The organism is Lysinibacillus fusiformis, assembly GCF_016925635.1.
GTDB classification, from domain to species: Bacteria; Bacillota; Bacilli; order Bacillales_A; family Planococcaceae; genus Lysinibacillus; species Lysinibacillus fusiformis_F.
Map to the genome: position 1 here is coordinate 1,787,815 of NZ_CP070490.1, position 57,671 is coordinate 1,845,485.

The following is a 57,671-nucleotide window of genomic DNA, read 5'->3' on the forward strand; positions in this document are numbered from 1 at the left end:
TACCAAAGCTGTATGTTTATACATCAAAGAAAAAGGATGCCCAGTAAAGTAAGACTACATAAACATATAGAATCTGTAGATTAAAATGAATAGCTACAGATTCTATTTATACTTTAAGGAGTTAAAAATCCATGCTGGGCTGCTGTATATAAATTTCTCCAAATTCGATTGATCGTGGATGTTTCTGTAATAGCATCCATACCGAGACTGCGTATTAAATTATTCGCTATCTCTAAGCAAGCAGCAGCTATATCCTTAGTCATTTGGGTAAATTGTGATAATTCCTCATCTGTTAATTCATCACCTATTTGATGCTTTTGCCAATAGACAGATAATGTTGCAAAGAACTGCTCCTCACATTGCTTGAAACGTTTCTGCTGCTGCATCCATAAAAATTGTAAGGCTCCAATTCGTTCAGTTCTGCTTATATCATCATTTCGTTGCTTCATTAAAGCAAAAGCTTCTTCTAAAAAATTCTCTGTAATCCCAAGACAAACACCTAAAAAGGAGGCCTCCGCAAAAGTGGTGAATGGAAAGCTATGTACTGAATTGCCATAATCATTTCTGATTGTACCTAATTGAAAAGTAGCTTCCTGAGGCACCCAAACGTTGTTTACACGGATTGTATGACTTGCTGTTGCCTTCAAACCCATTGCAGACCAATCATTCAAAATCTCAACATCTTGTGGATTCACTGAGCAGCTAATAATTTTTTCTGTTTTGATACCATCTTCTTCAATTAAGCAATTCATCGTAAATGTCGAAGCATAATTAGAACCACTACAATACTTCCATTGCCCTGTTACATAGTAGCCACCAGCTGTTTTGACAGCTATACCCGTTGGATATCCACTACCTGCTATAACTGCTTCTTTAGGAGAATAGATTTTTTCACAGATTTCCTGACTGAATGTTGGAATAAATGCATTTCCACCTGTACCAATCGTAATGAGCCACCCAAAATTGCCATCAAGTGCAGACATCTGCTGGAATACCTTTACACCTTCTACTAAATCTAAATCCTTACCACCTAATTCTCTTGAAGTGAACAATTTGAATAGTTGTTGTTCATAAATATAATCTAAGACATCTTGTGGCAGCATCCCCAATTGCTCAAACTCTAAACCACGTTCCTTAATTTGCATAACATTCATTCAAAGGTTGCCTCCATACACTAAAAATTCTGATAACTATGCAATCGAAAAAGGGCAACCATATAGATTGCCCATGTTAGTTTTTATACATTAAAGCGGAATAACATAATATCGCCATCTTGTACTTCATATTCTTTACCTTCAAGACGTACTTTACCAGCTTCCTTAGCTGCTGCTTGAGAACCTGCCTCTAGTAGATCATCATATGCAACTGTTTCTGCACGAATAAAGCCGCGCTCAAAGTCAGTATGAATGATACCTGCACATTGTGGTGCCTTCATTCCTTTACGGAACGTCCAGGCACGTACCTCTTGTACACCTGCAGTAAAATACGTAGCTAATCCTAATAAATCATAAGAAGTACGAATTAATTGATCTAAACCAGATTCTTTAATCCCTAATTCTTCTAAGAACATAGCTTTTTCTTCATCATCAAGCTCAGAAATTTCTTCTTCGATTTTAGCACAAATTGTAATAACTTGAGCACCTTCAGCCGATGCATACTCACGTACTTTTTTCACATACTCGTTGTTGTCAGCATCTGCTACTTCATCTTCTGAAACGTTTGCTACATAAAGCATTGGTTTAATTGTTAGCAAATGAAGACCTTTAATTACCTTTAATTCATCATCTGATAGCTCAGCTGCACGAGCTGGTTTACCGTTTTCTAGTTGCTCTTTAATTTTTAGAAGTACTGGCTCTTCGATCATAGCCTCTTTATCTTTTTGTTTCGCCATTTTGCTAACTCGTTGTAAACGTTTATCTACAGATTCTAAGTCAGCTAGCGCAAGCTCTAGATTAATAACTTCAATATCATCAATTGGATCTACTGCACCGGAAACGTGCGTAATGTTTTCGTCTACAAAACAACGTACTACCTGACAAATTGCATCTACTTCACGAATATGAGCTAGGAATTTATTTCCTAATCCTTCACCCTTGGAAGCACCTTTAACAATTCCAGCGATATCTGTAAATTCAAATGCAGTTGGTACAGTTTTTTTCGGTACAACTAATTCTGTTAATTTATCTAAACGTGCATCAGGTACTTCAACGATACCAACATTCGGATCAATCGTTGCGAATGGATAGTTTGCAGCCAATGCGCCCGCTTTTGTTATTGCGTTAAATAATGTCGATTTTCCAACGTTAGGTAAACCAACGATTCCAGCTGTTAATGCCATGAATGGACACAACCTTTCTATACTCAGTTCAAATTTTCTCTCATATAACCTTATCTATTATATTGATTCACTCAGAAAAAGTCTAATATGCCTGATGTTACGACTCATTCGCAGAAAATAAAACCTTTTTCATTTTTTTCTCAAATTCACGACGTGGAATCATGACACTATGCTGACATCCTTCGCATTTGATACGTACATCCGCCCCCATACGAATAATTTTCCATTTATTAGTACCGCATGGGTGTTGTTTTTTCATTTCAACAATATCATTTAAACCAAATTTCTTTGTCTCCATCTTACTCACTTCTCCCCTCATCTTTGCCATAGAACATCATTTTTGGATAGGCCATTGGTATATTATTTTCTTCAAAGAGTTTCGTAATATCGCGACGAATGATACGTGCTACTCCATATTGTTGCTGTGGTAAGGTTTCAGCAGCTATACGAATGGTTACTTCTGTCCCTTTAACATTTTGCACACCTAGAAATACTGGAGCGGCAATTAATTCTTTATGCATCTTAGGCAATGTCTCTAAATACTTATTAATAACCCCTTCTGCTTTTTCAAAATCAGCATCTGTGGCCATTTGTAAATCTATAAAAATTTTGGAGTTGTTAACAGAATAGTTGACGACTTCGCCAATGGCACCATTGGGAATGATGAACTGTTCACCAGTAGCACCATTAATTTTTGTTGTACGTAAGCCAATTTCTACAACCGTACCTTCTGCAGCATTTATTTTTATATAATCTCCTACACCAAACTGGTCTTCAAAAATAATAAAAAATCCAGTAATAACATCCTTTACTAAGCTTTGAGCACCAAAACCTATTGCTAAACCAACGATCCCTGCACCCGCTAATAAACCTGCTACCTTTATATTTAAGGAAGAAAGAATACCAATGATTGCAGAGAAATAAACAACATAGGAAATCACACTTTGTAATAATCTTGAAATTGTTCGTTGGCGTCGCTCTGAGTGGCTTAATGGTGAACGCATACGGATTAAAAACACTTTTTTAATAAATTTTTTACCTAGTCTTACCGCTATCCATGAAGCTAATAGAATGAGCACAATTTCTATAGATGCATCAATAACATGTTCCCAGAGATCCTCAGATGTGAGCTTATCCCAGTATTTCTCCATTAATTTTTTATTCTTTTCCATCATTACCACCTCTTGAATAACTTGCTAAAAATTTGCGTATACTGCATAAAAATTGAGCACTTCTAAAAATAAAAAGAAAGTGAGTTTTTTTATGAATACTATACCAAATTTGTTACTACCTTATTCCCTTCATCACGAGAGTAAAAATGCTGTTTGGCAATTAAGTACATTATTTTTAGAACATATACCGTTTCATCATGAAAGACTAATTTTTTGTTGTATTGGCAGTGATCGTTGTACGGGTGATACACTTGGGCCATTAACTGGTAGTTTCTTAAAAAAATCTGTTAGCTTTCCTTATGAAATTGTAGGATCCTTAGAAGATCCTTTACATGCTCTAAACCTAGATTCTACAATGCAACAGCTACACAATCATACTACAAAACCATTCATTATTGCGATCGATGCCTGTCTTGGCAGTGAGCAAAATGTTGGTCATATTTCCGTTCAAAGTGGACCGATATTCCCTGGAAAAGCTGTAAAAAAAGAATTACCCCCAATTGGAGACATTTCCGTGAAAGGAATCGTCAATATTGGAGGCTTTATGGAAATGCTTGTTTTACAAAACACAAGACTTCATATTTCTTATGCAATGGCTGAAAAGCTTTCAAGAGCATTATTACTGGCTGCTCATCGTTATTCACTAAAAAGTGTAGAAGATAGCCACCATAATACCAACAATGACGATACCTGGCAGCAAGTTAGCAGCTTTGATCTTGGCTAAGCCTGCAATGTTTAACCCTATTGCCATAATCATAACCCCGCCAACAGCCGTCATTTCTGTAATGAACATTTGTAGTGCGGCATCAGGGATAAAGGAACTGATAACACCTGCAAAAAGTGCTATTAATCCTTGATAAACAAAGACAGGTACAGCGGATAGCAATACACCTATACCTAATGTGGATGCTAGAATTATGGATGTAAATCCATCTATTAATCCTTTTGTAATGAGTACATTATGATCATTACGAAGACCACTATCGAGTGCACCGATAACAGCCATTGAGCCAACAACAAAAATTAGGGAAGCAGTAACAAAGCCCTCTGCTATACTAATTTGATTTTGGCCATCCCGTTTTGTACGAAATAAACTCTCTACCCATTTACCAAGACGATTCATTTGTTTATCTAAATCTAACCACTCACCTATTACTGTACCTACCACTAAACTTACTACCAATATAATAAAATTATCACTTTCAAAGCCCATTTTTATCCCTAATAACGTGACGGCTAAACCAATAATAGATAGGACCGTAGACTTCATAGATTCAGGGATATTTTTAAAAATGCGCCCTACTAATGCTCCTGCTACAATTAACACAGCATTTATCAAAGCTCCTAGTAATACCACACTTAAGCCTTCTTTCTCTCTAAAAAATAGAGAGCGCCTGTTTGCTTGGCGCTCTGATTAAGTTATAGAAATATTATTTTATTCTTCCTGTATGTTTAATATTTCCAATATACGTTCTAAATCATCTTCAGAATAAAATTCAATTTCAATTTTCCCTTTATTATTTGTTTTTTTAATTTGAACATTTGTGCCAAAGTAATCACGTAATTGTGACTCCTTTGCACTTACAAAGATATCTTTTTTCTTAGGCGGGATTGTTTCACGTGAAACTTCTTCATTTAAGTTTTGCACTAATAATTCAACTTGACGTACATTCAATCCTAAACTTATTACCTTATTCGCCACTTCTGATATTCTTCTTTTATTTTTTAAGCCGAGTAAAGCTCGTCCCTGCCCCATCGATAATGTTCCATCATTCATCAATTTACGTACATCTTCTGGTAAAGCAAGTAGCCGAACATGATTTGCAATATGTGGTCTACTTTTTCCTAGTCGCTTCGATAACTCTTCCTGTGTTAAATGTAAGTTTTCCATTAAACTCTGATAGGCTTCAGCTTCTTCAATTACAGTTAAATCCTCACGTTGGAGGTTTTCTAGAATAGCTAGCTCCATCATTTGTGCATCTGATAACTCTTTTATAATAACAGGAATAACCTCTAGGCCTGCTAATAGGCACGCTCTGTAACGACGTTCTCCAGCAACAATTTCAAACTTACGTGCTTTTTTACGCACGGCAATCGGCTGCAAAATCCCATGTTCTTTGATAGAATCTGCTAATTCTTGTAAACTCTCTTCATCGAAAATTTTACGAGGCTGAAATGGGTTCGCAACAATTAAATCTAATAGGATTTCTTCCACTTGCCCACTGTGTTCTAAAGACTCTCCTGGAAATAATGCACCAATACCCTTTCCTAGACCTTTAGCCATTTTTAATCACTTCCCTCGCCATCTCTAAATAAACTTCTGCACCTCTAGATTTTGCGTCATAAGTGATGATTGGTTGACCATGACTTGGTGCCTCACTTAATCGCACATTACGAGGAATTATTGTTTTATATACTTTATCTTGGAAATATTTTTTCACTTCATCAATAACTTGCAAGCCTAAATTCGTGCGTGCATCTAGCATTGTTAATAAAACGCCATCGATGTAAAGCTGTTGATTCAAATGCTTTTGAACGAGGCGAACCGTTGATAATAATTGACTTAACCCTTCCAATGCATAATATTCACATTGTACAGGGATAATGAGAGCATCTGAAGCTGTTAAAGCGTTGATTGTTAAAAGCCCTAAAGATGGTGGACAGTCAATAATTATATAATCGAAATCTTCTTTCACATTTTGTAGAGCATGTTTTAAACGTACTTCTCTTGAAATAGTCGAAACCAATTCAATTTCTGCGCCTGCAAGTGAAATTGTTGCGGGCACGATAGATAAATTTTCTACATTGGTTATTTGAATGACATTTTCAACATCTTCATCATCAATGAGCACATCATAAATGCACCCTTGTATTTCTCCTTTATTAATACCAAGTCCACTTGTTGTATTCCCCTGCGGATCAGTATCAATTAAAAGCACTTTCTTACCTAAGTATGCTAGGCAAGCGCTTAAATTGACCGAAGTTGTTGTTTTACCTACGCCACCCTTTTGATTGGCGATTGCTATAATTCTACCCATTTAAAAGCACCTGCTTTCATCTATCAAAGTTTACTTTGACAAATCATTTGTAAAATCACTATTTAATCCGCTATCTAACTTTCATTCTATCAAAAAAATTGAAGAGAGTTGTATAAAATATTAAGAATATATACAAAAAAGGAGATATCTCAATTAATCTTTTGAGATATCTCCCCTGTACAGTGATGAATTTGATTATAAATTACTTTACTAAAATAATTTATTACACTTTTTTCTTTTTAGGAATCTTCACTGTAATTTGATAGTATTCTTCTGTATCTTCTTCTTCAGTTTTCACCGTAATCCCACTTTTCGTTACCATCGTTAACGACTGTTTGATGGTATTCAAAGCAATACGCACATCTTTACTTATGGCCTTACGTTTCGGCTTAGCTTTCTTTGGGATTGTTTCTTCCTGCTCGTCAGCTACAGGATGTAATATGGCCTGGATTTGCTCCTCTAGCTGTCGCACATTCCAATCATTATCCATTGCTAGCTGTAAAATTTCTAATTGCAATGGTTGATCTTTAATAGCAATTAATGCACGTGCATGTCGTTCAGATATTTTACGCTTCAAAATAGCCTGCTGTACTTCATCTGGCAGCCTTAATAAACGTAATTTGTTGGCTACAGTGGATTGTCCTTTTCCAAGTCTTTGGGCAAGAGCTTCCTGTGTTAGCTCATGAAGCTCTAATAATTTTTGATAGGCTACCGCTTCTTCAATTGCTGTTAACTCCTCACGCTGCAAGTTCTCTATTAACGCAATAGATGCTGTTTCCTTATCAGTTAAATTACGTACAATAGCAGGGACCTCTGTCCATTGTAGCTTTTTCATCGCTCGATATCGACGCTCACCAGCGATGATTTCATATTGATTTTCTGATGTTTTACGTACAACAATTGGCTGAATCACACCATGTGTATGAATGGTTCTTGATAATTCTTCAATTTTTTCATCATCAAAAATAGTACGTGGCTGAAAACGGTTAGGTACAATTTGATCAATAGGCAACTTTATAACTTCTTCCGCTGCATGAACCGCCTCTGCTTGTTCTACTTCATTTTTCACAATAGGCTCTGTTTTACTTCCGCCTCCAAAAAAACGTGAAAAAGGACTTTTCATCCAAGTGGCACCACCTTTAAGTAACTATCTTGCTCTGTGTCATTCTATTATTATTTATTATATTTCCTTAAATGTATATAGTTCATAGATGTCTTTTGCGTGAACCATCCATAACTAGTATGTATGCTCAAAATAGAAAAAATATTTTCCACTTTGAGAAGTTTCACATGAAACACTAATTATTGAATTGGTGTTTTATTTGGTACACCTGGCTTACGCGGATATTTTTTCGGTGTTCCTTTTATTTTATCAAATATATATAAAATGCGGTCACTTTCTTCAACAGGTAGCTTGAAAGAAAATTCCTCTCTCAGTTTAACACCTAATGTTGTTAAAGCCTTTTTAGCATCCTTTAATTCTTCTGCCCCGGCTGCGGCTTTTAAAGCAACAAAATGCCCTTCTTGTTTTGCTAAAGGTACACATAACTCTGATAGAACTGATAAACGAGCTACAGCACGTGCTGTTACCACATCAAATTGTTCACGGTATTTTACATTTTGACCAAACTCTTCTGCTCGAGCATGTACAAAATGCATATTCTCTAATTGTAACTCATCACTTAAATGATTTAAAAAGGTAATTCTTTTATTTAAGGAGTCGACAATTGTAACATGTAAATGTGGGAAGCAGATTTTAATGGGGATACTTGGGAAACCAGCTCCAGCTCCAACATCGCAAACAGTTACTACTTTTGAAAAATCAAAATAAAATGAAGGACTAATTGAATCGAAGAAATGCTTTAAATATACGCCTTCTAAATCTGTAATAGCGGTTAAATTCATCTTTTCATTCCACTCAACAAGTAATTCAAAATACTTTTTAAATTGAGCAATCTGCGTATCAGAAAGTTCGATACCTTTCTCTTTCAGAGCCTCAATAAATTGTTGTTCGTTCATGTTAAGTCTCCTTTGTTGATCTAGCTATACAACTACAATTAATAGTATAGCCCTAAAAATAGGAAGCGGGCACAATAGTATGCCCGCCTCTTATTTACTTTACTGTTGTTGATCAGCTGCTTACTTTCGCAATTTTACCTTGTTCAATATAAACAAGAAGAATTGAAATATCAGCTGGATTAACACCAGAAATACGAGAGGCTTGCGCAATAGAAAGTGGTGTAACTTGTTTTAATTTTTGACGCGCTTCTGTTGCTAATCCTGAAATAGCATCGTAATCAATATTTTCAGGGATTTTTTTATTTTCCATTTTGTGTAGTTTCTCTACCTGTTGCAACGCTTTTTCGATATATCCTTCATATTTAAGTTGAATTTCAATTTGTTCTTTCACTTCATCCGTCAATTCGATTTCTGCCGGAATTAAAGAAGAAATTAACTCATAATGCATTTCAGGGCGTTTTAATAAATCTGCACCACGTATACCGTCTTTTAATTCACTACCACCAACAGAACGAATAACAGACTGAGTCGCTTCATTTGGTTTAATAATGACTTCACGAAGACGTGCAATTTCATTTTCAATCAGCTCTTTTTTCTCATTGAAACTTGCATATCGTTCTTGTGGAATCATCCCCATTTTATAGGCTAACTCTACTAAACGTAGATCTGCATTATCGTGACGTAATAGTAAACGATACTCTGCACGAGATGTTAATAAGCGATATGGCTCATTTGTTCCTTTAGTCACTAGGTCATCAATCAAAACGCCAATATAAGCATCAGAACGGCTTAAAATTAATTCGTCTTTACCTAGTACATTGGCAGCAGCATTCATTCCCGCCATTAAGCCTTGCCCGGCAGCTTCTTCATAGCCTGACGTACCGTTAATTTGACCAGCTGTATATAAGCCTTTGATACGTTTTGTTTCTAAAGTTGGCCATAATTGTGTTGGCACAATTGAATCGTATTCAATAGCATAACCAGCACGCATCATTTCCGCATTTTCTAAACCAGGTATAGATTTTAGTAAACGTGTTTGGACATGCTCTGGTAAGCTTGTTGACAAACCTTGAACATATACCTCACGTGTATTACGGCCTTCTGGCTCTAAGAAGATTTGGTGTCTTGGCTTATCATTAAAACGTACCACTTTATCTTCAATAGATGGGCAATAACGTGGACCTGTCCCTTTAATCATGCCTGAGTACATCGGTGAAAGATGTAAATTTTCTTCAATAATTTCATGTGTTTCAGGGCTTGTGTACGTTAACCAGCAAGGTAGCTGATCCATAATGAATTCAGTTGTTTCAAAACTAAATGCACGCGGAATGTCATCTCCTGGTTGAATCTCTGTTTTGTCATAATCAATTGTACGGTTATTCACACGCGGTGGTGTACCTGTTTTAAAGCGAACTAGGTCAAAACCAAGCTCTTTTAAATTATCAGCTAAGCGGATTGACGGTTGCTGATTATTAGGTCCACTTGAATATTTAATATCACCGATAATGATTTCACCACGTAGGAAAGTACCTGTTGTCACAACGACTGTTTTAGCACGATAAACGGCACCAATTTGTGTAATGACTCCTTTAACTTCTCCATCCTCAATAATCAGCTCTTCAACCATTCCTTGATGGATTGTTAAGTTTTCCGTATCCTCCAACACACGTTTCATCTCTTGTTGGTATAAAACTTTGTCTGCTTGTGCACGTAATGCACGTACTGCAGGACCTTTCCCTGTATTCAACATTCTCATTTGTATATGTGTTTTATCTATCACTTTTCCCATGACGCCACCTAAAGCGTCAATTTCACGTACGACAATTCCTTTGGCTGGGCCACCGATAGATGGATTACATGGCATAAATGCAATCATATCTAAATTGATTGTTAGCATTAATGTGTTAGCACCCATTTTAGCTGCGGCATGTGCAGCTTCAGAACCTGCATGACCTGCGCCAATCACGATAACATCAAACGTGCCTGCCTCATATTTTGTTGGCATGCTCGTACCTTCCTTTCTTTCTTAAAATTATTTTCCTAAACAGAACTGTGAAAATAGCTGGTTAATTAGGCTTTCTTGTACAGTGTCACCAATGATTTCACCAAGTATTTCCCATGTTCTTGTTACATCAATTTGTACCATATCAACTGGTACACCATCCTGTGCAGCTACTATTGCATCTTCAACCGTTGCTTGCGCTTGGTGCAGAAGTGCTATATGTCTTGCATTTGAAACATATGTTAAATCGCCCGCTTCGATTTGTCCCTCAAAGAATAACGCAGCAATAGCTTCCTCTAGCTCTATAATACCTTCCTCTTGTAACAAAGATGTTGTTACAATGCGATGCTCACCAGCTAATTCTTTGACACGTGCCAAATCAATTTTTTGCGGTAAATCTGTTTTATTGACAATGACGATGTAATCCATCGCTTCAATTGTTTCGAATAGACGCTCATCCTCAGCAGTTAATTCATCTGCATAGTTTAATACAAACAGAATTAAATCTGCTCCACGAAGAGCTTCCCGTGAGCGTTCTACACCAATTCGTTCAACAATATCTTCTGTCTCTCGAATACCCGCTGTATCCACTAAACGAAGTGGAACACCACGGACATTGACGTACTCTTCTATAATATCACGAGTAGTCCCTGCAATATCTGTCACTATGGCCTTATTTTCTTGTACTAAGCTATTTAATAGTGAAGATTTCCCTACATTCGGACGACCTAAAATAACAGTTGATAATCCCTCACGCAAAATTTTTCCTTGAGAAGATGTTTGTAGAAGTTTACTAATTTCATTTCTTACCCATGTACATTTTTCTACTAATACAGGTACTGTCATTTCTTCTACATCATCATACTCTGGATAATCTATATTAACCTCTACTTGTGCTAATGTCTCTAGTAAAGCTTGGCGCAAATCACCAATAAGTCTCGATAATTTTCCATCCATTTGACCCAAAGCAACGTTCATCGCACGATCTGTTTTAGCTCTTATTAAATCCATAACCGCTTCAGCCTGTGATAAATCTATGCGTCCATTTAAAAATGCTCGTTTTGTGAATTCGCCAGGCTCAGCTAACCTTGCTCCATTCGTTAAGGCAAGTTGCAACACACGTTTGACTGAAACTAGTCCACCATGACAATTTATTTCAACTACATCCTCACGTGTGAATGTTTTTGGTCCGCGCATCAGCGATAGCATTACTTCCTCTACTACCTCATTAGTTTTAGGATCAACTAAATGCCCATAATGAATAGTGTGCGAATCTTTCGTTGTTAAACTTTTTCCCCCGGGTGATTTGAATATTTTATCTGCAATCGTCACTGCCTCGTCCCCACTTAAACGAACGATGGCTATGGCACCTTCACCCATCGGTGTGGATATCGCAGCAATTGTATCGAACTCCATTTAATGACCTCCTCGACGTTATCCACATGTGGATAATCAAAACCGACCAATACTTACTAACACCTTAGACTAACATATTTTCAGCAAAATCTAAAGTAAGGATGATTTCCAAATGTGGATAAAATCAATTTTTTCGCTAATCCTATTTTCGACAAACTTTGCTATTTTTCATTAAAAAAGGTCATTTTATCTCGAAGATAAAATGACCTTTCAAAATATATTGTCTGTCTGTATGGTGATGAGCAACATCTAATTATTTTTTTACTGGTTCAATTACTAAATAACGATTAGGCTCTGTACCTTCTGAATACGTTTCAAGATCTAGACGATTTGCTAGTTGATTATGAATTATCTTTCGTTCGTAAGACGGCATTGGTTCAAATGCCACACGTTGATTTAAGCGTAATGCTTTATCCGCCATTCGATCTGCAAGTAATTCTAAAGCTACTTGTCGACGCTCGCGATAGTTTTCTACATCCAATTTCACCATTAAGAACTGCTTAGCACTTTTATTTAATACGAGTTGCGTTAATTGCTGTAAGGAATTTAATGTTTGACCACGTTTCCCTATAAGCAGTGCAGCTTTCTCACTTTTTAGTTGAAATAATACATATTTCCCTTCGCGTGTCGTAGCAATATCAAGATCATGAATAGCCAATTGTTCAGCGATACTTATTAAATAAGCCTTTGCCTCTTCAATTGGATTTGCTGAGTCTACATCTTCATCTTGTTCTTTAACGACTTGTTGAACGTCTTCCATTTCACTTGGTTGTTCAGAAACTTGTGAACTTAGTGTTTCAACATCATCTACTACTATTGGTTCGTTTAATTGAGTTGCCATTTGCGTTTCAGCATTGTCACTTTCAATTGTCGGAACCTGAACTTCCTTTACTGTTACACGTACCTCTGCAGATCGTGCACCAAAACCTAAAAATCCTTTTTTACCTTCTTGTAAAACTTCAACATCTACTTGTTCACGGGTTTTGCCAAGTTTCTGTAACGCCAATGAGACCGCTTCTTGTGTTGTTGCGCCTATTTGCGTAAGTTGTTTCACTTTTTAGCCCCTCCATTTTGAGCAGGTTGTGTTTTATCTTTATTCCAAGGTTTATAAATATACAAGTTTTGGAAAACCGAAATAATGTTTCCGATCACCCAGTATAATGATAATGCAGCTGGTAAGGCCATACCAAAACCAATAATCATGAATGGCATAATATACATCATAATTTTCATTTGAGGATTATCCATTGCTGGTCCTGTACGTAACACGATAAATTGCATTAAACCTGCAGTAATGGCTAATACAGGTGCAGGATCTGCTAACGGGAAGATAAAGAAATTCCCTAAATCAAATGTAGATGTAGCATTCATACGGCTAATTGCATGATAGAAACCAATTAAGATTGGCATTTGAATGATTACTGGTAAACATCCAGCTAGTGGATTTACTCCAGATTCACTCATTAGCTTCATCATTTCTTGCTGATATTGTTGTTGTGTCTGAGCATCCTTAGAAGCATACTTCTTTTGCAGTTCCTTCAATTTTGGCTGAATTTCTTGCATCTTTTTTGAACTCTTTGTTTGTTTGATCATCAATGGCAAAATTGCTAAACGAATAATAATCGTTACGGCAATGATCCCCCATGCATACGTACCTAGCAGATCAGCAAAGTATTTTATCGCTGATACCAACGGCCAAACAATGAATTCATTCCAGAAGCCTGTGCTATCTTTGGAAATTGGTTCATTGAATTCTGTACAACCAGAAAGTAGTAAGGCTACTGATACTAGTGACAAAATTACCCAATGTTGTTTTTTCAACCTTCTTCCCCCTACAATTACTATTCACTTTTTCTTATTTCTATATGCTTCTTTTTATACTGACATAATCGGTTAACAGCCAGTAGCCTTATCTTTATTTCAGTCCAATTTTGAGAGTCCTCGATGAAGATAAAGTTATCAGTTATTTTATCATGCCTATAACGTTCACTCTACTAAATATTCTAACTACATACACTTATTCCTGAGTTAAGTTGCGAATTTTACATATTTTAAGCAAAAACTCACGCCAAAAATACCCCTATACGTATAATTCACTTACTTATAATTGTATGCAAAATTGCACATTTTCTATTCTATTGCTAACTGTACAGGCGTAATTTCTCCACTTGGTTGCATACATTACACTTTTTTCATTACCTTTGCGATTCGTAGTACATGCTGCAAACTTTGCTTCACTTCATGAAAATCCATAGTGGCCGCCGGTTGTCTGGCGATAATAACATAATCCATATTCGGCTTTAGATCATTTTTTAATTCTTGAATACTTTGTCGAATATAGCGTTTTACTTGGTTGCGTGTTACCGCATTCCCAAGCTTCTTACTAACTGATAAACCTACACGAAATTCCGTTTGTCCCTCTTTTGCTAAAAAATAAACAACAAACTGACGATTAGCGAAAGATTTACCTTTTTTAAACACCTTTTGAAAATCATCATTCTTCTTCACTCGTTGGCGTTTTTTCATTTCTTTCACCTGCTATTAGATAATATCTTTTGATCCTCATTTCTAGGTTTACCAAAAATAAAGAAAAAAAAGACCACTGATGTGGCTCAGTGGACTTATTTTATGCTGATAAAACTTTTCTTCCTTTACGACGACGAGCAGCAAGAACTTTGCGACCGTTTTTCGTGCTCATACGTGCGCGGAAACCGTGTACTTTGCTGTGCTTACGTTTTTTTGGTTGGTAAGTACGTTTCATTGTATATAGACACCTCCTGAATTGAGTTGAATTTTTCAACATACAGACTCGAATATTATATAAAGTATCTAGTTATTTTGTCAATGAATTTCATAAATTTCTTTTAATCAGTCGAACTATGTATTTATTCTATTTTCAATTTTTTAGTCTTCAGATTTTTACAAGCGAGATTTTTAATTCATAAATATAAAAATAATTATCCACAGAGTACTTGTCTTTTTTACACAGAGTTGTGTATAGTATTTTTTGCATTATTTTTTATCCACAACAATTATCTACAGGTTTTTCACATAAGCAGTACTTGTGGACAACTACAAAGTGCATAACTATAAGCTATGTGGATAAGTTTCACAAACTATTGAAATGGCTTTGTTTTTCTGATACGATTACTGTGCTTCACTTTGTTGAAAACTAAAACGAACATTTTAATTATCCACAACTGTTAATATGCTGTGGATAATTTTTATCACAGCCTTTGGTTAACTTTTATCCACAACTTGTGATTATGTGGACGAGTTGTAAAATGAACGTATTTACCATTTCTATAAATGCGATTTTTTTTTGTATTGAACACTGTAAAGGAGATTAGCAGCTTGGAACATTTAGAAGAACTATGGAACAATGTCCTGGCTCAAGTTGAACAAAAAATTTCTAAACCAAGCTTCGAAACGTGGCTAAAGTCTACAAAGTTACTATCTTACAATGGTAGTGGTTCCACTGTGACGATTGCTGCGCCAAATTCGTTTGCTCGAGACTGGCTTGAAAATCATTATATTCATTTGATTACAGGTATATTAACGGAGCTTACAGGCGAAGACTTGCTTATTAAATTTGTTGTTCAAAAAAACCAGGATTCGGACGATTTCGATTTGCCAGCGCCGATTATCCAAGCAAAAAATAATGAACATCATGATATTTCACCAGGTATGTTAAACCCGAAGTATACTTTTGATACGTTTGTTATTGGCTCTGGTAACCGCTTTGCACATGCAGCTTCGCTAGCTGTCGCAGAAGCACCTGCGAAGGCATATAATCCCTTCTTTATTTATGGGGGCGTTGGGCTAGGTAAAACACACTTAATGCACGCCATTGGTCATTATGTATTAGAGCATAATCCTAATGCAAAAGTGGTGTACTTATCATCCGAAAAATTTACAAATGAATTTATTAACTCCATTCGTGATAACAAAGCACTTGATTTTCGCAATAAGTACCGCAACGTGGATGTACTGCTAATTGATGATATTCAATTCCTTGCTGGAAAAGAATCAACTCAAGAAGAATTTTTCCACACTTTTAATACTTTACATGAAGAATCAAAACAAATTGTTATATCAAGTGACCGACCTCCAAAGGAGATTCCAACTTTAGAAGATCGGCTCCGTTCACGTTTCGAGTGGGGGTTAATAACTGATATTGCGCCACCAGATTTGGAAACTCGTATCGCTATTTTGCGTAAAAAAGCAAAAGCAGACGGTCTAGAGGTACCGAATGAAGTAATGCTTTATATTGCGAACCAGATTGACTCCAATATTAGGGAGCTTGAAGGTGCGCTTATTCGCGTCGTTGCCTACTCTTCACTGGTTAACAAAGATATTACAGCGACATTAGCTGCCGAAGCATTGAAGGATATCATTCCAAATTCAAAGCCGCGGACAGTGACAATATTAGACATTCAAAATGCGGTAGGGGAGCATTTTAGTATACGTTTGGAAGATTTCACTGCCAAAAAACGTACAAAACTAATTGCTTTTCCACGTCAAGTTGCTATGTATTTATCACGCGAATTAACAGATTTTTCGCTGCCGAAAATTGGCGAAGAATTTGGTGGTCGCGACCATACAACTGTTATCCATGCGCACGAAAAAATATCTTCTATGTTGAAAAATGACGTTCAGCTTCAACAAGATGTTAAACAAATTCGTAGTATGCTAGGGAAGTAAATACTGTGGACAAACCATTTAGTTAAACACAAACTTATACACAGTCTATCTACATGTGGATAGACTGATTTTATTCATAAAAAGATACTTATCCACAAATCCACAGGGCCTATTACTATATCTTTTTTATTTTATATAAATAAATAATATAAATATGTGAGGGAAAACGAATGAAATTTGATATTTTACGTGACCGTTTATTAGAGGGTTTAAATGATGTCATGAAAGCAGTAAGTTCAAAAACAACTATTCCGATTTTAACAGGAATTAAAATTGACGTTACAGAAGAAGGTATCCGCTTAACAGGTAGTGATGCTGATATAACTATTCAAACATTTATTCCAGTTGAAGAAGATGGACAACAAATTATTCACATTACAGAAACAGGATCAATTGTTGTGCAGGCACGTATGTTTAATGAAATTGTACGTAAATTACCAACAAACGATGTTGAAATCCAAGTGACACCTGGTTTCCAAACGCATATTCGTTCAGGAAAATCCGAATTCCATTTAATTGGCTCGGATGCTGCAGAATACCCATTATTACCAGAGCTAACAGAAGATCAAAAATTTACTATTCCAGCTGATCTCTTAAAAACAATTATTCGTGAAACAGTATTTGCTGTTGCCACTTCAGAAAGTAGACCCGTGTTGACAGGTGTAAACTGGCAGATCAAAAACGAAACTTTAATCTGTGTTGCAACAGATAGTCATCGTTTAGCTAGACGTAAAGTGCAACTGGAAAATTTACCAGAAGTTGAACATAGTGTAGTTATTCCAGGAAAAAGTTTGAACGAATTAAATAAAGTATTAGAGGATTCTACAAATCTTGTACAAATCGTTATTACAAGTCAGCAAGTATTATTTAAAACTGGCGATGTATTATTCTTCTCTCGCTTACTGGAAGGAAATTATCCAGATACAACCCGTCTAATTCCTGAAGAATATCAAACAAATGTAACGATTAATGGAAAATCTTTATTACAAGCTATTGACCGTGCCTCACTTGTTGCACGAGGAGATCGTAATAATGTTGTACGTTTTGAAATTTTAGATAACCAAGCAGTTGAAGTTTCTTCTAATTCTCCTGAAATCGGTAAAGTACAAGAAGAAATCCCTGTAGAAGCATTGGAAGGGGAAGGTTTGAAAATTTCTTTCAGTGCAAAATATATGATGGAAGCATTAAAAGCAATTGATGGACAAGACGTAGTTATTCAATTTACTGGGGCAATGAGACCGTTTATTTTACGTTCTGTTCATGATGATGCTATTTTACAATTAATTTTACCTGTACGAACTTACTAAAGAATATAAGATCTGTTAAGATAGTCGCTCATAGTGACTATCTTTTTTTACTTATGGCGTAATTTTAGGTATGATAGAGAGATAGACAGTCTGTATTCGGAGGGGAACACACTATGCAGGACATTAAAATTGATGAGGAGTTCATCACGTTAGGGCAGCTTTTAAAAATTACGGATGCCATTAGTTCAGGTGGAATGGCCAAGTGGTTTTTACAAGAACATGCTGTATATGTAAATGGAGAAGTAGATGATCGTCGAGGTCGGAAATTACGTAACGGAGACGTTGTTAATATTCCTGGATGTGGTCGTTTTCAAATCGTAGGACCAACTGGACAATAAATTATGTATATTGATCAAATAAAACTTACAAATTACCGTAACTATGATGCCTTAGCTTTAAACTTCTCTCCAAAAATTAATGTTTTCATTGGTGAAAATGCACAAGGAAAAACAAATGTTATGGAGTCCATCTATGTTTTAGCAATGGCAAAGTCCCATCGAACAACGAACGATAAAGAATTGATACGTTGGGATTCAGACTATGGTAAAATAGAAGGGGCCGTTAAAAAAAGGCATGGTATTTTACCGATCGAACTTACGATTACAAAGAAAGGTAAAAAGGGCAAGATAAATCATATAGAGCAAAGTCGCCTTAGTCATTATATTGGTCAAATGAATGTCGTTATGTTTGCGCCAGAGGATTTGAACGTTGTAAAGGGAAGTCCGCAAATACGTCGACGTTTTATTGATATGGAGATTGGGCAAATTTCGCCTGTCTATTTACATGATTTATTAACCTTTCAAAAAGTTTTAAAACAACGTAACCATTTTTTAAAAATGAACCAAGGCAAGTCCATGTCAAATGATGTGATGTATGAGGTCTACAATGAACAATATATTCACGCTGCTACCCAAATTATTCGTAAAAGATTTCAATTTATGGATTTATTGCAGGAGTGGGCGGAACCCATACACGCAGGTATATCGCAAGGTAAGGAAACACTGCTTATAAAATATCGTACGGTAGCTGGTATTGAAAAAGAACACTCTACTAGTGAAATTGAAAATACTTTACATCAAAAATTAATTGAAGCGAGAGAACGTGAATTTGATAGGGGTGTGACGCTCGTTGGTCCACACCGTGATGATTTGCAGTTTTTAGTAAATGGCTATGATGTTCAAACATATGGTTCACAAGGACAACAACGTACGACTGCATTGTCTTTAAAACTTGCTGAAATTGAATTAATTAAACAAGAAACAAACGAAACACCCATACTACTTTTAGATGATGTTTTATCGGAACTCGATGATTATCGCCAATCGCATTTATTAAATACCATTCAGGGTGAAGTCCAAACCTTTGTTACAACCACAAGTGTGGATGGAATTCATCATGAAACGATGGAACAGGCTCAACTGTTCCACGTGAAACAAGGTGCGATTGAAAAAAGTTAGCCAGGGTAGTTTTTTAGATTACAAAAGAATGGTAATAGTCAGCTCGGTTGACTGTTCATTCATTTACACACAATGATGTTATGAAGGAGTAGATGAAAGCCGTGGCTATAGAGAACGAAGGTTTACAAAACCAAGCTTATGAGGCCGATCAGATACAGGTATTAGAAGGTTTAGAAGCAGTACGTAAAAGACCAGGGATGTATATCGGTTCAACAAGTTCTAAAGGGCTTCACCATTTAGTATGGGAAATTGTTGATAACAGTATCGATGAAGCTCTTGCAGGATTTTGTACAGATATAAAAGTAACAATTGAAAAAGAAAACTGGATCCGCGTAGAAGATAACGGTCGTGGTATTCCAGTTAGCATTCAAGAAAAAATGGGTAAGCCGGCAGTTGAAGTTATTATGACTGTTTTACATGCTGGTGGTAAATTTGGCGGTGGAGGCTATAAAGTTTCTGGTGGTCTTCATGGAGTTGGAGCATCCGTGGTAAATGCACTCTCTGTTGAAACAATTGTCCAAGTTCATCGTGAAGGTCATATCCATGAAATAAAATTTGAACGTGGAAAAACTATTCAAGAGTTAACAGTTATCGGTGATACAGATCACAATGGTACAACAACGCGATTTAAAGCTGACCCAGAAATTTTTAAAGAAACAACTGTTTATGAATATGATATTTTAGCTCATCGTATTAGAGAATTGGCTTATTTAAATCGTGGCATTAAGATTACGATTGCTGATGAACGCGAAGAAGAGATTCGTTCAACTACATACCACTATGAAGGTGGTATTCGTTCCTATGTTGAGCATTTAAACCAATCTAAAGAACCAATCCATGATCCAATTGATGTTCTTGGAGAGAAGGATGGCATCACAATAGAAATTGCCATGCAATATAATGCTGGATTCTCTTCTAATATTTTTTCATTTGCTAACAACATTAATACGTACGAGGGCGGTACACATGAGTCTGGTTTTAAAACAGCCCTTACACGCGTTATTAATGACTATGCACGAAAAAATGGATTGCTCAAAGAATCTGACGCTAATCTTACAGGGGAGGATGTACGTGAAGGGTTAACAGCTATTGTTTCTGTTAAACACCCAGATCCTCAATTTGAAGGACAAACAAAAACAAAGTTAGGGAATTCAGAAGTAAGTCAAATTACCAATTCATTATTCTCTGATGGCTTTGAACGTTTTATGTTAGAAAATCCAACTGTTGCACGTAAGGTTGTCGAAAAAGGTTTAATGGCAGCTCGTGCACGTGTAGCTGCGAAAAAGGCACGTGAATTTACTCGTCGTAAAAATGCACTTGAAGTATCTAGCTTACCAGGTAAATTAGCTGATTGTTCTTCTACAAATCCAGCTGATTGTGAAATTTATATTGTTGAGGGTGATTCTGCCGGCGGCTCCGCTAAATCTGGGCGTGACCGTCATTTCCAAGCAATTTTGCCTTTACGTGGTAAGATTCTTAACGTTGAGAAAGCTCGACTAGATAAAATTTTATCGAATGCGGAAATCCGTGCAATGATTACAGCATTCGGCACAGGGATAGGTGAGGAGTTTAATTTAGAAAAAGCTCGTTATCATAAAATCATTATCATGACAGATGCCGATGTTGATGGAGCGCATATCCGTACATTACTTTTAACATTCTTCTTCCGTTTCCTTCGACCACTTATAGAAGCGGGCTATATTTATATTGCACAGCCACCACTTTATCAAGTGAAACAAGGTAAACATATTGAGTACTGCTATGATGAAGAGACATTAAAAGAAATTTTAGAACGACTACCAAAAATGCCAAAACCAAATGTGCAGCGTTATAAAGGTCTTGGTGAAATGAACGCTGAGCAACTTTGGGAAACAACAATGGATCCTGAGTACCGCACATTATTACAAGTAGAATTAGATGATGCAATTAAAGCAAACCAAGCATTTGAGCGTTTAATGGGCGATGAAGTTGAACCTCGTCGTCAATTTATTGAGGAAAATGCCGTATACGCTAATTTAGATATTTAATTTTAGTTGAGGGGAGGTCTACACTTTGTCAGAACAAGAACGCTCCGGTGTAAAAGGAATTAATATAACAGAAGAAATTGAAACATCCTTCCTCGATTATGCAATGAGTGTAATCGTTTCGCGTGCATTACCAGATGTACGCGACGGATTGAAGCCAGTTCATCGTCGTATTTTATACGGCATGCAAGAGCTAGGAAATACAGCAGATAAAGCGTATAAAAAATCAGCACGTATCGTCGGGGATGTAATGGGTAAGTACCATCCACATGGTGACTCTTCCATCTATGATGCAATGGTACGTATGGCGCAGGATTTTAGCTATCGTTATATGCTTGTTGATGGTCACGGTAACTTCGGTTCTGTCGATGGTGACGGAGCTGCGGCGATGCGTTATACGGAATCACGTATGTCTCGCATTGCAATGGAAATGCTTCGTGATATTAATAAAAATACAATTGACTATACGGATAACTATGACGGCTCTGAAAAAGAACCAGTCGTTTTACCAAGTCGTTATCCAAACTTATTAGTAAATGGTGCAGCAGGGATTGCCGTAGGTATGGCAACAAATATTCCTCCACATCAATTGGGAGAAACAATTGATGCCGTTATAGCACTTTCTGAAAATCCAGCCATTACAACCGAGGAGCTAATGGAAATTATTCCAGGCCCTGATTTTCCTACTGGAGGATTGATTTTAGGACGTAGTGGTATACGTAGAGCCTACGAAACTGGTCGAGGTTCCATCATTATTCGTGCGAAAGTGGAAATTGAGCAAAAGGCAAATGGTAAGGAAACTATTCTTATTCATGAACTGCCTTACCAAGTGAATAAGGCTAAGCTCATTGAAAAAATTGCAGAGCTTGTACGTGATAAAAAAATAGATGGTATCACAAATTTACGTGATGAATCTGACCGTCGTGGTATGCGTGTAGTCATTGAAATTCGTAAAGATGCAAATGCTAATGTCGTTTTAAATAATCTATATAAACAAACAGCTATGCAATCGAGCTTCGGTATCAATATGCTGTCTTTAGTAAATGGTCAGCCCAAAGTATTAGGCTTAAAGGAAATGCTATACCATTATTTAGAGCACCAAAAAGTAATTATTCGTCGTCGTACAGAATTTGACCTTCGAAAAGCGGAAGACCGCGCACATATATTAGAGGGCTTACGAATTGCACTGGATCATATTGATGAAATAATTGCTATTATTCGTGGTTCACGTAGTGGTGAAGAAGCGAAACCTCAATTGATGGAACGTTTTAGCTTGTCTGAGCGTCAGGCTCAAGCTATTTTAGATATGCGCCTCGTTCGATTAAGTGGCTTAGAGCGTGAAAAAATTGAAGCAGAATATCAAGAGCTTCAAGTTCTTATAGCTGAATTAAAGGCAATTTTAGCAGATGAAGAGAAAATTGTTGATATTATTCGTACTGAAATTTTAGAGCTGAAAGAACGTTTTAATGATATACGTCGTACTGAGATTACATCAGGTGGTCTAGAAATGATTGAGGATGAGGATTTAATTCCTGTTGAAAACTCAGTTGTTACTTTAACGCATAATGGCTATATCAAGCGTTTAGCTGCGAATACATATCGTAGTCAAAAGCGTGGCGGTCGTGGTGTACAAGGAATGGGTACAAATGAAGACGATTTTGTAGAGCATCTAATGAATACTTCAACCCACGATACAATTCTATTCTTTACGTCTAAAGGTAAAGTATTTAGAGCCAAAGGATATGAAATCCCAGAGTTCGGTCGTACGGCTAAAGGGTTACCAATCGTAAACTTGCTCAATATAGATAAAGGCGAAAAAGTAACAGCTATGATTCGTGTTGGGTCGTTTGATGAAGATGCTTACTTTATCTTTACCACAAAAACAGGTATTACAAAACGTACCCCTGTATCACAATTTGCTAACATCCGAACAAATGGTTTAATAGCTATTAGCTTGAGAGAAGACGATGATCTTATTTCTGTACGTCTAACGGATGGAGAGAAACAAGTAATTATTGGTACACGTGACGGTATGCTCGTTCGTTTCCAAGAAGACGACATCCGTTCTATGGGTCGTACAGCTGGTGGTGTTCGTGGTATTAAGCTGCGTGATGGTGACGAAGTAGTAGGTATGGAGATTGTTGAGCCAGGACAAGAAATTTTAGTAGTAACCGAAAAAGGTTACGGTAAACGTACTTCTGAAGAGGACTATCGTTTACAAAGTCGTGGCGGAGTAGGTCTGAAAACTATCCAAATTACAGATAAGAATGGTCCAATGGTGGCTGTAAAAACTGTTGATGGTTCTGAGGATTTAATGCTTATTACCATTAATGGTATGCTTATTCGTATGGATGTAAATGATATTTCACTAATTGGGCGCAGTACGCAGGGAGTTCGTTTAATTCGACTAGGAGATGACGAATTGGTTGCAACTGTAGCTAAAGTGGAAAAAGCAGAAGAGGCTTTAGAGGACGAAGAAGAAATAGAAGAATAATTTAAGCCGATGACGACAACATTGAATGTCGCCATCGGTTTTTTTACGTAAATAATGAAAAATAAGTAATTATTTTGAATTCCATGATAAAATGGAAATACCTTATTTTGAAGCAAGAAATAGTGGAGAGGTGTTCATTCCGTGGAAACTATACATGTTCCGATTTCAGAGCTAGGCGTTGGCAAGGTAATTTCTGAAGATATATTTGCTAATACACAGTATCCGATTATATTCAAAGATACAATGATTTCTTATGTACACTTGCAAGTTTTTCATGCATTTAATATTTTCAACGTCCCAGTTTACAAAAGTGAAAATGATACTCGAGTAGAAAAGAATGAAATCGATGTCGAAGTTACAATTGAAGAAATTCCGACCTTTAGAAAAGTCTATAATCATTCTGTTGAACAGTTTAAAAAGGAATTTAAAAATTGGGAAGCGGGAGCAAAGGTAGATATTGCAAAAGCAAGGACAATTATTTTACCTTTAGTAGAGATGGTGCTAGAAGATCGTACTATTATTTTTGATCTAAATGAGTATTCAAACCCTAAAGACTACCTGTATCATCATTGTGTAGCAACTGGTTTGATTGCCTCAGTTATTGCGCAAAAACTTGGTTATGATAGAGGAACCACTATTCAAGTAGCCATTGGTGGTTTATTAGCCGATTGTGGTATGGCTAAAGTACATCCTCGTATCAGAGATAAGAAGACACCTTTAACAGAGCAAGAATATGATGAAATATATAAACATCCGACTTATAGCCATAACATGGTGAAAGATCTGACCATTTTAAAAGAAACAATGAAAGAAGCCATCTTCCAACACCATGAACGTTTAAATGGTAGCGGATATCCGAAGAGCGAAAAGATCGCCAATATTTCTATTTTTGCACAAATCATTGCTGTTGCAGATGTTTTTCATGCTATGACGTGTGAACGAGTGTATCGATCGAAGCAATCTTCATTTAAAGTTATAGAAATGATTAATGAATCTGAGTTTGGAAAGTTTGATATTAAAGTAGTACGTGCTTTAATTGATATTGTTGCAGATCTTCCGATAGGGACGATTGTAGAACTTTCTAATCTAGAACGTGGAGAAGTGATGTTTGTAAATAAATTTGCCCCAACACGACCTCTCATTAAATTAATTCATTCAGGGGAAATTTTTGATTTAGGAAAAAATCGCAGTTTTTATATTTCACGAATCATAACTAATCTGTAAAAAAGTGGCAAACCATATTATATGGCTTGCCTATTTTTATTCAAAGGTTTTCAGGGAAGTGAGGTGTTCACTGTATATAGTGCAAGCAATTTAGTTTACACCTTCTTAATAGGCGGCAGTTTAGTATTTTTCTTAAGAAATGATAACCAATATTAATCATTAAATAGTGGGCATTTTCACTATGATTATGTTTTGAAACATTCAAATCTAATGTATTAAAATATTTTCGGAGAAAGTGTTGACTTTATTTTAGAATCTTGATATTATAAATGAGTCGCCAAGAGGTGACAGTGAAATAAAGAACATGAACCTTGAAAACTGAACAAGCAAAACGTAATCAATAAAGTTTTAAGTAGCTAGCTTCGGTTAGTGAACGAAACAAAAATTTTGGACATCAAAATTGATGCCAGCAAAACAATTTGAGCTAATCAAATTTCTTTTATGGAGAGTTTGATCCTGGCTCAGGACGAACGCTGGCGGCGTGCCTAATACATGCAAGTCGAGCGAACAGAGAAGGAGCTTGCTCCTTCGATGTTAGCGGCGGACGGGTGAGTAACACGTGGGTAACCTACCCTATAGTTTGGGATAACTCCGGGAAACCGGGGCTAATACCGAATAATTTGTTTCACCTCATGGTGAAACACTGAAAGACGGTTTCGGCTGTCGCTATAGGATGGGCCCGCGGCGCATTAGCTAGTTGGTGAGGTAACGGCTCACCAAGGCGACGATGCGTAGCCGACCTGAGAGGGTGATCGGCCACACTGGGACTGAGACACGGCCCAGACTCCTACGGGAGGCAGCAGTAGGGAATCTTCCACAATGGGCGAAAGCCTGATGGAGCAACGCCGCGTGAGTGAAGAAGGATTTCGGTTCGTAAAACTCTGTTGTAAGGGAAGAACAAGTACAGTAGTAACTGGCTGTACCTTGACGGTACCTTATTAGAAAGCCACGGCTAACTACGTGCCAGCAGCCGCGGTAATACGTAGGTGGCAAGCGTTGTCCGGAATTATTGGGCGTAAAGCGCGCGCAGGTGGTTTCTTAAGTCTGATGTGAAAGCCCACGGCTCAACCGTGGAGGGTCATTGGAAACTGGGAGACTTGAGTGCAGAAGAGGATAGTGGAATTCCAAGTGTAGCGGTGAAATGCGTAGAGATTTGGAGGAACACCAGTGGCGAAGGCGACTATCTGGTCTGTAACTGACACTGAGGCGCGAAAGCGTGGGGAGCAAACAGGATTAGATACCCTGGTAGTCCACGCCGTAAACGATGAGTGCTAAGTGTTAGGGGGTTTCCGCCCCTTAGTGCTGCAGCTAACGCATTAAGCACTCCGCCTGGGGAGTACGGTCGCAAGACTGAAACTCAAAGGAATTGACGGGGGCCCGCACAAGCGGTGGAGCATGTGGTTTAATTCGAAGCAACGCGAAGAACCTTACCAGGTCTTGACATCCCGTTGACCACTGTAGAGATATGGTTTCCCCTTCGGGGGCAACGGTGACAGGTGGTGCATGGTTGTCGTCAGCTCGTGTCGTGAGATGTTGGGTTAAGTCCCGCAACGAGCGCAACCCTTGATCTTAGTTGCCATCATTTAGTTGGGCACTCTAAGGTGACTGCCGGTGACAAACCGGAGGAAGGTGGGGATGACGTCAAATCATCATGCCCCTTATGACCTGGGCTACACACGTGCTACAATGGACGATACAAACGGTTGCCAACTCGCGAGAGGGAGCTAATCCGATAAAGTCGTTCTCAGTTCGGATTGTAGGCTGCAACTCGCCTACATGAAGCCGGAATCGCTAGTAATCGCGGATCAGCATGCCGCGGTGAATACGTTCCCGGGCCTTGTACACACCGCCCGTCACACCACGAGAGTTTGTAACACCCGAAGTCGGTGAGGTAACCTTTTGGAGCCAGCCGCCGAAGGTGGGATAGATGATTGGGGTGAAGTCGTAACAAGGTAGCCGTATCGGAAGGTGCGGCTGGATCACCTCCTTTCTAAGGATTATTTCGGAATACAAACCTTGGGTTTGTAAGATTACGTTTTGCGTTCAGTTTTGAAGGTTTATGAAATAATATAATAAAACTTCCAAGAGGGCCTATAGCTCAGCTGGTTAGAGCGCACGCCTGATAAGCGTGAGGTCGATGGTTCGAGTCCATTTAGGCCCACCATATATACCTCTTGGGGCCTTAGCTCAGCTGGGAGAGCGCCTGCCTTGCACGCAGGAGGTCAGCGGTTCGATCCCGCTAGGCTCCACCATTTTTTTGTTCTTTGAAAACTGGATAAAACGACATTGAAATTGTAACAAACACATTTATTTTTTAAGTTTTTTATAGGCTTAATAACTTGGTTAAGTTATTAAGGGCGCACGGCGAATGCCTTGGCACTAGGAGCCGAAGAAGGACGGCACTAACACCGATATGCTTCGGGGAGCTGTAAGTGAGCTTTGATCCGGAGATTTCCGAATGGGGGAACCCACTACGTTTAATCGCGTAGTATCTTGACGTGAATACATAGCGTCTTGAAGGCAGACCCAGGGAACTGAAACATCTAAGTACCTGGAGGAAGAGAAAGAAAAATCGATTCCCTGAGTAGCGGCGAGCGAAACGGGAAGAGCCCAAACCAAGAGGCTTGCCTCTTGGGGTTGTAGGACACTCAATACGGAGTTACAAAAGAGCGAGTTAGATGAAGCGACTTGGAAAGGTCCGCCAGAGCAGGTAAAAGCCCTGTAGTCGAAAGTTCGTTCTCTCCTGAGTGGATCCTGAGTACGGCGGAACACGTGAAATTCCGTCGGAATCCGGGAGGACCATCTCCCAAGGCTAAATACTACCTAGTGACCGATAGTGAACCAGTACCGTGAGGGAAAGGTGAAAAGCACCCCGGAAGGGGAGTGAAAGAGATCCTGAAACCGTGTGCCTACAAGTAGTTAGAGCCCGTTAATGGGTGATAGCGTGCCTTTTGTAGAATGAACCGGCGAGTTACGATTACGTGCAAGGTTAAGCTTTAGAAGGCGGAGCCGCAGCGAAAGCGAGTCTGAATAGGGCGAAATAGTACGTGGTCGTAGACCCGAAACCAGGTGATCTACCCATGTCCAGGGTGAAGGTGAGGTAACACTTACTGGAGGCCCGAACCCACGCACGTTGAAAAGTGCGGGGATGAGGTGTGGGTAGCGGAGAAATTCCAATCGAACTTGGAGATAGCTGGTTCTCTCCGAAATAGCTTTAGGGCTAGCCTCGTGATGAGAATACTGGAGGTAGAGCACTGTTTGGACTAGGGGGCCATCCCGGTTTACCGAATTCAGACAAACTCCGAATGCCAGATATTTATACACGGGAGTCAGACTGCGAGTGATAAGATCCGTAGTCAAAAGGGAAACAGCCCAGACCACCAGCTAAGGTCCCAAAGTAATCGTTAAGTGGAAAAGGATGTGGCGTTGCACAGACAACCAGGATGTTGGCTTAGAAGCAGCCATCATTTAAAGAGTGCGTAATAGCTCACTGGTCGAGTGACGCTGCGCCGAAAATGTATCGGGGCTAAACGATTCACCGAAGCTGTGGATTGACATCTACGATGTCAGTGGTAGGAGAGCGTTCTAAGTGCGTTGAAGTCAGACCGGAAGGACTGGTGGAGCGCTTAGAAGTGAGAATGCCGGTATGAGTAGCGAAAGACGGGTGAGAATCCCGTCCACCGTATGACTAAGGTTTCCTGAGGAAGGCTCGTCCGCTCAGGGTTAGTCGGGACCTAAGCCGAGGCCGATAGGCGTAGGCGATGGACAACAGGTTGATATTCCTGTACCACCTCCTCACCGTTTGAGAAATGGGGGGACGCAGTAGGATAGGGTAAGCGCGCTGTTGGATATGCGCGTCCAAGCAGTAAGGCGTGTGTGTAGGCAAATCCGCACACTGTAACGTTGAGCTGTGATGGCGAGTCCGTATGGACGAAGTTCCTGATTTCACACTGCCAAGAAAAGCCTCTATCGAGGTGAGAGGTGCCCGTACCGCAAACCGACACAGGTAGTCGAGGAGAGAATCCTAAGGTGTGCGAGAGAACTCTCGTTAAGGAACTCGGCAAAATGACCCCGTAACTTCGGGAGAAGGGGTGCTCTTGAGCGTGCAAGCGCATGAGAGCCGCAGTGAATAGGCCCAGGCGACTGTTTAGCAAAAACACAGGTCTCTGCAAAACCGTAAGGTGACGTATAGGGGCTGACGCCTGCCCGGTGCTGGAAGGTTAAGAGGAGTGGTTAGCGCAAGCGAAGCTGCGAATTGAAGCCCCAGTAAACGGCGGCCGTAACTATAACGGTCCTAAGGTAGCGAAATTCCTTGTCGGGTAAGTTCCGACCCGCACGAAAGGCGTAACGATCTGGGCACTGTCTCAACGAGAGACTCGGTGAAATTATAGTACCTGTGAAGATGCAGGTTACCCGCGACAGGACGGAAAGACCCCGTGGAGCTTTACTGTAGCCTGATATTGAATTTTGGTACAACTTGTACAGGATAGGTAGGAGCCAGAGATCTCGGAGCGCCAGCTTCGAAGGAGGCGTCGGTGGGATACTACCCTGGTTGTATTGAAATTCTAACCCATGCCCCTTAGCGGGGCAGGAGACAGTGTCAGGCGGACAGTTTGACTGGGGCGGTCGCCTCCTAAAAGGTAACGGAGGCGCCCAAAGGTTCCCTCAGAATGGTTGGAAATCATTCGTAGAGTGTAAAGGCACAAGGGAGCTTGACTGCGAGACCTACAAGTCGAGCAGGGTCGAAAGACGGGCTTAGTGATCCGGTGGTTCCGCATGGAAGGGCCATCGCTCAACGGATAAAAGCTACCCCGGGGATAACAGGCTTATCTCCCCCAAGAGTCCACATCGACGGGGAGGTTTGGCACCTCGATGTCGGCTCATCGCATCCTGGGGCTGTAGTCGGTCCCAAGGGTTGGGCTGTTCGCCCATTAAAGCGGTACGCGAGCTGGGTTCAGAACGTCGTGAGACAGTTCGGTCCCTATCCGTCGTGGGCGTAGGAAATTTGAGAGGAGCTGTCCTTAGTACGAGAGGACCGGGATGGACACACCGCTGGTGTACCAGTTGTCTTGCCAAAGGCATCGCTGGGTAGCTATGTGTGGACGGGATAAGTGCTGAAAGCATCTAAGCATGAAGCCCCCCTCAAGATGAGATTTCCCATTACGCAAGTAAGTAAGATCCCTCAAAGACGATGAGGTAGATAGGTTCGAGGTGGAAGTGTGGTGACACATGGAGCTGACGAATACTAATCGATCGAGGACTTAACCAAAACGTTTGAACCATTCAATGTACCGTTTATCCAGTTTTGAAAGAACAACACTTTCAATTAAATACATGTCTAGTGATGATGGCAAAGAGGTCACACCCGTTCCCATACCGAACACGGAAGTTAAGCTCTTTAGCGCCGATGGTAGTTGGGGGCTTCCCCCTGTGAGAGTAGGACGTCGCTAGGCAATTGAAACAGTCAACTGTGTGTTGACTGTTTTTTTATATTCATTGTAAACTTCGTACTGTGTAGGAGGGTTTAGAAAGCTTTTAGCTAAGACCATTAAAAAGTCACGTCTAGTCAACCAACTTGCTAAAGAAGAAGAGATCGATAGTATGTTAAATCAGTGGAAGAAAGATGTAGAAGTTATGAAGGTAACAACGTTTGTGAATCATGTTCATCGATTGCTAACCAATCTAAAACTTTCATGGACCAATTAAAATGGGTGAATAGTTTAATGATTATCAATCAACCTACAAATTTAATTATAGTAATCGTCAATTATAATATGGGGACATTGTAAAAATACTGTTGATGGAGATAAGAAAAAGATAAATGAAAGAATTTATAGACGGTTTATGGAAGAAATAAAGAGAAAGAAAAAATATATAAGCTATTTTAGTATGGTTGATGAATCTTACCCGATGTCTTTAAAATAAGGCCAATTCTTTAGCGCATCATATCTACAATAAATCACCAGTACGCACTTATTAGACATAGTTAATTCATTAGGTAGTGGTTTGGGCTTGAGTCCAATATTATTTTGAGCTTATGCTCTTTAATTTTGTCAAAATATGCTCTACACTTTAAAACTCTGCAAAATATATGAAAATTTTGATTCATAATGCAACTTTTATTACTATTTAAGTAGTTTTATACATTTTAATGATAACTAAATTTTTTCCCCTTTATTTTTTATGATTAGTACTTTCTTTATATGGATGATAATAGGATTCAATTTTAGTTAGGTCATTATTAAAGTTTGTAGCTATGTTTTTAGGTATCGACAATAAAGTGAAAATTTTAGTTCTATTCGTCATTATTCATCCCTATACTGTAAAGATTACATCAAAAAGGAGAGGGAATTTTGTGGATTGATGGTGTGTTTTCTGGCGGCGGTTTGAAGGGCTTTGCATTAGTAGGAGCATATCAAGTACTAGAAGCTGAACATTTTCGATTTAAACGTGTAGCTGGTACAAGTGCAGGTGCCATTTTAGCTGCATTTATCGCTGCAGGATATAGTGGAAAAGAGATTGAAATCATGCTAGAGGAGTTGGACGTTCCTTCGTTACTGGACCCAAGAAGAACAATTTTACCTTTCCCTTTTATGAAATGGGTAAATGTATATAATCATTTAGGTCTCTATAAAGGAAAGGCATTAGAAAAATGGTTCTTCCAAAAGTTAGCTGCAAAAGGGGTCTATACTTTTGGTGATCTGCCTAAAGATTCACTTAAGTTAGTAGCCTCAGATTTAACCAATGGTAGAATGATTGTTTTACCAGACGATTTGCACAAATATCAAATTGAAGCAAAAAATTTTTCAGTTGCTTGTGCGTTACGAATGAGTTGTGGTATACCATTTTTCTTTGAACCAGTTACATTAAAGACTGGGAAGGGAGAATCAGTAATAGTGGATGGTGGAGTTTTAAGTAATTTTCCACTATGGATATTCGATGATAAAGAAGGTCGAAAAGTACGCCCAATTTTAGGTCTGAAACTTAGCAGAAGAAGAGAAGAACAATGTCCACAAGAAATTAAAAATGGTCTGAGTTTATTTGAAGCTTTATTTTCAACGATGAAAGATGCACATGATGAAAGATATATATCAAGACGTCATGAGAGAGATATTATTTTTATTCCTGTAGAAGATTATAGTGCTACTCAATTTGATTTAAATGAGGAAACAAAAGAAACCTTATTAGAAATAGGAAGAAACCGTACAATTCAATTTTTACGGAATTGGCCAAGATTGAAGTTGTAATTATTTTATAAAAAAATATTGAAAAACTATTGACCAATAATAAATAGGGTGTTATTATATAAAAGTTGCTGTTGAGACATACAGCTACTAAAATATAAAATAACTGTTTGACATTAAATATAAAACATGTTATTATATAAAAGTTAGCTCTTACAGAAGAGTAAACATAATAATGAACCTTGAAAACTGAACAAGCAAAACGTAATCAATAAAGTTTTAAGTAGCTAGCTTCGGTGAGTGAACGAAACAAAAATTTTGGACATCAAAATTGATGCCAGCAAAACAATTTGAGCTTATCAAATTTCTTTTATGGAGAGTTTGATCCTGGCTCAGGACGAACGCTGGCGGCGTGCCTAATACATGCAAGTCGAGCGAACAGAGAAGGAGCTTGCTCCTTCGACGTTAGCGGCGGACGGGTGAGTAACACGTGGGCAACCTACCCTATAGTTTGGGATAACTCCGGGAAACCGGGGCTAATACCGAATAATTTGTTTCACCTCATGGTGAAACACTGAAAGACGGTTTCGGCTGTCGCTATAGGATGGGCCCGCGGCGCATTAGCTAGTTGGTGAGGTAACGGCTCACCAAGGCGACGATGCGTAGCCGACCTGAGAGGGTGATCGGCCACACTGGGACTGAGACACGGCCCAGACTCCTACGGGAGGCAGCAGTAGGGAATCTTCCACAATGGGCGAAAGCCTGATGGAGCAACGCCGCGTGAGTGAAGAAGGATTTCGGTTCGTAAAACTCTGTTGTAAGGGAAGAACAAGTACAGTAGTAACTGGCTGTACCTTGACGGTACCTTATTAGAAAGCCACGGCTAACTACGTGCCAGCAGCCGCGGTAATACGTAGGTGGCAAGCGTTGTCCGGAATTATTGGGCGTAAAGCGCGCGCAGGTGGTTTCTTAAGTCTGATGTGAAAGCCCACGGCTCAACCGTGGAGGGTCATTGGAAACTGGGAGACTTGAGTGCAGAAGAGGATAGTGGAATTCCAAGTGTAGCGGTGAAATGCGTAGAGATTTGGAGGAACACCAGTGGCGAAGGCGACTATCTGGTCTGTAACTGACACTGAGGCGCGAAAGCGTGGGGAGCAAACAGGATTAGATACCCTGGTAGTCCACGCCGTAAACGATGAGTGCTAAGTGTTAGGGGGTTTCCGCCCCTTAGTGCTGCAGCTAACGCATTAAGCACTCCGCCTGGGGAGTACGGTCGCAAGACTGAAACTCAAAGGAATTGACGGGGGCCCGCACAAGCGGTGGAGCATGTGGTTTAATTCGAAGCAACGCGAAGAACCTTACCAGGTCTTGACATCCCGTTGACCACTGTAGAGATATAGTTTCCCCTTCGGGGGCAACGGTGACAGGTGGTGCATGGTTGTCGTCAGCTCGTGTCGTGAGATGTTGGGTTAAGTCCCGCAACGAGCGCAACCCTTGATCTTAGTTGCCATCATTTAGTTGGGCACTCTAAGGTGACTGCCGGTGACAAACCGGAGGAAGGTGGGGATGACGTCAAATCATCATGCCCCTTATGACCTGGGCTACACACGTGCTACAATGGACGATACAAACGGTTGCCAACTCGCGAGAGGGAGCTAATCCGATAAAGTCGTTCTCAGTTCGGATTGTAGGCTGCAACTCGCCTACATGAAGCCGGAATCGCTAGTAATCGCGGATCAGCATGCCGCGGTGAATACGTTCCCGGGCCTTGTACACACCGCCCGTCACACCACGAGAGTTTGTAACACCCGAAGTCGGTGAGGTAACCTTTTGGAGCCAGCCGCCGAAGGTGGGATAGATGATTGGGGTGAAGTCGTAACAAGGTAGCCGTATCGGAAGGTGCGGCTGGATCACCTCCTTTCTAAGGATTATTTCGGAATACAAACCTTGGGTTTGTAAGATTACGTTTTGCGTTCAGTTTTGAAGGTTCATTCTTTCGAATGAAACACTTCAAAACTTGTTCTTTGAAAACTGGATAAAACGACATTGAAATTGTAACAAACACATTTATTTTTTTAAGTTTTTTTATAGGCTTAATAACTTGGTTAAGTTATTAAGGGCGCACGGCGAATGCCTTGGCACTAGGAGCCGAAGAAGGACGGCACTAACACCGATATGCTTCGGGGAGCTGTAAGTGAGCTTTGATCCGGAGATTTCCGAATGGGGGAACCCACTACGTTTAATCGCGTAGTATCTTGACGTGAATACATAGCGTCTTGAAGGCAGACCCAGGGAACTGAAACATCTAAGTACCTGGAGGAAGAGAAAGAAAAATCGATTCCCTGAGTAGCGGCGAGCGAAACGGGAAGAGCCCAAACCAAGAGGCTTGCCTCTTGGGGTTGTAGGACACTCAATACGGAGTTACAAAAGAGCGAGTTAGATGAAGCGACTTGGAAAGGTCCGCCAGAGCAGGTAAAAGCCCTGTAGTCGAAAGTTCGTTCCCTCCTGAGTGGATCCTGAGTACGGCGGAACACGTGAAATTCCGTCGGAATCCGGGAGGACCATCTCCCAAGGCTAAATACTACCTAGTGACCGATAGTGAACCAGTACCGTGAGGGAAAGGTGAAAAGCACCCCGGAAGGGGAGTGAAAGAGATCCTGAAACCGTGTGCCTACAAGTAGTTAGAGCCCGTTAATGGGTGATAGCGTGCCTTTTGTAGAATGAACCGGCGAGTTACGATTACGTGCGAGGTTAAGCTTTAGAAGGCGGAGCCGCAGCGAAAGCGAGTCTGAATAGGGCGAAATAGTACGTGGTCGTAGACCCGAAACCAGGTGATCTACCCATGTCCAGGGTGAAGGTGAGGTAACACTTACTGGAGGCCCGAACCCACGCACGTTGAAAAGTGCGGGGATGAGGTGTGGGTAGCGGAGAAATTCCAATCGAACTTGGAGATAGCTGGTTCTCTCCGAAATAGCTTTAGGGCTAGCCTCGTGATGAGAATACTGGAGGTAGAGCACTGTTTGGACTAGGGGGCCATCCCGGTTTACCGAATTCAGACAAACTCCGAATGCCAGATATTTATACACGGGAGTCAGACTGCGAGTGATAAGATCCGTAGTCAAAAGGGAAACAGCCCAGACCACCAGCTAAGGTCCCAAAGTAATCGTTAAGTGGAAAAGGATGTGGCGTTGCACAGACAACCAGGATGTTGGCTTAGAAGCAGCCATCATTTAAAGAGTGCGTAATAGCTCACTGGTCGAGTGACGCTGCGCCGAAAATGTATCGGGGCTAAACGATTCACCGAAGCTGTGGATTGACATCTACGATGTCAGTGGTAGGAGAGCGTTCTAAGTGCGTTGAAGTCAGACCGGAAGGACTGGTGGAGCGCTTAGAAGTGAGAATGCCGGTATGAGTAGCGAAAGACGGGTGAGAATCCCGTCCACCGTATGACTAAGGTTTCCTGAGGAAGGCTCGTCCGCTCAGGGTTAGTCGGGACCTAAGCCGAGGCCGATAGGCGTAGGCGATGGACAACAGGTTGATATTCCTGTACCACCTCCTCACCGTTTGAGAAATGGGGGGACGCAGTAGGATAGGGTAAGCGCGCTGTTGGATATGCGCGTCCAAGCAGTAAGGCGTGTGTGTAGGCAAATCCGCACACTGTAACGTTGAGCTGTGATGGCGAGTCCGTATGGACGAAGTTCCTGATTTCACACTGCCAAGAAAAGCCTCTATCGAGGTGAGAGGTGCCCGTACCGCAAACCGACACAGGTAGTCGAGGAGAGAATCCTAAGGTGTGCGAGAGAACTCTCGTTAAGGAACTCGGCAAAATGACCCCGTAACTTCGGGAGAAGGGGTGCTCTTGAGCGTGCAAGCGCATGAGAGCCGCAGTGAATAGGCCCAGGCGACTGTTTAGCAAAAACACAGGTCTCTGCAAAACCGTAAGGTGACGTATAGGGGCTGACGCCTGCCCGGTGCTGGAAGGTTAAGAGGAGTGGTTAGCGCAAGCGAAGCTGCGAATTGAAGCCCCAGTAAACGGCGGCCGTAACTATAACGGTCCTAAGGTAGCGAAATTCCTTGTCGGGTAAGTTCCGACCCGCACGAAAGGCGTAACGATCTGGGCACTGTCTCAACGAGAGACTCGGTGAAATTATAGTACCTGTGAAGATGCAGGTTACCCGCGACAGGACGGAAAGACCCCGTGGAGCTTTACTGTAGCCTGATATTGAATTTTGGTACAACTTGTACAGGATAGGTAGGAGCCAGAGATCTCGGAGCGCCAGCTTCGAAGGAGGCGTCGGTGGGATACTACCCTGGTTGTATTGAAATTCTAACCCATGCCCCTTAGCGGGGCAGGAGACAGTGTCAGGCGGACAGTTTGACTGGGGCGGTCGCCTCCTAAAAGGTAACGGAGGCGCCCAAAGGTTCCCTCAGAATGGTTGGAAATCATTCGTAGAGTGTAAAGGCACAAGGGAGCTTGACTGCGAGACCTACAAGTCGAGCAGGGTCGAAAGACGGGCTTAGTGATCCGGTGGTTCCGCATGGAAGGGCCATCGCTCAACGGATAAAAGCTACCCCGGGGATAACAGGCTTATCTCCCCCAAGAGTCCACATCGACGGGGAGGTTTGGCACCTCGATGTCGGCTCATCGCATCCTGGGGCTGTAGTCGGTCCCAAGGGTTGGGCTGTTCGCCCATTAAAGCGGTACGCGAGCTGGGTTCAGAACGTCGTGAGACAGTTCGGTCCCTATCCGTCGTGGGCGTAGGAAATTTGAGAGGAGCTGTCCTTAGTACGAGAGGACCGGGATGGACACACCGCTGGTGTACCAGTTGTCTTGCCAAAGGCATCGCTGGGTAGCTATGTGTGGACGGGATAAGTGCTGAAAGCATCTAAGCATGAAGCCCCCCTCAAGATGAGATTTCCCATTACGCAAGTAAGTAAGATCCCTCAAAGACGATGAGGTAGATAGGTTCGAGGTGGAAGTGTGGTGACACATGGAGCTGACGAATACTAATCGATCGAGGACTTAACCAAAAAAGTTTGAACCATTCAATGCACGTTTATCCAGTTTTGAAAGAACAATTCTTTCAATTTAATACTAATACATGTCTAGTGATGATGGCAAAGAGGTCACACCCGTTCCCATACCGAACACGGAAGTTAAGCTCTTTAGCGCCGATGGTAGTTGGGGGCTTCCCCCTGTGAGAGTAGGACGTCGCTAGGCAATTGAAACAGTCAGCCGTGTGCTGGCTGTTTTTTTACTTTCTAATGAATTTGTTAAAGAACTGGTTCAAAAATCTATTATATTTATAAGTATTTTAATTAAAAAGAGTAGGAATAAATGACTTTTAAACGTAGATAATTATTTAGATTGCTCATTTTAATTACCACACATTAAAAATCTGAATTGTCTTTCTTTTATAAGTTCCTTGACAGTAGCAGTCCACGTTGTTAATCTTACAATTAATATTCTTTTAACTATAGGAGGAAGTTACGAAAATGTGGGAAACTAAATTTGCCAAAGAAGGTTTAACTTTTGATGATGTATTATTAGTACCAGCTCATTCCGAAGTACTACCGAAAGATGTTGATTTATCTGTTCAATTAACACCAAAGATTAAATTAAACATCCCAATGGTCAGCGCAGGTATGGATACAGTTACAGAGTCTAAAATGGCGATTGCTATGGCACGTCAAGGCGGTATCGGTATTATCCATAAAAACATGGGGATCGATGAGCAAGCTGAACAAGTAGAAAAAGTAAAACGTTCTGAAAATGGTGTTATTACAAACCCATTCTTCTTAACTCCGACACATCAAGTTTTCGATGCTGAACATCTAATGGGTAAATACCGAATCTCTGGTGTACCTATTGTTGATAGTATGGAAAATCAAAAGCTAGTAGGAATTATTACAAACCGTGATTTACGTTTTATCTCTGATTACTCTTTAAAAATTGAAGATGTCATGACAAAAGAAGATTTGATTACAGCACCTGTTGGAACAACTTTAGAGGATGCTGAAAAAATTCTTCAACAATATAAAATCGAAAAGCTTCCAATTGTAGATGAAGAAGGTAGATTAACTGGACTTATCACAATTAAAGATATCGAGAAAGTTATTGAATTCCCGAATGCTGCAAAAGATACACATGGTCGCTTATTAGTGGGCGCAGCAGTTGGTGTATCAAAAGATACGATGGTACGTATTGAGAAGCTTGTAGAAGCACAAGTGGACATTGTTGTAATCGATACAGCCCATGGTCATTCAGAAGGCGTATTACAAACAATTCGCTCAATCCGTGAGACTTACCCAGAGCTAGAAATCATTGCTGGTAATGTTGCTACAGGAGAAGGCGCACGTGCATTATTTGAAGCTGGGGCAGATGTTGTTAAAGTAGGTATTGGTCCTGGTTCTATTTGTACTACACGTGTTGTGGCTGGTGTAGGTGTACCACAAATTACAGCAGTATATGATTGTGCTACAGTAGCTCGTGAGCTTGGTAAAACAATTATTGCTGATGGTGGTATTAAATACTCTGGTGATATCGTAAAAGCTCTAGCAGCTGGGGGCAACGTTGTAATGCTTGGTTCTCTTCTAGCAGGTACATCTGAATCTCCTGGAGAAACAGAAATCTTCCAAGGACGTCGCTTCAAAGTTTACCGTGGTATGGGTTCTATCGGCGCAATGGAAAAAGGTTCTAAAGATCGTTACTTCCAAGAGGATGCGAAAAAATTAGTACCTGAAGGTATTGAAGGTCGCCTTCCATATAAAGGACCATTAGCTGATACAATTTACCAACTGATTGGTGGTATTCGCGCTGGTATGGGTTATTGTGGAGCACCACATCTTGAGCACCTACGGGAGAATGCACAATTTGTTAGAATGACAGGTGCTGGTCTTCGTGAATCACATCCACATGATGTACAGATTACAAAAGAATCACCAAACTATTCCATGTAATATATTACTTGCAACTTTTATGCTTTCGCATCGTCTACAAAGATGGCGCGAGAGCATTTTTTTTATGGTAGAGAGTCAACACGTTTGTTGTTATCTATGATAAAATGTCGAGGACAAGATTATTTTTTGGAGGGCTTTAAAGGTGAAAAAGAAAATGAACACCGTATTACGCTTACTCCTAATTTCTGTTTTATTATTTAGTATTTTTGCAGGTATTCCTGCAAAGGCAAATGCGGAAACAGATTTAGGATTAACAGTGGATGCTGCGATTTTAATTGATGCAGATTCAGGAAAAATTTTATTTGAACAAAATGCAGATACTTCACTAGGTATTGCAAGTATGACAAAAATGATGACTGAATTCCTGTTATTGGACGCGATTGATGCAGGGACAGTTAAATGGGATCAGGAATATCACGTAACTGATTATACGTATCGTATGTCTCAAAATCGTGCATTAAGTAATGTACCTTTACGTAGAGATGGTTCTTATACGATTCGTGAGTTATACGAGGCAATGGCTATCTATTCAGCAAATGCAGCTACCGTAGCTATTGCTGAAACGATTGCAGGTTCTGAAACTGAATTTTTAAAGTTAATGAATAAAAAAGCAGAAGAACTTGGTTTAGAGGGCTATAAATTTGTCAACGCCACTGGTCTTAATAATGCTGATTTATTTGGTATGCATCCATCAGGCACAGGCCCAGAAGATGAAAATGTGATGCCTGCAAAATCTGTAGCAAAATTGGCGTATCATTTATTAAAAGATCACCCAAAGGTATTAGAAACATCTAAAATTGCAAAAAAGACATTCCGTGAAGGTACAGAAGATGCAATTAAAATGTCTAACTGGAACTTTATGTTACCTGGATTAGTGTATGAATATCAAGGTGTCGATGGATTAAAAACAGGTACAACAAACTTTGCAGGTCACTGCTTCACAGGTACTGCAGAGCGCAATGGTACTCGTTTGATTGCAGTTGTTATGAAAGCTGTTGATGCAAATGGACAAGGATCATATGCAGCTCGTTTTGATGCCACAGCAAAATTATTTAACTATGGTTTTTCACAATTCTCAAAGCAGGAAATTTTACCAGCGAACTATACATTCAAAGATCAAAAAACAGTTAAAGTGACAAAAGGTAAAGAAGACAAAGTATCGATTGCAGTAAAAGAACCAATTTCCTTTATGATTAAGTCTTCTGATAAAGAATTATATAAACCTACATTGGTTTTAGATAAAAAGAGTTTAGAGGCAGATGTTAAAAAAGACACTGTTGTAGGGAAGGTTGTTATTGAGCGCACAGAAGGCACAGATTACGGCTTTATCGATGGTAAGGATATTTCATCCGATGTTGTCACAACAAAGGCTGTAGAGCGTGCTAGCGGTATCTCATTGTTCTTCCAAGGTGTAGGTAACTTCTTCGGTAATTTATGGGGAGGCATTACAGACTTTGTTGGTGGATTATTTTAATATTTAAATAGGAGCACATGAATGTACTTAAGCATTCATGTGCTTTTTCACATTTTTACACGCTGCTGCATACGCTAATAGGCGAAAGGATGTGGCTAAATGTGTGGCATTACAGGATGGGCTAGCTTTCAAAAGGATTTAAGAACAAGTGACACAATATTAAAATCGATGACGCAAACATTAAATAAGAGAGGGCCAGATGATGAAAATATTTGGTGTAGTGAGCATATAGCATTTGGTCATCGACGGTTGGCTGTTATTGATTTAATTGGTGGCAAACAACCAATGAAAAAAATTCATGATGGATTAAACTATGTCATTACATATAATGGCGAACTTTATAATACAGAAGAGCTACGTAAAGAACTTCTAAAAAGAGGACACAGTTTTACAACACAATCGGATACTGAAGTGTTATTAACAGCCTATATTGAGTGGAAAGAGCAATGTGTAGAATTTCTAAATGGCATTTTTGCCTTTGGTGTTTGGGATGAACAAACACAATCACTATTTTTGTGCCGAGACCGATTAGGTGTGAAACCCTTGTATTATACAGAGCAACAAGATGGTGTACTTTTTGCATCTGAAGTGAAGGCTCTGCTGGCACACCCGACGGTCCAAGCAAGTGTAAACGTTGAAGGATTGGCAAGTATGATGGCTGTAGGGCCCTCTAGAGCGCCAGGCAAAACCCTTTTTCAAAATATTAAAGAATTACGGCCTGGCTATGCCATGCGTTTCTCTAGAGAAGAAGGTTTAAAAAAGTGGCCATATTGGCAGCTACAAAGCCGCAGACATGAAGAATCTTTGGAGGAAACAATTGAGCATGTACGTTTTTTGTTAACGGATGCTATAGAACGTCAGTTAGTTTCGGATGTACCCATTTGTACATTTCTTTCAGGAGGATTAGATTCCAGTATTATCACTGGCATTGCGGCAAATAGCTTCCAGCAACAAAACAATCAATTGCATACGTATTCTATCGATTATGAAGATAATGAGCGCTTCTTTAACCCACATTCTTTCCAAACGTCTACAGATACGTACTGGATTCAAAAAATGACAGACACTTTCCAGACGGCCCACCATGCAGAGGAAATCACTCAGCAACAGTTAATTGATTTATTAGTGGAATCGGTCATCGTTCGAGATTCCCCTGGTATGGCAGATGTAGATTCATCGTTATTATGGTTTTGTCGAGAAATAAAAAAGGATTTTACTGTAGCGTTATCAGGCGAGTGTGCAGATGAAATTTTTGGTGGGTATCCATGGTTTAAAGAAAGGGCTTCAGGTTTTCCTTGGATCCGTTCATTGTCTGAAAGAAGTGGATTACTTCAAGAGAAGTGGGATAAAAAATTAAAGATTGAGTCCTATGCACAACAACTATATACACAAACAATAGCTGAAGTACCATTATTAGATGGAGAAGGTCTAGCAGAGGCAAGTCATCGTGAAATGTCTTACTTAAATATGCTATGGTTCATGCAAACATTATTAGAGCGGAAAGATCGTATGAGTATGGGGGCAAGTTTAGAGGTACGTGTTCCTTTTGCAGATCATCGGCTTGTAGAATACGCTTGGAATATTCCGTGGGAAATGAAGAATTTGGATGGGATAGAAAAAGGATTACTTCGAAAATCAATGGCACATTTATTGCCTAATGAAGTGTTGTATCGTAAAAAAAATCCTTATCCAAAAACATATCATCCTGTCTACACAGCTGGTGTGCAAAAATGGTTGAAGGAAATTCTACGTGATAAAAATTCGATTTTACATGAACTATTTGAACGACAAAAGCTTGAGGAGTTAATTGAATCTGGCGGTAGCTCTTTTAAGATTCCGTGGTATGGGCAATTAATGGCAGGTCCTCAGCTTTTAGCGTATCTAGGGCAAGTTCATACATGGTTTGAGCAGTATCAAATTCAATTAATTGAAACTTAATATAAAATGACCTATCTACTCACTGGTAGATGGGTCATTTTTTTGTATTCCCCAGCAATCCATCAACTGTTCAATGGATGATTCAATTGCTTGTACGGGAATCCCCCCAAAGCCTAATAAAAATTGAGCTTGTGAAGATTCATAATGATCTAGTCTGTAGGCTGATAATGGATAAATACCGATCTCTGCTTGAGAGGCGAGCTGTTGTAATTGTTTTTCTGAGAATGTGTGTTGAACCTCTAATAAAATATGCATACCCGCTTGCTCACCAGTAATGTTAATGGATGATGAATATTTTTCTAAAATAGAAGTGAGTTTATCGTGTTTTTTACGATAAATTTTACGCATACGATTGAGATGCTTTGCAAAATGCCCGTCACCCATAAAATTTGCCACGATATGTTGATCGAAACGAGGCACAGTAGATGAGTAATAATTAAAGACATCGTTATATGTAGCAAGTAGTTTAGGAGGAAGTACAAAATAAGCTACTCGCAAGGATGGCATTAATGATTTTGTAAAAGTACTCATGTAAATAACTTTATCGTTTCGATCTAAGGCGTGTAGAGCAGGAATTGGTTTTCCAGCATAACGAAATTCCGAATCATAATCATCCTCAATAATATAGCGAGAGGAGCTTTGCGCCGCCCAATTTAAAGCCTGTGCTCGCCTTGTAGCGGATAATACAGCACCAGTTGGGAATTGATGTGAGGGTGTAATATACACGACATTAGCATTCGTTTTTTCAAGCTCATGAATAATAATGCCCTCTTCATCGACTGCAATTGGGTAAACTTTTCGTTTATGCTGCGAAAACATACGATGCACGGCAGGGTACCCTGGATTTTCTAATGCAAAGCTTGTGTCTTCGCTAAAAAGACGTAGTATCATAGGGAGAAGCTGTTCCGTACCAGAACCAATGACAATTTGTTCAGGATGGCATACAACACCACGTGACTGATATAAATAATTAGCAATCTCTGTGCGTAAAGAAAGTTCTCCTTGTGGTTCACCTGTTAATAATAGCTCCTTTGAGGTATCGTCAAAAAGCTCCTTCGCATATTTTCTCCAAGTTTGAAATGGAAAGGCATCGATATCAATAGAACCAGGATTAAAATCAATTTTGTATGATTTTTTCTTAGGATGCTCATTAACGGATGTTATAGTATCCTGCTGAATGTAGGGTAATTCATCTATTTCTTCTACAAAATAACCAATCCTTGATTTGGACATAATATAACCTTCAGCTAATAGCTGGGCATAGGCAATTTCAATTGTTGTTTGGGAAATATTTAAAAAATCAGCCAATTTTCTTTTTGAAGGCAATTTTTCTCCTACAGTTATTTTATTAGAAATGATGGCTTCTTTAATACCGCTATAAAGCTGATCATAAAGCGGTTTATCACTATCTCTTTCAAGCTGAAATAAAAGCAAATCCATGTTTTGTAGCCTCCTGACCTTATAAATATTTTGAAAACTGGATATTTTGATATGGTCAATTTCTATTATACTAAACTTCATCATAAAGGTGGAGGTTAGAAAATGAAACAAACAGGTACAGAGCTAGTAAAACGTGGTATGGCAGAAATGCAAAAGGGCGGCGTCATTATGGATGTTATTAATGCAGAGCAAGCAAAAATTGCAGAAGCTGCAGGTGCTGTAGCAGTTATGGCATTAGAAAGAGTACCTTCAGATATTCGTAAAGCAGGTGGCGTTGCACGCATGGCCGATCCTCGTATTGTTGAGGAAGTAATGGAGTCTGTAACTATTCCTGTGATGGCCAAAGCACGTATTGGTCATATTGTGGAAGCACGTGTTTTAGAAGCAATGGGTGTTGATTATATTGATGAAAGTGAAGTTTTAACACCAGCGGATGAAGAATACCATTTATTAAAAAGTGAATACACAGTACCGTTTGTCTGTGGCTGTCGTGATTTAGGGGAGGCAGCTCGTCGTATCGGGGAAGGCGCATCAATGTTACGAACAAAAGGTGAGCCAGGAACAGGGAATATTGTGGAAGCAGTTCGACATATTCGCAAAGTAAATGCTCAGGTACGTAAAGTAGTGGGCATGACAGAAGATGAATTAATGACAGAGGCGAAATTACTAGGAGCTCCTTTCGAATTATTAAGAGAAATTAAACGTCTTGGTCGTTTACCAGTAGTAAACTTCGCAGCAGGAGGAGTAGCGACGCCTGCTGATGCTGCCTTAATGATGGAACTTGGAGCTGATGGTGTTTTCGTAGGTTCAGGTATTTTTAAATCTGAAAACCCTGAAAAATTTGCACGTGCCATTGTAGAGGCGACTACTCATTATAAAGACTATAAGCTTATTGCGGAAATATCAAAGGAGCTAGGTGTACCAATGAAGGGGATTGATATTGCACAGCTTGGACACAAAGAGCGTATGCAAGAGCGAGGTTGGTAGCAATGAAACGAATTGGTGTTTTAGCATTACAAGGAGCGGTGCGTGAGCAAATTCAGATGTTAAAAGCTCTTGGTTGTGAAGCTATCCTCGTAAAACAAAAGACGGATTTAGTAAATCTTGATGGACTTGTGTTACCTGGTGGAGAAAGCACAACAATGAGAAAATTGCTGGATCGTTTTGATCTACTAGAGCCAATTCGTGGACTTGCACAGCAAGGTTTACCGATGCTTGGTACATGTGCAGGATTAATTTTATTAGCCAAGCATTTAGTAGATGATGAACCACATTTGGCTGTGATGGACGTGACCGTAGCAAGAAACGCTTATGGACGTCAGGTAGAAAGCTTTGAAGTACAACTAGATATTCCTAAAGTAGGTGTAGGTATCCCAGCAGTATTTATTCGTGCACCTCATATTGAAGCCGTGGGTAAAGATGTTGAAATTCTAGCACAACATGAAGGAAAAATTATTTTAGCGCAAGATGGCCATTTATTAGGCTGTTCGTTTCATCCTGAATTAACAGCCGATACACGAATTCTTGAATATTTTGTATCCTCTATGGTATGACTTGCAAAATTTGTTTTCATATAGTACAGTATGTTTAAATTTTAAATAACTGAACACGATGATGGGAAGTAGTAGCAAGCACGTTTTTTTTAGAGAGTCAGCGGCTGGTGGAAGCTGATAAAAGCACTTGTGAATCCGTCCTGGAGTTGCACAGTCGAAGTGAATGAAGTAGGCTGTAGCCGGCTGAAATGCCGTTATGAAATAAGTGGATTAGGTAGCTTTATGCCTAGTCAATTAGGGTGGCAACGCGGGTAGCTCTCGTCCCTTTTTAGGGATGAGGGCTTTTTTGTGTTTATTTCGAGGCCACGATTTCCCATCATTAAGAAACTATTGGAGGTATGAAGATGTTAGATATTAAACGCGTACGCGATAATTTCGCGGAAATTAAAGAGATGTTATTAACACGTAATGAAGATTTAGGAAATTTAGATGACTTTGAAGGCTTAGATGCAAAACGTCGTGAATTGATTGCGAAAACAGAAGAATTAAAAGCAGAACGCAATAAAGTATCTGAACAAATTTCAATAATGAAACGCAACAAGGAAAATGCAGATGAAGTCATTGCTCGTATGCGTCAGGTTGGCGATGAAATTAAAGAATTAGACGTACAATTAAATGATGTTGAAGAACGCTTTAAAGATATGATGATGCGTTTACCAAACATTCCGCATGAGTCTGTACCAGTAGGCACAACAGAGGACGACAATGTTGAGGAGTATACGTGGGGTGAAATTCCAGCATTTGATTTTGATATTAAAGCACACTGGGACCTTGCTACAGATTTAAAAATTGTAGACTTTGAACGTGGCGCGAAAGTAACAGGTAGCCGTTTCTTATTCTACCGTGGTCTTGGCGCTCGTTTAGAACGTGCATTAATGACATTCATGATGGATTTACATGCAGAGGAGCATGGTTACGAGGAAATGCTACCACCTGTCATTGTTAATCGTGATAGCCTAACAGGTACAGGACAGCTTCCGAAGTTTGAGGAAGATGTATTCAAATTAGAGGAAACAGATTATTTCATGATTCCAACTGCAGAAGTACCAGTAACGAACTTCTATCGTGATGAGATTTTACCGGCTGAGGCTTTACCGCAAGGCTTTGCAGCGTATAGTGCATGCTTCCGTTCAGAAGCGGGATCTGCAGGTCGTGATACACGTGGTTTAATCCGTCAACACCAGTTCAACAAAGTAGAATTAGTTCGCTTTGTAAAACCAGAGGAATCATACGAACAATTAGAGCTATTAACAAATCATGCGGAAAAGGTATTACAATTACTAGGCTTACCTTATCGTAAGCTAAAAATGTGTACAGCTGATTTAGGTTTTACTGCAGCGAAGAAATATGATTTAGAAGTTTGGATTCCTGCACAAAACATGTACCGTGAAATTTCTTCTTGTTCTAACTTTGAAGATTTCCAAGCACGACGAGCAAATATCCGCTTCCGTCGTGAGCCAAATGCAAAACCAGAATATGTTCATACATTAAACGGTTCAGGTCTTGCCATTGGTCGTACAGTTGCCGCTATCCTAGAAAACTATCAACAAGCTGATGGAAGTGTAGTAATTCCTGAAGTTTTAAGACCTTATATGGGTGGTAAAGAAGTAATCGCACCAAAATAAACCACAGATAAAGCTATTTTAGATAATCCTTTTATGGATGATCTAAAATAGCTTTTTTGTATTTCAAAAATTGAAATCTCTCATAATTTTTGAAAATTCGTTATAATGGGTAATATTCATGGGGACAAGGGGGAGAAATTCTTGGAATTGCAACAATTTGCACAGGCTCTCAGTGAATTTGATAATGTTTTAATTACAGATGATAAAGGCTGCGCAATCTTTTATGACTTAGCAGATTTAAATATATTATTGGAAATCGGCTTAACACCAGATGAATTTTTTCACAGTACTGTGACTGATAATTATCAAAATTTATCATCTGAGACAAGTACTGTCTTTCAAGTCATACAAACAGGGCAACCAGTTTTATACTGCGAGCAACAACTTACAACATTGAACGGTTTTAGTTATTTATCGCTGAGTTCAACCTATCCCATTATGGAGCATGGAAAAGCCATTGGAGCCATTGAATTCTCAAAACATTTTTATGAAAGCAAGCAAATTAAATACTTAGATAATTTCCTGGGACATAAATTATATCGAGATAATCACACTACCTATCGTCTGGAGGATTTCATTACTACAAATGCTGAGATGAAGACTCAACTTGAAAAGGCACGTCGTAGTGCCCAAAAAAACGCACCTATTTTACTAACAGGGGAAACTGGAACAGGGAAAGATATTATCGCACAAGGCATACACAATGAAAGCAAACGCTATACAAAACCATTTATTATGTTGAACTGTTCAACATTGACGGAAGATAATATTTTTACACAGCTATATGGCTCAGACAATGAAGGAAAAAGAGGAAAGTTACAGGAGGCGAATGGTGGGACACTACTCATTGATCACCTAAATTTATTAGATGTATCTCTACAGGCAAAACTGTTGCATGCAGTAGATATCAAAATGCTGAATGGAGAGCAGTTGGATATACGCTATATTACTACTGTCAATGAAGATGTAGAGAAACTCTTAGCTGAGAAAAAGCTACGCGAGGACTTATTTTATCGCTTAAATGTTCTCCAAATTGATTTGCCACCACTACGATTAAGGAAGGAAGATATACCACCTATCCTTGATTTTTATATACAATTTTATAATGAACATACTCTACAGAAAAATGTAAGTTATCGTGATGAGGTAATTCAATTATTTTATGCCTATCATTGGCCAGGTAATGTGCGTGAACTAAAAAATGCCCTTGAATCGGCATACAATAATTTACTTGGAGATGAAATTCTTATTGAGCATGTTCCAGAAAGGATTAAAAAAAATATTCAACATTCAACTCAGCCGATGATGCAGAACAACCAATCTGGTCATTTACGAGATTTAACTGAAGCCTACGAGCGTCTAATTATAGCGGAAAAGTTGCGTGAAACGAATGGACGTTTAGCGGAAACGGCTCGTCGTTTAGGTATTTCACGTCAATTGCTAAAGTATAAGTGTTTAAAATATGAATTGTTGTAAAATTTTTTTTACAAAAAGGGGATAAAAATTTATCTCCTTTTTTCGTGTTTTTAAATTTTTTATTATTTAGATAAATAATATGCAAAACGATTATAAAGGGGTTGAGGATATGTCTAAAGTTGTACAGCATACGATAATCGTCGGGCTAGCCTTATTTGCTATATTTTTTGGCGCTGGAAATTTAATATTTCCGCCATCTATAGGAAATAGTGCAGGGGAATCGTGGATTTCTGCTCTGATGGGCTTTAGCTTAACAGGTGTTATTTTGCCTGTGCTTGCGGTGTATGCAATTTTTAACACTGGGGGAACTGTAGAAGCGCTCACAAGGCCAATTGGAAATTGGTTTTATAAAGCCTTTAATACGGTCATGATGGTTTGTATTGGAATGGTTGTCACAATACCGAGGATGTCAGCGACAACACATGAATTAGGGGTGTCACAAATTATTCCGAACGTACCTTTAATTGTGTCAGTATTAGCATTCTTTGTAATTTGTTTTTACTTTGCGATGGATCAATCAAATGTTATCGATAAGATTGGAAAATGGTTGACCCCCGTTCTTGTTCTTATACTCATTATCCTAATTGGTAAAGGGGTACTAGATCCAATGGGAACAGCAGTCAATACAGGGGCAGAAGGGGTTTTTGCCAATTCGATAATAGCGGCCTATCAAACAGGAGATGTGGGAACAGGCATTCTTTGTGCTCCTATTTTTTTAGCAGCAATAGTTGGCTATGGCTATAAAGGGAAACTATCTAAAAAGGTCGCACTAGGTGGTATAGCTATTGCAGCAATAGGGTTAATTGCCGTATACGGTGGCTTACTTTATTTAGGTGCTACAAGTAGCGGCATCATCACAAATTCTGGCAGTGATACAGAACTATTAGCGGGTATTGCCTTTAGTGTTATTGGTAATTTGGGTAAAGTGTTATTGGCTATATGTGTTGTTTTTGCCTGCTTAACATCAGCGATTGGTGTCATGGTCATATCATCACAGTTTTTAAATGAACTAACAAAAGAAAAGCTTGGCTATAAATCATGGGTATTCATTATGTGTGTAGTAGGCGCAACCATTGGCTCCTTAGGTGTAGGTGCCATTGTCGAAATTACATTGCCAATTTTCTTGGTCATTTATCCGGTCATTATTGTACTTGTGCTACTGGGGGCTTTCGATCGTTTTGTGCCAAATGCAGGAGCTTATAAAGGAACTGTACTATTTGCATTTCTAGTAAGCGTTGTTGAAACATTTGCTAGCTATGAAATTTCGATACCTGGTGTGACACAGTTGGTCTTACATTTACCATTACAGTCTAGCGGATTTGCTTGGATTTTGCCATCTATTGTTGGCTTTATTATCGGTACCATTTTGCATAAAGTACTGAAAGCAGAAGATCCTGAAAAATCGACTTTTGGTATGGACGAAATAGGAGTTGGAAAATGATGAAAATTATTTGTAATGCAAAAATCTATACGGCAGATACTCATCAGCCATCTGCAACAGCCATGGTGATTGAAGATGGAAAGGTAGTTTGGATTGGACAACAGGAAGACTTACCTGCCTATCATGGTGAAATAATAGATGTACAAGGAAAGGTCATTATTCCTGGGATTATTGACGCTCATATGCATCCAATTATGTTAGCAGATGTTTTGGAACAAGTGGCTTGTTTACCTCCACACATTCATTCTATTGAGGATATAATAATTGCACTAGCAAAATATGATGCAAGTCAGCATGGATGGATATTAGGCTGGGGCTATGATGAAGGAAAACTAAAAGAAAGAAGAGCGCCTTTAAAAGAGGATTTAGATCGTGCCTCCATAGAATTACCTATCATTGTTATGCGTACGTGTGGTCATATTATATCGGTCAATAGCAAGGCATTAGCAATTGCAGGTATTACAAAGGATACCCCTGATCCACAGGGTGGACAAATTGATCGTGATGAAAATGGGGAACCTACAGGCGTACTACGTGAAAATGCACGGAATCTAGTGTTACAGCATTTACCTACACCCTCTGAAGAAGAAATTGTGACAAGGCTTCTAAAGCTATCACAAACTTTGGCATCCTACGGTGTAACAAGTATTACAGAATTAATGGCTACTGTAGCCCCGGTTGATTATTTAAGCCTGTACCGTAAAGCCCGAGAAAAAGGCTTTAAGCAACGAGTAGCAGTTTATTATATTTGGGAGGATATTCAACGATACGAGCTGTTAACAGCAAATAATATCGATCGTTCTGCAGGAGCCTATATCGGAGGCATCAAGCTATTTTCAGATGGCAGTGTTTCAGGCCGTACAGCACTTGTTTCAGCGCCATTTTTGGGAAGTGAAGAAAAGGGCATAGCCATGACTTCGAAAGAGGAACTACTAGCAGCTGCTGCGGAAGCCAAAGAACGTGCCGTTCAATTAGTGGTTCATGCAATGGGAGACAGAGCCATTGATCTAATTGTTGAGACATTTTATGAGGAAAAAGCTTGGTTAACAGATGCACCTTCTGTTCGTATTGAGCATGCAGCCATGCCTTCTGAAAGTGCCTTGCAAAAAGCTGCTGAATGGGTCATAGGCTTTGTGCCACAACCAATCTTCTTATTCTGTGAAATTGAGAGCTATTTAGAAAATCTAGGACTAGAAAAAACACAGACATTATATGGTGTACAAACATTTTTACAGCGGGGGATCGCGACCGCGTTATCTTCAGATGCCCCTGCTACATCTTGGGCAGAAGCGGCTAATCCCTTTGTGACGATACAAGCAGCCGTTACACGTAAAGCCTATGATGGAACAGATTTAGGCGCAGCAGAAAAAATCTCTGTGGAGGAGGCATTACAGCTATATACAGCTGATGCCAAAACGATGATCCGTATGGACAATGTTGGTCAGTTAAAAGAGGGCTATGATGCAAATTTTGTTGTACTAACTGATGATTTACTGACACTTTCACATAACCAGCTTATGCATGTAAAACCATTCGCTACATATATCGAAGGAGAATGTGTTTTTACACAATCAACGATTGAAGCTTAATCGTCATTAGTTATGAAGATGCTGTCGCTGCTACGACACATTTCATATATATCGCCATTCCCATAAATATAAAAAGAAGGTGTCTCATTAGGAGGCACCTTCTTTAATTGCTATTTACATCGATGGAAGCTAATCGTGCTTTTTTCTCAGCTTTTTTACGCTCCCGTAAAGCCTTAAAAAAGTCTGTTAAAATTTGACCACATTCCTCGGCTAAAATCCCTTCTGTTACATCACATTCATGATTAAAGCGTTCATCATTTAATAAACGGTAAAGGGAATCTACACACCCAGCTTTTTGATCCCTTGCACCATAAACAACACGGGGCACACGCGATTGGAGAATGGCTCCTGCACACATTGGACAAGGCTCCAATGTCACATAAAGAGTAGTATCCTCGAGTCGCCAACTACCTATTTTTTTGCAGGCTTCTTGAATCACTAACAGCTCAGCATGTGTTGTTGCATTTTGCGTTGTTTCTCTTAAATTATGTGCACGTGCAATGATTTTCCCTTCATAAACAAGGACTGCACCAATGGGTACTTCTCCAAGTAAGGCTGCCTGTTGGGCTTCCTCTAATGCTTGTTTCATAAATAAACGATCTGATTCAAAAATATCCACACATATCTCTCCTTAACAGTAGTGTAGCGCGCTGAATAGGTAATTGCTACTTTTAACTTTCTTTAGTCGGTATTGGTTAATAGGGGATGTTAGCCTAAAATCATCGCATCCATGCGATAACGAGTGACCTGCAACATGTAGAAGCATAAATGCTTGTTGACATTCCTAATATATCCATATATATTTATATGTGAACACATGCTCATATATAAATATTGAAGAATGGGGTAAACTTTTATGGATGAAAAATTAAACAGTTCAGAAACACTAAAAAACGTAGATCAGCATTTAGATGAAGAGACATTATTTGTAGTATCTCAGACTTTTAAAGCATTGAGTGATCCAACTCGAATTCGTATTTTAAACTTACTTTGTTCAGATGAACACGCTGTAAATGATATTGCAGACATTTTAGATTTAGGCCAATCGACCGTTTCTCATCAATTACGTTTTCTTAAAAATTTAAGGTTAGTGAAATTTAGAAGAGAGGGAACAACCTTATACTATTCTAAGGATGACGATCACATTATGAATTTATTGAAGCAGGCCATTGAGCATGCTGCTCATAACTAAATGAAATGGAGGAATAACTATGGGACATCATCACGATCATGGTCATGACCATACACATGGTGCAAATAAAAAGGTACTCTTACTGTCGTTTATTATTATTACAGGATACATGGTAGTGGAAGCCATTGGTGGCTTTTTAACAAATAGTTTAGCACTTTTATCTGATGCAGGGCATATGTTAAGTGACTCTATCTCTCTGGGTATAGCGATGTTAGCTTTTATGTTTGGAGAAAAAGCTGCTAGCTATAGTAAAACATACGGCTATAAACGATTTGAAATTTTGGCCGCAGTATTAAATGGCATTACATTAATAGGGATAGCATTATTCATTTTCTATGAAGCGATTGAACGATTTACAAACCCACCAGAAGTAGCTACTACAGGAATGCTTATTATTAGTACAATTGGTTTGTTCGTTAACATTTTAGTTGCCTGGATTATGATGCGTGGCAGTGATACAAAGGATAATTTAAATATGCGCGGAGCCTTTTTACATGTACTAAGTGATATGCTAGGGTCTGTAGGGGCTATTGTTGCGGCACTATTAATTATGTTTTTTGGCTGGGGCTGGGCAGATCCTCTTGCTAGCGTTATTGTTGCATTATTGGTCGTACGAAGTGGCTACCATGTCACAAAAGCCTCAATCCATGTTTTAATGGAGGGGACTCCTTCAAATGTAGATGTTCAGGAGATTATTCAGTTAATAGAGCAGACTGAAGGAATAGAAAGTATCCACGATTTACACATCTGGACAATTACTAGTGGAACGAATGCATTATCCTGTCATGCGGTTGTAAATGATCAATTGAAAATAGCTGAGAGTGAGCATATCTTGCGGAAAATTGAACATAATCTTCAGCATAAGGGCATTAAGCATGTAACAATTCAATTAGAAACAGCTTTACATCGACATGACGATTCTATTTTATGTAAATTAGAAAATGACCATGAGCATCATCATGATGATAAATAAAATTTTTTATAACTTGCATACCCTTCTTGGGTATAGTATGATAATTACAAATAGGAGGTGTAGTAAATGGAGGACACGGTAAAAGAGGATGCTTGTCATACAGAGGAAGCTACGTCTTGCCGAAAAAGTCATCACCCTGAGCGTGTGAAAAAGGATTTAACAACCCGCTTAAACCGTATTGAAGGTCAGATTCGTGGTATTAAGGGAATGATTGATAAAGACGTTTACTGTGATGATATTATTACGCAACTATCTGCTACACAATCAGCATTAAATAGTGTGGCAAAAATATTATTAGAAGGTCATTTAAAGGGCTGTGTAGTGGATCGTCTCTCAGAGGGCGATGAAGCAGTACTAGATGAGTTAGTCGTAACGATCCAAAAGTTAATGAAAAAATAGATTAAAACCATATTAAAAGGAGAGAATTTATTATGCAAAACGTAACATTAAACGTACAAGGAATGTCATGTGGTCATTGTGTAAATGCTGTGGAAAAAAGTGTTGGTGCTTTAGCTGGTGTTGAACAAGTTAAAGTTAATTTAGCAGATGGTTTAGTGGATATTGCATTTGATGATGCACAAGTATCACTTGACCAAATTAAAGAAACAATTGATGATCAAGGATATGACGTAAAGTAAAATTGTAGAGTGCTCCTGTAGCACTCTCTTATTTTCAAATATATATACCCCCTGTTGGTATAAGGAGAGGTGAACAGTAAATGAGTTCTGCTAGTAAAGAAGCTAATTTGCAAATTACAGGTATGACATGTGCAGCCTGTGCCACTCGTATTGAAAAAGGTTTAAATAAAATGGATGGTGTAGAACAAGCAACGGTAAATTTAGCACTTGAAAAATCGTCTATTAAATACGACCCAGCAAAGCTAAATGAAGCAGATTTTGAAAAGAAAATAGAAGCACTTGGCTATGGTGTTGTTAAACAAAAAACTGAACTTGATATTACAGGTATGACATGTGCAGCTTGTGCGACTCGCATTGAAAAAGGCTTAAATAAGCTAAGCGGTATTTCTTCTGCTAATGTCAACTTAGCACTGGAAAAAGCGATGATCGAATTTAATCCATCAGAAGTGTCCATCGCAGATATCATTGCAAAGGTAGAAAAGTTGGGCTATGGGGCTCATCAAAAGGCAGATGAGCAGGAAACAGTGGATCATCGCGAAAAAGCTATCAAACAGCAACAACATAAATTTATTTTATCGGCTATACTTTCTTTACCACTGCTTTGGACGATGGTTGGCCATTTTTCCTTTACGTCATTTTTATATGTTCCAGAATTTCTAATGAATCCATGGGTCCAAATGGTATTGGCTACTCCTGTGCAATTTATTATTGGTAAGCAATTTTATGTAGGGGCATATAAAGCATTACGCAATGGTAGTGCAAATATGGATGTGCTTGTTGTCATGGGGACATCAGCCGCCTATTTCTATAGTGTCTATCAAGCGATTGTAACGATAGGATCACACCATGGTCCACATCTTTATTTTGAAACGAGTGCTGTTTTAATTACGTTAATTTTATTGGGTAAATTGTTTGAGGCAAAAGCAAAAGGACGCTCATCTGAAGCCATAAAAAAACTAATGGGACTTCAAGCTAAGACTGCTATTGTTGTACGTGACGGTGTAGAAAAAGAGGTTCCTTTAGAAGAAGTTATCATTGGCGATGTTATTCTAGTGAAGCCAGGGGAAAAGATTCCTGTCGATGGTGAGGTAATAGAGGGAACAACAGCTGTTGATGAATCGATGTTAACAGGTGAGAGTCTACCCGTTGATAAAAAACAAGGTGATCCATTATTTGGCTCAACCATTAATAAAAATGGTTTTATTAAAATGACTGCAACAAAGGTTGGCCGTGATACAGCATTAGCACAAATCATTAAAGTGGTTGAAGATGCTCAAGGATCAAAAGCGCCAATACAGCGTTTAGCAGATCAGATTTCGGGGATTTTCGTACCAATCGTTGTTGGTATAGCCATTGTAACCTTTTTAATTTGGATTATTTGGGTTAGCCCTGGAGAATTTACACCTGCTTTAGAGGTTTTAATCGCAGTACTTGTTATTGCTTGCCCATGTGCTCTAGGGTTAGCAACACCAACTTCAATAATGGCAGGCTCAGGACGTGCAGCTGAGTTTGGTATTTTATTTAAAGGTGGAGAACATTTAGAGCAAACACAAAGCATTGATACTGTCGTTGTAGATAAAACAGGTACAGTGACACACGGAAAACCGGAGCTTACGGATGTTCTCTTAGCGTCAGAGCAAGATGAGGTGCGCTTTTTATCCCTAATAGGCGCAGCAGAGAAGCAGTCAGAGCATCCACTAGCAGAAGCCATTGTACAGGGCATAGAAAAACGAGGCATAGCTTTAGGGGATGTTCAATTCTTCGAGGCAATACCTGGTTATGGCGTGCAGGCAACTGTCTCAGGTCAAGGTGTTGTCATTGGCACACGTAAATTAATGCAACAATATGGAATAAGTATTACTGATATTTTACCAACAATGGAGCAACTAGAACGAAACGGTAAGACAGCCATGTTAGCAGCCATCAATGGGCAATATGCAGGTTTAGTAGCTGTGGCTGATACCGTGAAAGATACATCAAAAGAAGCTATTCGTCGTTTACAGGATATGGGTATTACGGTCATCATGATGACTGGTGATAACGAGCGTACTGCTCAAGCCATTGGAACAGAGGTAGGCGTGAATCATGTTATTGCAGAAGTCTTACCAGAAGGTAAAGCTGATGAAGTGAAAAAACTTCAAGCCCAAGGGAAAAAAGTAGCGATGGTTGGTGATGGCATTAATGACGCACCTGCCTTAGCAACAGCGAATATTGGGATGGCAATTGGTACAGGGACAGATGTGGCAATGGAAGCTGCAGATATTACGCTTATTCGTGGAGATTTAAATAGTATCGCGGATGCCATTCTAATGAGTAGAAAAACAATGCGTAATATTAAACAAAATCTATTTTGGGCATTTGCTTATAATACATTAGGTATTCCAATTGCTGCACTCGGTCTGCTTGCTCCATGGGTTGCAGGCGCAGCGATGGCTTTTAGTTCGGTATCAGTAGTATTAAATGCACTTCGTTTACAACGAGTGAAATTATAGGCATGTGAAAGGCATGGAGAAGTATATTCTCAATGCCTTTTTTTCTATGTCATCAGGAGAAAAATACCACAGGTAAATTTACTAGAACAATAGGTTGATTCTGTTTTTCATTTTCTTACTATGATAAAATGAAAGGCACTGATTCATTTATGTAGGACACAATGATCGAATCCATAGAACAAAAGGAGGAGCTTCTGGTGACGGTTCCATTTGTTACGGTAGAAGGTCCGATTGGTGTTGGTAAAACCTCTTTATCGAAAGAGATAGCAGCGACATTTAATTACCATCTATTAAAAGAAATTGTAGACGAAAACCCTTTTTTAAATAAGTTTTATGAAAACATTGAGGAGTGGAGTTTCCAAACGGAAATGTTCTTCCTTTGTAATCGCTATAAGCAATTAACCGATATTAAAAAATTTCGTTTAGCACATGCCAAACCTGTTGTAGCAGACTATCATATTTTTAAAAATTTAATATTTGCGAAGCGTACATTGGCACCAA

The 57,671-nt window shown here is 39.4% G+C and carries 42 protein-coding genes, 2 tRNA genes, 6 rRNA genes and 1 other annotated feature (2 of these 51 only partly in view); of the genes, 33 read left to right on the plus strand and 17 right to left on the minus strand.

The features are described from left to right. Window positions 1-47, plus strand: the 3' portion of a protein-coding gene (locus JTI58_RS08875) for a DUF3267 domain-containing protein (protein ID WP_205446296.1). It extends 523 nt beyond the left edge of the window; only the last 47 of its 570 coding nucleotides appear in the window; the start codon falls outside the window, past its left edge; it ends in the stop codon at window positions 45-47. Between the two features lie 66 nt (window positions 48-113). On the opposite strand, the gene JTI58_RS08880 is transcribed toward JTI58_RS08875, so the two are convergent. The 4 genes from JTI58_RS08880 to JTI58_RS08895 all read right to left on the minus strand — a co-directional run bounded on the left by JTI58_RS08880 (window position 114) and on the right by JTI58_RS08895 (window position 3,510). Next, complete coding sequence (locus JTI58_RS08880) at window positions 114-1,154, minus strand: acyl-CoA dehydrogenase family protein (protein ID WP_205446297.1); 1,041 nt, start codon at window positions 1,152-1,154, stop codon at window positions 114-116. Window positions 1,155-1,237: 83 nt separating this feature from the next. Beyond that, a complete protein-coding gene (gene ychF / locus JTI58_RS08885) occupies window positions 1,238-2,338 on the minus strand; it encodes a redox-regulated ATPase YchF (RefSeq protein ID WP_016994923.1) in 1,101 nt (366 codons plus the stop codon). A 97-nt stretch (window positions 2,339-2,435) separates the two neighbouring features. Then, window positions 2,436-2,636, minus strand: coding sequence for a DUF951 domain-containing protein (locus JTI58_RS08890; protein WP_205446298.1), 201 nt, complete (start codon window positions 2,634-2,636; stop codon window positions 2,436-2,438). A gap of 1 nt (window position 2,637) precedes the next feature. Then, window positions 2,638-3,510 (minus strand): mechanosensitive ion channel family protein, encoded by an 873-nt coding sequence (locus JTI58_RS08895; RefSeq protein WP_205446299.1) that lies wholly within the window; start codon window positions 3,508-3,510, stop codon window positions 2,638-2,640. Between the two features lie 91 nt (window positions 3,511-3,601). On the opposite strand from JTI58_RS08895, the gene yyaC reads away from it, so the two are divergent. Further along, complete coding sequence (gene yyaC / locus JTI58_RS08900; RefSeq protein ID WP_205446300.1) at window positions 3,602-4,234, plus strand: spore protease YyaC; 633 nt, start codon at window positions 3,602-3,604, stop codon at window positions 4,232-4,234. On the opposite strand, the gene JTI58_RS08905 is transcribed toward yyaC, so the two are convergent. The 11 genes from JTI58_RS08905 to rpmH all read right to left on the minus strand — a co-directional run bounded on the left by JTI58_RS08905 (window position 4,154) and on the right by rpmH (window position 14,746). Beyond that, window positions 4,154-4,867: a DUF554 domain-containing protein gene (locus JTI58_RS08905; protein ID WP_205446301.1), complete on the minus strand. Its 714-nt coding sequence runs from the start codon at window positions 4,865-4,867 to the stop codon at window positions 4,154-4,156. The genes yyaC and JTI58_RS08905 overlap by 81 nt on opposite strands. 78 nt (window positions 4,868-4,945) lie before the next feature. Further along, on the minus strand, window positions 4,946-5,794 hold the full coding sequence (locus JTI58_RS08910) for a ParB/RepB/Spo0J family partition protein (RefSeq protein WP_205446302.1): 849 nt from the start codon (window positions 5,792-5,794) through the stop codon (window positions 4,946-4,948). Then, complete coding sequence (locus tag JTI58_RS08915) at window positions 5,787-6,548, minus strand: ParA family protein (protein WP_205446303.1); 762 nt, start codon at window positions 6,546-6,548, stop codon at window positions 5,787-5,789. The genes JTI58_RS08910 and JTI58_RS08915 overlap by 8 nt, the downstream gene beginning before the upstream one ends. A gap of 223 nt (window positions 6,549-6,771) precedes the next feature. Then, window positions 6,772-7,671, minus strand: a complete 900-nt coding sequence (gene noc / locus JTI58_RS08920; protein ID WP_205446304.1) for a nucleoid occlusion protein — start codon at window positions 7,669-7,671, stop codon at window positions 6,772-6,774. A gap of 179 nt (window positions 7,672-7,850) precedes the next feature. After that, entirely contained in the window at window positions 7,851-8,567 is a 717-nt protein-coding gene (rsmG, locus tag JTI58_RS08925) for a 16S rRNA (guanine(527)-N(7))-methyltransferase RsmG (RefSeq protein WP_205446305.1), read from the minus strand. Between the two features lie 112 nt (window positions 8,568-8,679). Continuing rightward, on the minus strand, window positions 8,680-10,572 hold the full coding sequence (mnmG, locus tag JTI58_RS08930; protein WP_205446306.1) for a tRNA uridine-5-carboxymethylaminomethyl(34) synthesis enzyme MnmG: 1,893 nt from the start codon (window positions 10,570-10,572) through the stop codon (window positions 8,680-8,682). 27 nt (window positions 10,573-10,599) lie between these two features. Beyond that, window positions 10,600-11,985 carry a tRNA uridine-5-carboxymethylaminomethyl(34) synthesis GTPase MnmE gene (gene mnmE, locus JTI58_RS08935; protein WP_205446307.1) on the minus strand — a complete coding sequence of 462 codons (1,386 nt, stop codon included), beginning with the start codon at window positions 11,983-11,985 and terminating at the stop codon, window positions 10,600-10,602. Window positions 11,986-12,238: 253 nt separating this feature from the next. Next, entirely contained in the window at window positions 12,239-13,039 is an 801-nt protein-coding gene (gene jag / locus JTI58_RS08940) for an RNA-binding cell elongation regulator Jag/EloR (RefSeq protein WP_205446308.1), read from the minus strand. Further along, entirely contained in the window at window positions 13,036-13,806 is a 771-nt protein-coding gene (gene yidC / locus JTI58_RS08945) for a membrane protein insertase YidC (protein WP_205446309.1), read from the minus strand. The genes jag and yidC overlap by 4 nt, the downstream gene beginning before the upstream one ends. Window positions 13,807-14,166: 360 nt before the next feature. Beyond that, window positions 14,167-14,511, minus strand: coding sequence for a ribonuclease P protein component (rnpA, locus tag JTI58_RS08950; protein WP_205446310.1), 345 nt, complete (start codon window positions 14,509-14,511; stop codon window positions 14,167-14,169). Window positions 14,512-14,611: 100 nt separating this feature from the next. After that, window positions 14,612-14,746 (minus strand): 50S ribosomal protein L34, encoded by a 135-nt coding sequence (gene rpmH / locus JTI58_RS08955; protein WP_004233310.1) that lies wholly within the window; start codon window positions 14,744-14,746, stop codon window positions 14,612-14,614. Window positions 14,747-15,294: 548 nt separating this feature from the next. Here rpmH and dnaA point away from each other — a divergent pair. From dnaA to asnB, 19 genes are all read left to right on the plus strand, one after another. Continuing rightward, window positions 15,295-16,689 (plus strand): chromosomal replication initiator protein DnaA, encoded by a 1,395-nt coding sequence (dnaA, locus tag JTI58_RS08960; protein WP_393950167.1) that lies wholly within the window; start codon window positions 15,295-15,297, stop codon window positions 16,687-16,689. Between the two features lie 170 nt (window positions 16,690-16,859). Next, the gene (gene dnaN, locus JTI58_RS08965; protein WP_004233305.1) at window positions 16,860-17,996 is read left to right on the plus strand and encodes a DNA polymerase III subunit beta; all 1,137 of its coding nucleotides are present in this window, start codon (window positions 16,860-16,862) and stop codon (window positions 17,994-17,996) included. A 113-nt stretch (window positions 17,997-18,109) separates the two neighbouring features. Further along, entirely contained in the window at window positions 18,110-18,334 is a 225-nt protein-coding gene (gene yaaA, locus JTI58_RS08970; protein ID WP_205446312.1) for a S4 domain-containing protein YaaA, read from the plus strand. A gap of 3 nt (window positions 18,335-18,337) precedes the next feature. Then, window positions 18,338-19,453: a DNA replication/repair protein RecF gene (gene recF, locus JTI58_RS08975; protein WP_205446313.1), complete on the plus strand. Its 1,116-nt coding sequence runs from the start codon at window positions 18,338-18,340 to the stop codon at window positions 19,451-19,453. A gap of 92 nt (window positions 19,454-19,545) precedes the next feature. Further along, window positions 19,546-21,480, plus strand: coding sequence for a DNA topoisomerase (ATP-hydrolyzing) subunit B (gyrB, locus tag JTI58_RS08980; protein WP_205446314.1), 1,935 nt, complete (start codon window positions 19,546-19,548; stop codon window positions 21,478-21,480). Window positions 21,481-21,505: 25 nt separating this feature from the next. Then, window positions 21,506-23,971: a DNA gyrase subunit A gene (gene gyrA / locus JTI58_RS08985; RefSeq protein ID WP_205446315.1), complete on the plus strand. Its 2,466-nt coding sequence runs from the start codon at window positions 21,506-21,508 to the stop codon at window positions 23,969-23,971. Between the two features lie 141 nt (window positions 23,972-24,112). After that, the gene (locus JTI58_RS08990; protein WP_205446316.1) at window positions 24,113-25,195 is read left to right on the plus strand and encodes an HD-GYP domain-containing protein; all 1,083 of its coding nucleotides are present in this window, start codon (window positions 24,113-24,115) and stop codon (window positions 25,193-25,195) included. A gap of 438 nt (window positions 25,196-25,633) precedes the next feature. Beyond that, window positions 25,634-27,185 (plus strand): 16S ribosomal RNA (locus JTI58_RS08995). A gap of 97 nt (window positions 27,186-27,282) precedes the next feature. Continuing rightward, window positions 27,283-27,359: transfer RNA gene (locus tag JTI58_RS09000), tRNA-Ile, on the plus strand. A gap of 12 nt (window positions 27,360-27,371) precedes the next feature. Next, window positions 27,372-27,447: transfer RNA gene (locus JTI58_RS09005), tRNA-Ala, on the plus strand. 89 nt (window positions 27,448-27,536) lie between these two features. Beyond that, window positions 27,537-30,464, plus strand: a 23S ribosomal RNA gene (locus tag JTI58_RS09010). A 68-nt stretch (window positions 30,465-30,532) separates the two neighbouring features. Then, a 5S ribosomal RNA gene (gene rrf / locus JTI58_RS09015) occupies window positions 30,533-30,648 on the plus strand. Together the 16S, 23S and 5S rRNA genes with 2 tRNA genes alongside form the textbook arrangement of a ribosomal RNA operon. Before the next feature lie 900 nt (window positions 30,649-31,548). Then, on the plus strand, window positions 31,549-32,442 hold the full coding sequence (locus JTI58_RS09020) for a patatin-like phospholipase family protein (RefSeq protein ID WP_205446317.1): 894 nt from the start codon (window positions 31,549-31,551) through the stop codon (window positions 32,440-32,442). A 306-nt stretch (window positions 32,443-32,748) separates the two neighbouring features. Continuing rightward, a 16S ribosomal RNA gene (locus JTI58_RS09025) occupies window positions 32,749-34,300 on the plus strand. Between the two features lie 182 nt (window positions 34,301-34,482). Further along, window positions 34,483-37,410: ribosomal RNA gene (locus JTI58_RS09030) — 23S ribosomal RNA — on the plus strand. 74 nt (window positions 37,411-37,484) lie between these two features. Next, window positions 37,485-37,600: ribosomal RNA gene (gene rrf / locus JTI58_RS09035) — 5S ribosomal RNA — on the plus strand. 275 nt (window positions 37,601-37,875) lie between these two features. Beyond that, entirely contained in the window at window positions 37,876-39,339 is a 1,464-nt protein-coding gene (gene guaB, locus JTI58_RS09040) for an IMP dehydrogenase (RefSeq protein WP_004233999.1), read from the plus strand. Between the two features lie 142 nt (window positions 39,340-39,481). After that, window positions 39,482-40,813, plus strand: coding sequence for a D-alanyl-D-alanine carboxypeptidase family protein (locus JTI58_RS09045; protein ID WP_243456367.1), 1,332 nt, complete (start codon window positions 39,482-39,484; stop codon window positions 40,811-40,813). 99 nt (window positions 40,814-40,912) lie between these two features. Continuing rightward, window positions 40,913-42,751 (plus strand): asparagine synthase (glutamine-hydrolyzing), encoded by a 1,839-nt coding sequence (gene asnB, locus JTI58_RS09050; RefSeq protein ID WP_205446318.1) that lies wholly within the window; start codon window positions 40,913-40,915, stop codon window positions 42,749-42,751. Between the two features lie 15 nt (window positions 42,752-42,766). Here asnB and JTI58_RS09055 read toward each other — a convergent pair whose 3' ends face one another. Continuing rightward, complete coding sequence (locus tag JTI58_RS09055) at window positions 42,767-44,191, minus strand: MocR-like pyridoxine biosynthesis transcription factor PdxR (protein ID WP_205446319.1); 1,425 nt, start codon at window positions 44,189-44,191, stop codon at window positions 42,767-42,769. Window positions 44,192-44,293: 102 nt separating this feature from the next. On the opposite strand from JTI58_RS09055, the gene pdxS reads away from it, so the two are divergent. The 6 genes from pdxS to JTI58_RS09085 all read left to right on the plus strand — a co-directional run bounded on the left by pdxS (window position 44,294) and on the right by JTI58_RS09085 (window position 51,875). Beyond that, a complete protein-coding gene (gene pdxS / locus JTI58_RS09060; RefSeq protein ID WP_205446320.1) occupies window positions 44,294-45,178 on the plus strand; it encodes a pyridoxal 5'-phosphate synthase lyase subunit PdxS in 885 nt (294 codons plus the stop codon). 2 nt (window positions 45,179-45,180) lie between these two features. Then, the gene (pdxT, locus tag JTI58_RS09065; protein WP_205446321.1) at window positions 45,181-45,744 is read left to right on the plus strand and encodes a pyridoxal 5'-phosphate synthase glutaminase subunit PdxT; all 564 of its coding nucleotides are present in this window, start codon (window positions 45,181-45,183) and stop codon (window positions 45,742-45,744) included. Window positions 45,745-45,793: 49 nt separating this feature from the next. Beyond that, window positions 45,794-46,013 (plus strand) — a binding site (T-box leader). Window positions 46,014-46,088: 75 nt separating this feature from the next. After that, the gene (gene serS, locus JTI58_RS09070) at window positions 46,089-47,369 is read left to right on the plus strand and encodes a serine--tRNA ligase (protein WP_205446322.1); all 1,281 of its coding nucleotides are present in this window, start codon (window positions 46,089-46,091) and stop codon (window positions 47,367-47,369) included. 141 nt (window positions 47,370-47,510) lie between these two features. Further along, window positions 47,511-48,845, plus strand: a complete 1,335-nt coding sequence (locus JTI58_RS09075) for a sigma 54-interacting transcriptional regulator (RefSeq protein ID WP_205446323.1) — start codon at window positions 47,511-47,513, stop codon at window positions 48,843-48,845. Between the two features lie 109 nt (window positions 48,846-48,954). Beyond that, complete coding sequence (gene brnQ / locus JTI58_RS09080) at window positions 48,955-50,286, plus strand: branched-chain amino acid transport system II carrier protein (RefSeq protein WP_205446324.1); 1,332 nt, start codon at window positions 48,955-48,957, stop codon at window positions 50,284-50,286. After that, complete coding sequence (locus JTI58_RS09085; protein ID WP_205446325.1) at window positions 50,283-51,875, plus strand: amidohydrolase; 1,593 nt, start codon at window positions 50,283-50,285, stop codon at window positions 51,873-51,875. Before brnQ ends, JTI58_RS09085 begins: the two co-directional genes overlap by 4 nt. Before the next feature lie 103 nt (window positions 51,876-51,978). Here the strand turns inward: JTI58_RS09085 and tadA are convergent, their stop codons facing one another. Continuing rightward, window positions 51,979-52,494 (minus strand): tRNA adenosine(34) deaminase TadA, encoded by a 516-nt coding sequence (gene tadA, locus JTI58_RS09090; RefSeq protein WP_205446326.1) that lies wholly within the window; start codon window positions 52,492-52,494, stop codon window positions 51,979-51,981. A gap of 237 nt (window positions 52,495-52,731) precedes the next feature. Between tadA and JTI58_RS09095 the strand changes: the two genes are divergently transcribed. The 6 genes from JTI58_RS09095 to JTI58_RS09120 all read left to right on the plus strand — a co-directional run. Further along, on the plus strand, window positions 52,732-53,067 hold the full coding sequence (locus JTI58_RS09095; protein WP_205446327.1) for an ArsR/SmtB family transcription factor: 336 nt from the start codon (window positions 52,732-52,734) through the stop codon (window positions 53,065-53,067). Window positions 53,068-53,086: 19 nt separating this feature from the next. Then, window positions 53,087-54,040 (plus strand): cation diffusion facilitator family transporter, encoded by a 954-nt coding sequence (locus tag JTI58_RS09100; RefSeq protein ID WP_205446328.1) that lies wholly within the window; start codon window positions 53,087-53,089, stop codon window positions 54,038-54,040. 66 nt (window positions 54,041-54,106) lie between these two features. Then, window positions 54,107-54,439 (plus strand): metal-sensitive transcriptional regulator, encoded by a 333-nt coding sequence (locus JTI58_RS09105; protein ID WP_205446329.1) that lies wholly within the window; start codon window positions 54,107-54,109, stop codon window positions 54,437-54,439. Between the two features lie 32 nt (window positions 54,440-54,471). After that, entirely contained in the window at window positions 54,472-54,678 is a 207-nt protein-coding gene (gene copZ / locus JTI58_RS09110) for a copper chaperone CopZ (protein WP_004233974.1), read from the plus strand. Between the two features lie 80 nt (window positions 54,679-54,758). After that, the gene (locus JTI58_RS09115) at window positions 54,759-57,170 is read left to right on the plus strand and encodes a heavy metal translocating P-type ATPase (protein ID WP_205446330.1); all 2,412 of its coding nucleotides are present in this window, start codon (window positions 54,759-54,761) and stop codon (window positions 57,168-57,170) included. Between the two features lie 197 nt (window positions 57,171-57,367). Further along, a protein-coding gene (locus JTI58_RS09120; protein ID WP_279381321.1) for a deoxynucleoside kinase crosses the window boundary here: on the plus strand, window positions 57,368-57,671 show its start. It continues 332 nt past the right edge of the window; only the first 304 of its 636 coding nucleotides appear in the window; its start codon is at window positions 57,368-57,370; the stop codon falls past the right edge of the window.

Excerpts from the sequence above, each read along its gene's own strand:
- JTI58_RS08880 (WP_205446297.1), bottom strand. The coding sequence starts at position 1,154 with ATGAATGTTATGCAAATTAAGGAACGTGGTTTAGAGTTTGAGCAATTG.
- ychF (WP_016994923.1), bottom strand. The coding sequence starts at position 2,338 with ATGGCATTAACAGCTGGAATCGTTGGTTTACCTAACGTTGGAAAATCG.
- JTI58_RS08890 (WP_205446298.1), bottom strand. The coding sequence starts at position 2,636 with ATGGAGACAAAGAAATTTGGTTTAAATGATATTGTTGAAATGAAAAAA.
- JTI58_RS08895 (WP_205446299.1), bottom strand. The coding sequence starts at position 3,510 with ATGGAAAAGAATAAAAAATTAATGGAGAAATACTGGGATAAGCTCACA.
- yyaC (WP_205446300.1), top strand. The coding sequence starts at position 3,602 with ATGAATACTATACCAAATTTGTTACTACCTTATTCCCTTCATCACGAG.
- JTI58_RS08910 (WP_205446302.1), bottom strand. The coding sequence starts at position 5,794 with ATGGCTAAAGGTCTAGGAAAGGGTATTGGTGCATTATTTCCAGGAGAG.
- JTI58_RS08915 (WP_205446303.1), bottom strand. The coding sequence starts at position 6,548 with ATGGGTAGAATTATAGCAATCGCCAATCAAAAGGGTGGCGTAGGTAAA.
- noc (WP_205446304.1), bottom strand. The coding sequence starts at position 7,671 with ATGAAAAGTCCTTTTTCACGTTTTTTTGGAGGCGGAAGTAAAACAGAG.
- rsmG (WP_205446305.1), bottom strand. The coding sequence starts at position 8,567 with ATGAACGAACAACAATTTATTGAGGCTCTGAAAGAGAAAGGTATCGAA.
- mnmG (WP_205446306.1), bottom strand. The coding sequence starts at position 10,572 with ATGCCAACAAAATATGAGGCAGGCACGTTTGATGTTATCGTGATTGGC.
- mnmE (WP_205446307.1), bottom strand. The coding sequence starts at position 11,985 with ATGGAGTTCGATACAATTGCTGCGATATCCACACCGATGGGTGAAGGT.
- rnpA (WP_205446310.1), bottom strand. The coding sequence starts at position 14,511 with ATGAAAAAACGCCAACGAGTGAAGAAGAATGATGATTTTCAAAAGGTG.
- rpmH (WP_004233310.1), bottom strand. The coding sequence starts at position 14,746 with ATGAAACGTACTTACCAACCAAAAAAACGTAAGCACAGCAAAGTACAC.
- dnaA (WP_393950167.1), top strand. The coding sequence starts at position 15,295 with ATGCGATTTTTTTTTGTATTGAACACTGTAAAGGAGATTAGCAGCTTG.
- dnaN (WP_004233305.1), top strand. The coding sequence starts at position 16,860 with ATGAAATTTGATATTTTACGTGACCGTTTATTAGAGGGTTTAAATGAT.
- yaaA (WP_205446312.1), top strand. The coding sequence starts at position 18,110 with ATGCAGGACATTAAAATTGATGAGGAGTTCATCACGTTAGGGCAGCTT.
- recF (WP_205446313.1), top strand. The coding sequence starts at position 18,338 with ATGTATATTGATCAAATAAAACTTACAAATTACCGTAACTATGATGCC.
- gyrB (WP_205446314.1), top strand. The coding sequence starts at position 19,546 with ATGAAAGCCGTGGCTATAGAGAACGAAGGTTTACAAAACCAAGCTTAT.
- guaB (WP_004233999.1), top strand. The coding sequence starts at position 37,876 with ATGTGGGAAACTAAATTTGCCAAAGAAGGTTTAACTTTTGATGATGTA.
- asnB (WP_205446318.1), top strand. The coding sequence starts at position 40,913 with ATGTGTGGCATTACAGGATGGGCTAGCTTTCAAAAGGATTTAAGAACA.
- JTI58_RS09055 (WP_205446319.1), bottom strand. The coding sequence starts at position 44,191 with ATGGATTTGCTTTTATTTCAGCTTGAAAGAGATAGTGATAAACCGCTT.
- pdxS (WP_205446320.1), top strand. The coding sequence starts at position 44,294 with ATGAAACAAACAGGTACAGAGCTAGTAAAACGTGGTATGGCAGAAATG.
- pdxT (WP_205446321.1), top strand. The coding sequence starts at position 45,181 with ATGAAACGAATTGGTGTTTTAGCATTACAAGGAGCGGTGCGTGAGCAA.
- serS (WP_205446322.1), top strand. The coding sequence starts at position 46,089 with ATGTTAGATATTAAACGCGTACGCGATAATTTCGCGGAAATTAAAGAG.
- brnQ (WP_205446324.1), top strand. The coding sequence starts at position 48,955 with ATGTCTAAAGTTGTACAGCATACGATAATCGTCGGGCTAGCCTTATTT.
- JTI58_RS09085 (WP_205446325.1), top strand. The coding sequence starts at position 50,283 with ATGATGAAAATTATTTGTAATGCAAAAATCTATACGGCAGATACTCAT.
- JTI58_RS09095 (WP_205446327.1), top strand. The coding sequence starts at position 52,732 with ATGGATGAAAAATTAAACAGTTCAGAAACACTAAAAAACGTAGATCAG.
- JTI58_RS09100 (WP_205446328.1), top strand. The coding sequence starts at position 53,087 with ATGGGACATCATCACGATCATGGTCATGACCATACACATGGTGCAAAT.
- JTI58_RS09105 (WP_205446329.1), top strand. The coding sequence starts at position 54,107 with ATGGAGGACACGGTAAAAGAGGATGCTTGTCATACAGAGGAAGCTACG.
- copZ (WP_004233974.1), top strand. The coding sequence starts at position 54,472 with ATGCAAAACGTAACATTAAACGTACAAGGAATGTCATGTGGTCATTGT.
- JTI58_RS09115 (WP_205446330.1), top strand. The coding sequence starts at position 54,759 with ATGAGTTCTGCTAGTAAAGAAGCTAATTTGCAAATTACAGGTATGACA.